Raw genomic sequence first — 52,887 nt, 5'->3', positions numbered from 1 at the left:
CCGGCCACACCGTCACCGGTCTGGCGCGCTCCGATGCCGCCGCCGCTCGGCTGGAGTCGCTGGGCGCCACACCGCACCGCGGCCACCTGGAAGACCTCGACCGCCTGCGCAGCGGGGCCGAAGCCGCCGACGGCGTCCTGCACATGGCCTTCGGCGGCGACTTCGCCGACCCCGACGACATGATGAGGCGCGACCGGACCGCGATCGAGGCGCTCGGCCAAGCGCTGGAACACTCGGGCAAGCCGTTCGTCAGCACCTCGGGCACGCTGGTCATGCCCGTCGGCCGGGAGGGCACCGAGCAGGACGAGCCCGACACGGCCGGGATCGCCGCCTTCCGCATCGCGGGCGAGCGGGCCTGCCTGGACTTCGCCGCCCGGGGAGTACGCGCGAGCGTGGTCCGGCTCGCTCCCACCGTCCACGGCCCCGGGGACTACGGCTTCATCGGCATGCTCGTCGCCACCGCACGGAAGACCGGCGTGTCGGCCTACATCGGAGACGGCGGCAACCGGTGGCCCGCGGTACATCGGCTCGACGCGGCGGTCCTCTTCCGCCTCGCGCTGGAGAAGGCTCCTGCGGGCAGCGTGCTGCACGGGGTGGCCGAAGGCGGCGTCACCCTGAAGAGCATCGCGGAGACGATCGCCACCGGCCTCGACCTGCCCACGGTCTCGCTGACGCCGGACGAGGCCGCCGTGCACTTCCCGAGCCCGTTCATGGCCACCGTCTACGGCTTCGACGCGCCCGTCTCCAGCGCTTACACGCAGGAACTGCTCGGCTGGTCGCCGACTCACCCCACACTGCTCGAAGACCTGGAACACGGCGACTACTTGGCCCCGCCGGCCCCCTGACCCCCTGCGGGGCCTAGCCGTTGAGCGGGGGACTACGTCCGGTTGGCGAAGATGTACACGAGGCGCCCGAGCGCTACGAGGAAGAGCACCGCGGGCGGGCCGAGGAACCAGATGCCCAACCACCGCTTGGCAACCGGAAACACCGTCAGCAGAGCGGTGAGGGCGGCCAGGAGGCAGGCGATGTAGCCGAAGACGATGTTGTCGAACGGAAACATCCTGGGGCGGGCGAAGGCCAGCCAGGTGTAGACGCCGGTGAGGAGGTTGAGGAACGCCACCACCATGGCGTAGACGGCGGCGCCCAGGACGGCGGGCATGGTCAGCCGGGGGCGTACGGCTGTCTTCAGTGTCGGCATCTCGGTTCCCCCCCCCGGTCGTGGGTACCTCGGATCGCCCTCACGGCGAAGATGATCCGGTGATCCACGGTGCCGGCATCGTACGCCGGCCCACGCGCCCTATGTGGCGGGGTTTTCGGTGCTGGGGGTGGTCCACTCCACGAGTTGGATGACGATGCCGTTCGGGTCGGTCAGCTGGAACAGCCGCTCGCCCCAGGGTTCTTCGCGCAGCGGCATGGTGATGGGTGCGCCTGCTTCTCGCAGGCGCCGCTCCTGGGTCTCGAGGTCGGTGACGGTGAGGGCGAGGATCAGGCCGGCTGCCCGGCGGTCACGCTGCTCGGGCGGAAGCACCTCGATGCCCTGGCGGAGCAGCACGATATCGGTGGCGGCGTCGTCGCGGGTGAGGGAGACGAAGCCGTCGGCGGCCATGGCCTGCTGGTACCCGAGGTGGGCGCAGAGGAAGTCGCGGGAGGCGTCCACGTCGGCGACGGTGAGGGACAGGGTGGAAGCGGTGACGTTCAAGCCGAGGTTCCATTCCATGAGGCTATCTTTACTACCGACGTAACTTTAAGCCGAGGATCAAGAACGGGCAAGGGAATTTTTACGTCAGGGGTAAGATTCCGCTCATGGGTACCGAGCCGGGGCTCCGCGAGTCCAAGAAGCAGGAGACCAGACAGCTGATCTCCGACTGCGCCACCAAGCTCTTCATCGAGCAGGGCTTCGAGCGGACCACCATCGCCGAGATCGCCGCCGCGGCCCGCGTCGCCAAGAAGACCGTCACCAACTACTTCCCCCGCAAGGAAGACCTGGCCCTCGACCACCACGAGGCGTTCACCCAGGGCCTCGCCCTGGCCGTCACCGACCGCCGGCCCGACGAGACGCCGCTCGCCGCCCTGTCACGAGCCCGCCGCACCGCCCTGCTGGACCACGATCCCGTCATCGGCTTCACCGGCCTCACGTTCGCCCGCATGGTCGCCGACAGCCCCACCCTCACCGCCCGACTGCGCGAACTGCACGACCAGCGCGAGGAAGCACTCGCCACGGCACTGGCGATCGACACCCCCGCCACCGCCCCTGCCGGCGCCATCGCACCCCGGGCGGCCGCCGCCCTGATCGCCGGAGCCGACCGCCTGCTGTTCCGGCGCATCCAGGAACTGACCCTGGCCGGCCACACCAACGACGAGATCACCGCGACGCTGCTCCCGGAGTCCGACCACACCAGCGCCCTCCTGACCGCGGCCCTCGCGGATCACTGAAACCGGTGGCGGTGAGCCCGGCTCCATACCGACTTGCGGCCGAGCACGCGGGCTGCGCGGACGTCGTGCGGGCCGAGCGGGCGCGTGGTGGCGGGGCGCAGTCGGATACGCGCGTCGAGGCCGGTGCCGGTGCCGGAGGCAAGGTCCGGGAGGGCGTTGGCGAGGAGATTGTCGATGATGCGCTCCAGGGCGCCAGTGTCGGATCCGGAGTCGGAACCGCCGCAGGCGACCAGCGCGAACATCATCACTGCGGAGGGAGCGGCGAGCGGGGTGCGACGGGGCAGAGCACGTATCAGGGTGTCTCCAGACACTGGGGAATCACCGGCGGGTTCGGAGGCCCGTGGGAACGGGGCCTCCGGGGGACGACAATGAGGACGTCAGGCGGGCTGCCAGAGCTCGACCCGATTGCCCTCGGGATCGGTGACCCAGCCGAATCGGCCGACACCGTCCATGTCCTGCGTTTCCTCGGCCACGTCCGCTCCCTTGGCGCGCAGTTGCGCGAGCATCGCGTCCAGGTCGCGGACCCGGAAGTTGAGCATGGTCTGCTGGGCGCGGGCCCCGAAATAGTCGGTCCCGGACTCGAACGCCGCGAACACCGTCGCCCCGGCCTCCTGACGCCACAGGCCGTGCTCATCGGCGTCCAGGCCCAGGCAGTCGCGGTACCACGCGCTCAGGGACGCCGGGTCGGCCGCCCGCATGAAATACCCACCGATTCCAAGCACACGTTCCATGCCGTCATCTTGCCAGGACGGCGCCCGTGAGGCCGGGCGCCCTGCCGCTGCGGCGTTTACCATGGGCCCGCGTCGGTCGTCGATCACCAGTAAGGATTCTGTGAACCACTCCGATCTCCGGTCCAAGGCCCCTTCGCTCGCGGCCGGCATGGCCGCCGCCGAGCACGGCCTGGACATCCAGCTGTCCCAGACGCGCCACCGGGCCGCACTGGTGGCGAGCTGGCACATCGCGCCGGGCTCAACCGTGCTCGAACTGGGCTGCGGTCAAGGCGACATGACCGCCGTCCTCGCAGAGGCGGTCGGACCCGAGGGGCGCGTGGTGGCTGTCGACGTGGCCGAGCCCTCCTACGGGGCACCGGTCACGCTCGGGGAATCGGCGGCCCGGCTCGCGGAGAGCCCCCTCGGGCCGCGCATCGACTTCCGCTTCGGCACGGACGTCCTCGACCCATCGGTCGATTTCCCCGAAGGCGCCTTCGACTACGTGGTGCTCGCCCACTGCTCCTGGTACTTCGGCTCGCTCGGGCAACTGCGAGACACACTGGCCCGGGTACGACAGTGGGCGCGGCGGCTGTGGTTCACGGAGTGGGACTTGACGCCCGCCTCCGGCGACCAGCTGGCGCACCTCCTCGCCGTGCTGATCCAGGGACAGATCGAGGCCGCAGGATCGCACGGCGAGGGCAACGTACGCACGCCCTTCTCCCGTGAGGCGCTGCTACGGCTCCTGCCCGAGGCCGGTTGGACGGCCGACGGCAACGGGCCGGTCGACACCGGTCAGCTTCAGGACGGCGACTGGGAAATCGCCGCCTGCCTCGACCTGGCCGGAACGGAGGAGCGCTTGGCCGCGCTGCCCGAGCCCGTACGACAGCTCGTCCTGAGCCAGGCCGACGTTCTGCGGGCCGTCGCCAAGCCGCGCGGCAACCGAGCGCTCGCCGGCTATGCGGTCACCGCGCGCTGACACGTCCCAGCGACTGTGTCAGGCAAGTTCGAGCGAGAGCCGGCCCGCCGGAGCCGGCGGGCTCCGCGACGCAGCCTGCGTCCCCCGCCGGCATACGCCTCGCCCGGCCTGCTAGATTGATGACACACACGAGCCTTCTCGGCGCGGACCGCTATCCGCCGGGGAGGCTTTTTTCATGCCCGGGCCGACGCGCCCCGGCACTGGTGGACCCGCTTCGAAGCCGCCTGACCGCCGAGAGACCTGGACTCGTCGCGTGTTCAGCCACCGCTTTCCCCACCCCACTTCGCACGAGGAGACCCTTCTCATGAGCCTACGAACGAACGCCGCCGCGGCCGCGGGTACGTGGCGACTCGGTGATCTGGTCGTCAACCGCCTCGGGTTCGGCGCGATGCGTCTGACCGGTACCGCGCCTTTCGACCACGGCGCACCGCGTGCCCGCGAGCAGTCGATCGGCCTGCTCCGGAGGGCCGTTGAGCTCGGTGTGAACCACATCGACACCGCCGCCTTCTACTTCTCGGCGACGCGTTCCGCGAACGAGCTGATCAACCGGGCACTGGCCCCGTACCCGGCGGAGCTGGTCATCACGACCAAGGTCTGGCCCGGCCGTGACTCCTCGGGCGCGTGGTGGTGGGCCACACCCGCGCAGTTGCGTGGCCAGGTGGAGGAGAACCTGCGGCAACTCGGCCGGGATCACCTGGACGTGGTGAACCTGCGCGTGCCACCGAGCCGGCGGACGGGCTCGGTCGGCGAGCACTTCGGCGCGTTGGCCGAACTGCGCGACGCGGGACTGATCCGGCACCTGGGCATCTCCAACGTCACGTCCGGGCAACTGGCCGAGGCCCTCGCCATCGCCCCTGTCGTCTGCGTGCAGAACCCGTACGGAATCGGCGCGTCGAGCGAGGACCGGGCTCTGCTCAGCCACTGCGGCGAACTCGGCATCGCCTTCGTTCCGTTCTTCGCGATCGCCGGATCTGGGCGCGAGGCGGGGCCGGCCGCCCAGGACAGCGAGGAGGTGCGCGCCGTCGCCCGCGCACACGGGGTTTCCGCCGCACAGGTCCGTCTGGCCTGGACCCTGCACCAGGGACCACATGTGCTGGGCATACCGGGGACCGGCGACCCTGGCCACCTTGCGCAGAACATCGCGGCCGGCGCGCTGCGGCTCTCGCAGGAGGAACTGGCACTCCTCGCCTCGTCGCAACCGACGTTGGGCCGATAGTCCCTGTCCTCCGCGATGTTCGGCCCTGTCGGGGCCGACGAGGCCGGCGCGATGATCGATGAGTCGGCCGGATCCGCCAGGTGCCCGGCCGGCACCTCCACGTCGCTGTACACCCGCACCCGCAGAGGGAGACGCATGCTTTCGCCCGAGTCGGCCGCCGTCGTCCGTGCCACCCTGCCCGCCGTGGGCGGGGCCCTGGACGAGATCACGGCACGCTTCTACGGCACCATGTTCGCCGAACGGCCCGGACTCCTGGACGGCCTGTTCAACCGAGGCAACCAGGCCAGTGGCGAACAGCGCAGGGCCCTGGCCGGATCCATCGCGGCCTTCGCTCAGAGCCTGCTGGAAAACCCCGAGGGCCGCCCGGACGCCCTCCTGGCCCGGATCGCCCACAAGCACGCCGCCCTCGGGGTGACCGAGGACCAGTACACGATCGTGCAGGACTACTTGTTCCGTGCCATCGCCGATGTGCTGGGCGAGGCGGTCACCGCCGAGGTGGCCGCGGCCTGGGACGAGGTGTACTGGCTGATGGCCGGCGCACTCATCGCCCAGGAGGCCCGTCTCTACCAGCAGGCGCAGGTCGACCCCCGCAAGCCCTGGCGGCAGTGGACCGTGGTGGAGCGGCGGGAGGAGACGGCGGACGTGGTCTCCTTCCTGCTGTGCCCGGCCGACGGCGGTCCCATGCCGCCGGCCCGGGCCGGGCAGTACGTCAGCGTCCGGGCGCTCATGCCCGACGGCGTCCACCAGACGCGCCAGTACAGCCTGTCCAACGCGCCCGGCGAGCGGACACGGCGCATCACGGTCAAACGAGTCGCGAGCGTGGCGGACGCCCCCGAGGGCGAGGTGTCCAACCAGCTGCACCGCACCGTGCGGGCGGGCGACGAACTGTCGCTGTCGGCCCCCTTCGGCGACGTGGTGCTCGACGACGCCGACACGCCGCTCCTGCTGGTCTCCGCGGGCATCGGCTGCACCCCGATGGTCGGCATGCTCGAACACCTCGCGGCCACCGGAGCGACCCGCCCGGTACGGGTGCTGCACGCCGACCGCTCTCCGGCCGAGCACGCGCTGCGCGCGGACACGGACCGCGCCCTCGGGGAACTGCCGGGCGCCCGGGCCCAGTTCTGGTACGAGCAGGACGCCGCCGGTGAGTCCGGCGCCCGCGACGGACTGATGGACCTCGCCGACCTGGACCTGCCCGCTGACGCCGAGGTCTACCTGTGCGGCTCACTGCCCTTCATGCGCGCCGTGCGCACCCAGCTGCTGCACGCCGGCGTCCCCGCACGCCACATCCGCTACGAGGTCTTCGGCCCCGATCTGTGGCTGGCCCACCCGGAGCTGACCGCGGCCGGCGACCGGTCATGACGGAAAATCAGTTCACGAGCCAAGTGTCGGGGCCGACGATGCCGTCAGACGTCAGCTGGTTGCGGGTCTGGAAGGCGACGACGGCGTCGCGGGTGGCCGTGCCGAAGGAGCCGTCGACCGACAGCGACGCGCCGGGCGTCGAGCAGGTACTGGCTGGTGGTCAGCTGCTGGCCGGCGTAGCCCTGCTGGACCACCGGCCAGGCGCCGGCCGGTGGAACAGGTCCTGGCCACCGGGAAGGTTTCTGAGTCGGAGGTCTGCCAGATGGCGTAGGTGGATGCCGCATTGAAGGTCCGGGGCGCGTGCATGTCAATGGTGCAGACCAAGCGTCGTCGCTCACGCGCTTTCACACGGTGCCTGGTCCGCCGATCTCGAGCACCGTCTTGCCGCGGGTGCCTCCGGCCTCGAAGCTCCGGTGGACCTCGGCTGCCTCCGCCCACGGGACGACGGTCGGAGGATCGTAGGGAAGCTCTCCGGAGGCGAGGGCGGACAGCGCCCTCGACAAGTGCTCGCCGATCGTGGCGGGGGAGCGGCGGGCGACGTCGCCGATGTTGTACCCGGCGATGCCGCGGTTGTTCTTCCACAGGTCCCACACGTCCGCCGTCCAGTCCGCGTGGCGTCCGAGGTCCCCGTAGACCACGACCCGGCCGAACGGCGCCAGCGCCCCCAGACTCGCCCGGCGCACGGTCCCGCCGACCGGGTCCAGCACCAGGTCCACCCCGCGCCCCCCGGTGACCTCCAGGACCGCGTCAGTGAAGCCTTCGCGGGCGAACAACGCGTCGTAGCCCAGGGCGTCGGCCAGTTCCCGCTTCTCGGGGGAGCCCACTGTGCCCAGGACGAGGCCCGCGCCCAGTGCACGCGCGATCCGCGCCGCGGCCGAGCCGACCCCGCCCGCGGCGGCATGGATCAGCACGGTCTCGCCGTCGCGCAGCCGTCCCGCGTCGGCCAGCACCCCGTAGGCCGTCGGATACACGCACGGCACTCCCGCCGCGTGCGCCGACGGGAGCGTGCCCACCGGCCGGACGAAGTCCGCGTCGGCCACGGCGAATTCGGCGTAGCCCCCGAAGGACGGCAGGTAGGCGGCGACTCGCTCACCCACGGCGGGTCCTCTCGCCCCGGTGCCGAGGGCGACGACCGTGCCGGAGACCTCCAGGCCGGGCACGTCGTACCCGCCGTGCCCATCGGGCTCGCCGAACTCGCCACGCCGGTGCTGCACCTCGGCGAAGTTCACCCCGGCGTACGCGACCTCGATCAGCACCTGCCCGGGACCCGGCGCGGGTGTCGGCGCCTCGATCTCCTCCAGGACCTCGGGGCCGCCGTTCGACTTGAATCCGTATGCGCGCATGCGGTGTTCCTCTCAACCAGGGGGTGCCGCTCGCGGGCGGCGGTCAGGCGTTCGTGGACCGGGGCCGGCGCGGTGCGTGCTCTTGGCGCGGGACGACCGTCATGGACGGTTGAGGGTGCAGCGGCACGAACGGAGCCGGAAGGTTGCGGTGGGGCGCCCGGAGCGCGGTGTCACCGTCCGGCGGAACAGGCCGTCGTCGTGACGCGCACGTAGTCGACGTGGCGGCGGGTCACGAGCACGGTCATGGGGCCAGCAAATCACGGCCGCCGCGGGCAACACCAGTGAACGCCCCGCCACGGCCGCCGGATTGGGCCTACGGGAGGAGCCGTGCTGTCGCGACGTGGATCCTGAAAGCGCAGGGAACGGTCCCCCAAGGCGTCGTCAAGTCGCGCACCTCGGCGAAGAAGGCACCGCGCCGCGACCGGCGGCCGTACCGGCTCACCGTCGGGCCGCGGCCCGTCGTCGCACAGCCGTACGGTGAGCCGCTCGCGCTCCGGCTCCCAGGCGATGCGCAGTTCGGCGGGTGTGCCGGTGGTGCCGAAGTCGATCTCGAGCCCGGCAGGGCGCACCGATTCCACGAGCGCGGGCAGGGCCTCGATCGGCGCCAGGCAGTGAACTCGCCTTCGCCTGCAGGGTCCGGTCACGAGGCGCGGCCATTGTGCCCGCCGAGGCGACGGGTCGACTGCCGGGCGGTTCGGCGCCGTGGACCCGACACCGGTCACACCGGCGTCGCCTTCGCGGACGCCTCAGCCCGAGGTTGCGGCGCGCCGGGTTCGGGCAGGGTGCGGAACAGCAGCCAGCTCAGCACCGGCGGCAGGACAAGAGGCGTCAGGGCGGTGTGCAGGGACGTGGCGTCGGCGAGGCTGCCGATGGCGGGGCCGGCCAGGCCTCCGACGCTGACGGTCAGGCCGAGGGTGATCCCGCTGGCGGTGCCCACCCGCGAGGGCAGATAGTCCTGGCCGAGCGTGACCTGTAGGGAGAAGGGCACATACAGGCAGGTGGAAGTCAGCGCCACGAACGGGTAGACGGCCGGGCCCGGCACCCACACCACGCCCGCGACGGCCGCGGCCGCGATCACGTACGACCAACTGGACACCGTCACCCGGCCCCAGCGGCCCGCCAGCAACCCGCCCAGCACCGAGCCGATCCCGCCGCCGAGGTAGAGCACGAACAGGGCCGCGGTGCCCGAGGCCGTGCCGCCGCCCGTGCGCTGCTGGACGTACAGCGAGATGAAGGTGCTCAGACCGATGTAGGCGATCGACCGGAACACCACGGCCAGCGACAGCTTCACGAAGGAGGCGGTGTCGTCGCTCCCGGCCGGCACCGGCGTACCGGCTCCGGCGGCCCGCCTCTGCCGCAGGGCGCGCAGCACGGGCAGGCACATCACGGCACCGGTGAGGGAAGGCAGTGCCAGCAGTGGTGTCCAGCTCAGTCCTCCGGTCGCCACGACGGCGGTGACCATGACCGGGGCCAGCGCGAAGCCGATGTTGCCGCCCATGGAGAACACGCCCATCGCGCTGTGTCGGCCCTGACCGGCCATGCGGGCCGTGCGGGCGGATTCGGGGTGGTAGGCGGCCACGCCGAGCCCCGATACCGCGACGAACACGAGGGTGAGCGGGTAGGAGCCGCTCAGTCCGCTCAGGGCGATGCCGGCACCGCTCAGCAGTGTGCCGGCCGGCAGCAGCCAGGGCATCGCCCAGCGGTCGGTGAGCGCGCCGAACACCGGCTGTGCCACCGACGACAGTACGGAAGCGGCCAGCACGATGCCTGAGGCAACCGCGTAGGTGTAGCCGCGTTCGGCGACGAAGAACGGCACCAGGGCCGCCACGGCGCCCTGGTAGACGTCGACGCAGGCGTGGCCGATGGCCAGCAGAGAGATCGTTGGGTTCCTTCGCACCCGGCCATGTTCCGAGCCCGGCACCGTGTCGCGCTTCCGGTAAACTGCCAACCGATGACGGAATTCCGCCACATGCCGGTCGCCCCGACCCGCACCCGATGGCTGGCCTCCGGTGGCGCGATCGACGCCCACCGGCATGACGACCACCAGATCGTCTACGCCGGCCGAGGGGTCCTGGCCGTCACGACCGGCGCGGGATCCTGGGTCGCCCCGGGTGATCGGGCCATCTGGGTACCTGCCGGCACCGTGCACGCACACCGGGCCCACGGCGAGCTCGAACTGCACCTGGTGGGGCTCCCGGCGACCGAGAACCCGCTCGGCCTCGACGCGCCGACCGTGCTGGCGGTCGGCCCGCTGCTGCGCGAGCTGATCATCGCCGACACACGCACCGAGGACGACGGCAGCCCCGAACGGGCCCGGCTGCGCGCCGTGTTGCTGGACCAGCTGAAGGCCTCGCCCCAGCAGCCACTGCACCTGCCCGCCCCCACCGCGCCGCTGCTGCGGGCCCTGTGCGACATCCTGCGAGCCGATCCGGGTGACGACCGCACACTGGCCGAACTCGGCCGTGAGGTCGGGGCGAGCGATCGCACCCTGTCCCGGTTGTTCCGCAGGGATCTCGGCATGACCTTCCCGCAGTGGCGCACCCAACTGCGTCTCCACCACGCCCTGGTCCTACTGGCCGACAGGACGCCGGTGACCACGGTGGCGCATCGATGCGGCTGGTCGTCCGCCAGCACGTTCATCGACGTCTTCCGCCGCACCTTCGGCCACACTCCCGGCTCCCACCCGACGGGCTGACAGCAGGCACAGGCCTGGACGACGGGCCGCTCACCCCTGGGTGTGTTCGTTATAGTGAACGCATCGTTTATCATTACGGAGATAATGGAGAGTATGGAGAGCGTGACGCAGGTCAGGACCTACCTGGATGACACGTACGCGGAGCAGGCCGATACCCACGTGGTCAAGCGGGGCCGCATCCGTGTGTCGTACTCCGCCGCGCACGGGCCACGCCGATGACTCCGCCGCCCGGGCAGTCGACGAGCAGCACCGCCGCGGCCGTCGGAGCGCAGATCCGCCGGCGCAGGGAACAGCGCGGGATGAGCGGATCCGAGCTGGCGCGGCGGGCCGGACTGAGCAAGGCGACGCTCTCACAACTGGAGGCCGGCCGGGGAAACCCGACGATCGAGACGCTGGACGCGCTCGCGATCGCGCTCAGGATCCCACTGACCGACCTGCTGACCCGCGACACCGAACCGGGCCCGGTCTTCGTCCCCGGCACCGAACTGGCCGGGGACGAGGTCGGCCGGGAACTGCTGCGCCGGATCAGCAGCGGCCACAGCCTGGAGATCTGGCGGCTGCGGATGCCTGCCCGCACCGAGCTGGCGGGCGTGCCGCACGCGACCGGCACCGTGGAGCACCTGCTCGTCGCCACGGGCCGGCTGACCGCCGGTCCCACCGACAGCCCGCGCCTGCTCACCGCGGGCGATCTGCTCGCCTTCGCCGGCGACGCCCCCCACATCTACCGCACCGACGACGAACCGGCGGACGTCACCGTCGTCATCGCCTCGCCCATCGTCAGCTGAACGCCAAGGAAGCCCAGGCCCACACCATGACCACCGCCACTGCCTACGCCCACGCCTTCGCCAGCGACAACGTCGCCGGGGCCGCCCCGCAGATCCTCGACGCCGTCAGCCGTGCCGCGTCCGGACCGGCCGCACCCTACGGCGCCGACAGCACCACCGCCGACGTCCGGCGCCGCCTGTGCGAGATATTCGAGCACGACGTCGACGTGCTGCTCGTCTCCACCGGCTCCGCGGCCAACGCCCTGAGCCTGGCCGCCCTGACCCCGCCCTGGGGCAGTGTCCTGTGCCACCGCGACAGCCACGTCAACAACGACGAGTGCGGCGCGCCCGAGTTCTACACCGCGGGCGCCAAGCTCGTCCCGCTCCCCGGCGACGACGCGAAGATCGACCCCGAGGCGCTGCGGGCGGCCGCCCGGCACAAGCGAGGGGACGTGCACAGCGTGGAGCCGTCCGTGGTGAGCATCACCCAGGCCACGGAGACCGGCGCCGTCTACACCCTCGACGAACTCCACACCCTCGGGCCCATCGCCAAGGAGGCGGGCCTGCGCCTTCACATGGACGGTGCGCGCTTCGCCGGCGCCGTCGCCGCGCTGGGCTGCACCCCCGCCGAGATGACCTGGCGGGCCGGCGTCGACCTGCTGTCCTTCGGGGCCACCAAGAACGGCACCATGACCGCCGACGCCATCGTCGTCTTCGACCGTTCCCTCACCCCCGAACTCTCCTTCCGCGCCAAGCGCGCCGGACAGCTCGCCGCCAAGATGCGCTTCCACGCCGCCCAGTTCGACGCCTACCTCGCCGACGACCTGTGGCTGCGCAACGCGACCCACGCCAACACCATGGCCGCCCGGCTCCAAGACGGACTCAAGGCCCTGCCGGACATCGGCTTCCCCGGCGCGGTCGAGGCCAACATCGTCTTCTGCCGCCTGCCCCAGCGCGTCATCGACGGACTCCTGTCCGAGGGTTACGCCTTCTACCACGACCGCTGGGAGCCGGGAGTCGTCCGCTTCGTCACCTCGTTCGCGACCGCGCCGGAGGACGTCGACGGGTTGGTGGACGCGGTCCGCCGAATTACCGCCTGAGGCCTTGATCAAGTGCGCGCCGGCACGGACGGTGTCGCGCCGGCGACCAGCGCGTCCCCGAGCGCCGTGCGCCGGTACAGCACCGAGCGGCCGGATCGGGCGCGTACCAGCAGACCGGTCGTACGAAGCACAGTGAGGTGATCGCCGACCGCGCCGGGGGCCATCGCGAGGCTGCGGGCGAGCTGGCTGGTGCTGGCCGGCACGCCCAGCTCCAGCAGAAGGCGCGCCCGGGACCGTCCGAGCAGTGCGGCGAGCGACGTCAGGGTGTCCGGATCGGGGGCCGCCCGCTCCCACAGGACGGAGGTGCCGCGCGCCCGGTAGATCAGGGCCTTCGGCCAGGGCTCCTCGTGGAAGACCGCCACAGCGGGCCAGACCAGCACCGAGGGCACCAGCAGCAGTCCCTCTCCTGCGAGACTCACGTCCTCGTGCGGGGCGCGCACCGGCACCGACAGATGCTGTCCCTGCCAGGCCAGAGCTCCTTCGAGGCCTTCGATCGCCTCTTTCCAGCCGCGCTCGCCGAGCACGCCCACCCGGTGCACGACGTCGCGTTCGCAGACCGCCCGAAGCTGCGGCCAGTCCGGGGCGAGCAACTCGTTCCAGGCGCGGTCCAGTACGTCGGCGACCACGTCCACCACCCGGTCCGACTCCAGCAGCTCACGGACCCGTGGATCACGAACCGGTTGGGTGCGCAGCACGGCGTCGATCTCCGCCCGCGCCACGGCGATCGGCGTGGCCCGGATCGCCGCGAGGTCATCGGCCCAGCTCTGGGTGAGACCGCGCGGCGGCGGGGCGACGAAGTTGACCCCCGCCCTGCTGGCCTGAAGGGCCAGTACCGCGTCCAGCGACGTCTCGCCGCGCAGCCGCGTGAAGCCCGGGGCGAGTCGCACCGCCCAGTCGGTCGGCAGCGCCGCGTCCCGGCCGCTCAGCCGGCGCAGCAGTCCGCAGAGTTCGAAGGCCGGCGAGAGCGCGAACCGGCTGCACAGCAGGTCCTCGGCGGTGGCGGTGAAACGGAGCACCCCTCCACCGTAGACCGCGTCAGAGCCGACCTTACGTCCTCCGGCGAATCTTTCGCTTCGCGGTGGAGTCCTCCACGACGCTGCTGCCCATGACCACCGCCTCCCCTCCGCACACCGCCCCGACGCCGCGCACGACCTACCGCCAGGTGCTCGCCGAGCCGCGTTTCCGGCTGCTCTTCCTGACCCGGATGCTCGGCGTGATCGCCGACTCGCTCCGCATCACCACCTTCTCGGCGCTGGTCTTCGCCGGCACCGGCTCCGCGCTGCTCAGCGCGCTGGCCTTCGGCGCGGGCTTCCTGCCGCAGCTCTTCGGCTCGTTGCTGCTCGGCTCGCTGGCCGACCGGCTTCCGCCCCGGGCGCTGATCGCCGGCGGCTACCTGCTGGAGGGCGTGGCGGCGGCCCTGCTCGCCCTGGTGCGGATGCCGATCGCGGCGGGCCTCGCCGTCGTCTCCGTGGTCGCCCTGGCGACCCCAGTGTTCAGCGGCGCCTCCGGACAGCTCGTCGCCCGTTGGCTGAACGGCGACGCGTACGTGCTGGGACGCTCGCTCAACAACATGGCGTCCAGCGGCGCGCAGCTCTTCGGCCTGACGCTCGGCGGCGCCGCCGTCGCGGCGGTGGGCCCGCACGCGGCACTGGCGGTGGGGGCCGCGCTGCACCTGCTCTGCGCGGCGGCGGTCCGGCTGCGGCTGCCACGGCTCGCGGCACAGCCGACGGACGGGAACCCCCCGGGGGGCGGCGCGTTGCGCAAGAGCCTGCGTGGCACGGGCGCACTGCTGGGGCACCGCCCGGTCCGACGACTGCTGTTCGCGCAGTGGCTTCCGAGTGCGTTCGTCGCCGGGGCAGAAGGGCTGATCGTCGCCTACGCGGGCAGTCATCACTTCCCCTCCGGTTCCTACGCGGTGCTGATGGCCTGCCTGCCCGTCGGCATGCTGCTGGGCGACCTCGTGGTGGGACGGTGGCTGCGGCCGGCCGCACGGGAACGAATGGTGGTCCCCCTGATCGTGCTGATGGGCCTGCCGCTGGTCGGCTTCGCCGGCGATCCGGGCCGACCGCTCTCCGTCGTACTGCTGCTGCTCGCCGGCTGCGGCTTCGCCAACGGCCTCGGTCTGCAACGTGAGTTCCTCGCCGCCCTTCCCGAACGGGGCCAGGGCCAGGCGTTCGGCCTGCTGGGCTCCGGCAACATGACTGTGCAGGGCCTCGGCCCCGTCTGCGTCGGCGCGTTCGCCGCGGTGAGCGGCACCGGCGGCGCGATGGCCCTGGCAGGGCTCGGCGCGTTGCTGACCGCGGCGTGGATCCTCACCTGGCGGCGCACTCCGGAGCGCGAACCGTCGGCGGACCTGGAGGCTTCGGCACAGGCATGACCTGAACGGCGGCGGCACGGGTGGCTGGGTCGTGGTGCCGGCGCAGTTGTCCGGCGGCGGCGTTCAGGCCAGCCACTTTGAGGATGTGGTTCAGCCGCCTGACGAACCTCCGGGCCCGGCGGTGGTCAGCGGCCGAGAGGGGCGAGCGCCTCCCGTACCCTGTCGGCCCAGTCATCGCCGTCGCGCAGGTCGTGGGATCCGACGCCTCCTGGAGCGGCGCTGGAGGCCACCACGTCACAGGGAGGCGATCAGCTTGACGCTGCCCGCCAGAGCCTCCGGATCGCTGAACGACAGATTTCCAGCCGCCCATGAACCTGCTGGCCGAGCAGTTCGGCGCGCCGGCCGAGCTGCGCGAGCGGGGCCTGATCCGGCACCTGGGGCTGAGCACGGTGACCGCCGCACAGCGCCTGGCTGCTGCGCCGGCCGCCGAACATCGCCCTCATCCCCGGCACCTCCTCCGCCGAGCACCTGCGGAAGGACACCTCCTAGGCCGGCCGAGGCAAAGCGGAGTTGCGTTCCAGCGTGGTGAGCAGGGTGAATTCGTAGTCGTCGAACTGAACGCCGGAGGGCTCCAGCAGTCCGTTCAGGGCCGTGTGCCGACCCTGGATGAGCCGGGCGAGGGCCTGGGCGCTGTCGGGGTCGTGGTCGGCGTGGGCGGTGACGGCGAGTACGGCAATGCGGGTGGCGGGGTGGCTGGTGCCATTGCGAAGGAGGGTCGGTCGGCGGCGGTGGACGGGCGTCGAGGACATGGGGTCACCGTATCCAAAGCACATACATTGTGTGATAGGTGACACCGTGGCGGGCGGTCGTCTCGTGCGCTACGCACGCAAGTGGCGGCTCACGTCGCCCACCAGGTGGATTCGCACCTGCCGCGCCGCGAACCGCCACTGTCCGTCGTGGCGCTCGAAACGGTCGCTGTAACGTCCAGCGGCGATGGGCTGCAACGGCAGTCCGGGCACGGCCTGGAAGACGGTGACGTAGGAGCGCGCGGTGGCGGTGCCCGTCTCCTCGTGGACCTCGACCGCGATGTTCGTCGTGGCATGGTGGGTGCGCGGCGTGCCGTCCTCGTAGAGGATCACGGTGTCCCGGAGCATCTTCTCGACAGCCTCGCGGCCCTCGGCCGGTGCACCGCTTCCGATGAACACGGCGTCGGCGAACAACGCTCCGACGCCGGCGAAGTCACCGGTGTCGACCAGCTCCGCGTACCTGGCGATCAGGTTGGCCACGGCATATGCGTCTGCGGCTGCGTTCATGACAGGCGAGGCTACGGGATCGCCGCTCGCCCGGGGGCGCGGATCGGGCCGCACCCCGACGAGGTCCGCCCTGAGGCGTCAGGGCCTGATGAGGACCTTCAGGCTCTTGCGGTCGGCCATGTCCCGGTAGCCGGCCGGGACGCCGTCGAGGCCGGTGGTGGCGTCGAAGACCTTCCCCGGCTCGATGGTGCCGTCGAGGATGTCGGGCATCAGTTCCTCGATGTAGGCGCGGACCGGTGCGGGTCCGCCGGCCAGGCGGAGGTTGTGGCGGAAGAGGCTGCCGAAGCCGATCGGCGCCTCCTCGTACTGCGGGACGCCGACCCGGCTGATGACACCGCCCGGGCGGACGATGCCGACGGCCTGCTCGTAGGCGGGCATGTTGCCGACGGCCTCCAGGACCACGTGCGTGCCGTGCCCACCGGTCAGCTCGCGGACCTGGGCGATGCCCTCCTCGCCACGGGCGGAGACGACATCGGTGGCCCCGAACTCGCGCCCGAGGTCGGTACGCGCCTGGTGGCGTCCCATGAGGATGATCTGTTCGGCGCCCAGGCGCTTGGCCGACAGGACCGCCAGCAGGCCGACGGCGCCGTCACCGATCACGGCGACGCGGGTCCCCTGGCCGACCCCGCCCGCCACTGCGGCGTGGTAGCCGGTGCCGAGGACGTCCGAGAGCGTCAGCAGGGACGGGACGAGGGCGGAGTCCGCCGCTACGGGGAGCTTGACGAGGGTGCCGTCGGCGAGCGGGACACGGACCGCCTCCGCCTGGCCCCCCTCTTCCGGCTCACCGTCCCAGAAGTTGGCCTGGGCGTTGGCGCAGGAGGTGTGCAGGCCCTCGCGGCAGAACTCGCAGGTGTTGTCGGAGATGGCGAAGGGAGCGACGACGAGGTCGCCCTTCTTGACGGTGGTCACCTCCGAGCCGGTGTCCTCGACGATGCCGATGAACTCGTGACCCATCCGGGCGGGACCGTCCTCGGGCTGCATCGAGCCGTACGGCCACAGGTCGCTGCCGCAGACGCAGGACGCGGTGACCCGGACCAGTGCGTCGGTGGGCCGCTTGAGCACGGAGTCGGGGACGTCCTCGACCCGGACGTCACCGGCGCCGTACATGAGGGTTGCGCGCATGAGATGTTCTCCGATGGGTGGTGGTACTTGTTCCGGAAAGCAAGCGTCCTCGCTGCTCGCGGCGTCGGCATCCTCGATGCGCTGGATGGCAGGGGTCGCGGGGCGGCGGCGCCGACTGCGGGCGACGGCGATCGTGGGGAGCAGGATCGGCACACCGACGACGTTGGCGAGCATGGCGCCCGACGAGGCCCAGAGCGCGTGAGCTCGCGGCGGGACCGGCGGCGCGGGTGGCGCCCCAGCCCCGGGCGGCAGTGCCCACCGGCCGGCCGCGCTGGGCGGCGTTCCGGTCTCAGATCCAGGTGTCGAGCCACATTCTGGTGTGCCAGTCGGCGTACGGGATCGTCTGCCCGGTGTAGAGCGGGAAGAAATAGATGAAGTTCCATGCGATGAGCAGAACGAGCACACCCGCGGCCACCACACCGCCCGCGCGGCGTTTCCTCGGCGCGCCCGGCGGACCCGGCAAGGCTCCCAGCATCATCGTCACGGCCAGGCACAGGAAGGGCACGAAGACGACCGCGTAGAAGGAGAAGATCGTACGGTCCTGGTAGAGGAACCAGGGCAGATAACCGGCCCCCACCGCACACAGGATGGCGCCGGCGCGCCAGTCACGGCGCAGCGCCCACCGGTAGAGCAGGTACACGAGGGCGCAGCACGCCGACCACCAGAGGAGTGGCGTGCCGAGGGCGAGGACCGTCTGCGAGCAGTTGGTCGCCGTGTGGCAGCCGTCCTGTCCGGGTGCCGGTGACTGGTAGTGGAACAGCACCGGGCGGCCCATGACCAGCCAACTCCAGGGGTTGGACTGGTACTTGTGCGGGGCGTGCAGCCCCACGTTGAACTGGTAGACCCCGTACTCGTAGTGCCACAGGCTGCGGAGCGGAGCGGGAATCCATGACCAGGTGCCGCCGCGGCCGTCGGCCCAGTGGCGTCCGTAGCCGTCGTCGGACAGGAACCAGCCGGTCCATGTCGCCAGATAGGTCAGCACGGCGACCGGAACCATGGACAGGAACGACCAGCCGAGGTCCTTGCGCAGCACCGCCCGGTACGGGCGGTGCGCCCCGGCGACGCGGCGGGCGCCGACGTCCCACAGCACCGTCAGGAGCATGAAGAAGGCCAGGACATACAGGCCGTTCCATTTGGTGGAAGCCGCCAGTCCCAGGAAGAGGCCGGCTGCGAGCCGCCAGGGACGCACCCCCGTGCCGGCATGGTCACCGGTGCGCGAGTCCGGGCGCGCACGGCCGTCCGCGCCGACCGGTAGGGCCGCCGCGAGCCTGGCTCGTGCGTGGTCCCGGTCGACCAGCAGGCATCCGAACGCCGCCAGGACGAAGAACATGACGACGAGGTCCAGCAGCGCGGTACGGCTCATCACCACGTGCAGACCGTCCACCGCCATCAGCGTGCCGGCCAGGCAGCCCAGCAGTGTCGAACGGAACAGGCGGCGTCCTGTTCGGCACAGCATCAGCACCGACAGGGTGCCCAGCGCCGCCGTCATGAGGCGCCAGCCGAACGGGGTCAGGCCGAACATCCACTCACCCAGGGCGATGACCCACTTGCCCGTCGGCGGGTGCGCGACGAAGGCCCCGGCGTCGGAGAGCGGGATCACCTGGGGGTGGCCGAGTATCTGCGGGTCGGCGATCTTGCGGTCCGGCCAGGTGCCCTCGTAGCCGAGCTGGAGCAGCGACCAGGCGTCCTTGGCGTAGTAGGTCTCGTCGAAGACGATGTCCCGCGGCCGGCCGAGGTGCCAGAAGCGGATCGCTCCGGCCAGGAGGGCGACGAGCACCGGCCCCACCCATTCCATCGCCTTCGCGACGCGGTACGCCCGTGCCGGATCGAGACCTGCGCGCTCCCACGGACGGACCGGCGGTTTCGGAAAGGGCGGAACAAGACGCTCGCGGATGTCGGTACCGGGGCGCGCGACGTATCCGAATCGGCGGAGGCGTTCCTGCCAGTCATCGGCTGCTGTTGCCGGGCGGGTGCCGTCCTGGACAGGGGAGCGGGTCGCGTTGCTACTCGTCACCGGACAACCCTAGTCAGCCGGGGCCCGTGCGGTGAGCGGGACCCTCTCGACGCGGCGTCAGTTGCCGGAGCCGGCCGCCGAAAGGCCGCCGGTGTCGCGTGCGACAGGTCCGCGACTGCGGAGGCGGACTCCGCCGGATGGATGTACGTTTGGTGGTACTGGCTGCGTGACCACCGCCGACGGCCGAGCACGTGGTGCCCGGTCCGTGGTCGGCGTACCGGAAGGGGCTCCGCATGACGTCGTCGCGGCAGGCACCGTCCCATGGCCCGAGGGGGAAGCGGGCAGCCTGGCCCGTCCCGTTGCTGACGCTTTCGCTGGCGGCCGCGAGTCTGGGCGGCGCCCACACCTCGCACGCCGCGGTCGTCCCCCGAACACCCGCTTCGGAGAAGGGGAGCGCGACCGCGACCTGTGTCGACAAGGTCTTCGGGGCGATGACAGACCCGCAACGCGTGGGTCAGCTCTTCATGGGCGCCGTTGCCGCCTCGAAGCCCGACCAGACACGGATCCAGGTGCTGCGCCAGTACCACGTCGGGTCGGTCTTCCTCGCGGGACGGAGTACGTCGGGGACGAAGGCGACCAAGGCCCTGGTCGACGGGCTACAGGCGAAGGCCGACACCGTCTCGGGGCATCGCGTGGGCCTGCTGGTGTCCACCGACCAGGAGGGCGGCAGGGTGCAAGTGCTGTCCGGCCCGGGGTTCTCGACCATGCCGAGTGCCCTGGTGCAGGGCAGCTGGTCACCCTCGAAGCTGCGCACTCAGGCCGCCGCGTGGGCGAATCAGCTCAAGGCGGCCGGTGTGAATCTGAACCTCGCGCCCGTCGCCGATGTCGTCCCGGCCAGTCTGGGCAGGAACAACGGTCCGATCGGCCGGTTCGACCGCGAGTTCGGCCATACGGCCGCTACGGTGACGCCCCACAGCAACGCGTTCGCGGCGGGCTTCGCCCAGTCCGGCGTACTGGCCACGCTCAAGCACTTCCCGGGACTCGGCTACGTCCGCGGCAACACCGACACCACGGCGAACGTGGTGGACTCCGTGACGACCAGCAAGAGTTCGAGCATCATCCCGTTCAGCTCGGGGATCAAGGCGGGCGCTCCCTTCGTGATGGTCTCTCTGGCCACGTACAGCAAGATCGACCCGCGGCATCAGGCCGTTTTCTCCTCGACGGTGATCCAGGGCATGCTCCGCAAGGCCCTCGGCTTCAAGGGCGTGGTGATCTCCGACGACCTCGGGAACGCGGTGGCCGTGAAGGCCGTGCCCCCGGCCAGCCGCGCCCTGAACTTCCTGTCGGCCGGCGGAGACCTGGTCCTGACCGTCGAACCGAACCTGGTCCCGGCCATGGCCAAAGCGGTACAGATCCGGATGGCGAAGGACGCGGCCTTCCGCACGCAGGTGGACCAGAGTGTCCATCGCGTCCTGACCGCCAAGCAGCAGGCCGGCCTGCTGTCCTGCGGCTGACGTCCGGTCAGGGCGTCGTCATGGCGGATGCGATGCTGCGGTGCCGGGCGGCGCCGTGAGCGAAGTCGGGCACAGCTGACGTGTTCTGGCGCAGGTCGTCCAGGAACTGCCGGTAGGCGTGAGCCACCGCGTAGGCGGGCGCGTCCGCTCGGGGGTCCAGTGCGGGAACGCGAACGTACGATTCCGGCACCGTCAGGGGGGCGAGTCCGGTGGACGCCGCGCGGCCGCCTTCGAGGGTGACCGGGCTGAGCTGGAGATGGCCGGTCGGGGCGGTGAGGACGAGGTCGCCCTCGGTACCGTTGATCTCCCAGCGGAAGTTGGTGCCCCGCGACATGCCGCCGCGGTAGTGGAAGGTGGCCACCGCGCCGCCCGGCAGCCGTCCCGAGGCCGTCACCTGGTCCGCGGCGGTCATGGGCACGGGCTGTCCGCTCTCGGTGTCCAGGGCCGACGTACGCCGCGACGCCAGTCGGATCCGCAGTTCATCCGGCTCTCCCAGGACGGACGCGAGTCCGTCGAGGGTGTGACTGAAGGGGATGGTCAGCAGCGTCGCGCCGTTGGCGGCGTCGAGCACGTAGTGATCGCGCGGGCCGACGGTGGCGCCCCAGGCACCACCGGAGCCGACGACCGTCGTGGACAACACCTCCCCGACATAACCGTCCGCCACGAGATGGCGTACGTAGGCGAGGGCCGGGTGCGACCGCGCCTGAAGCCCGACGACGGTCCGTACGGCGCGGTCGTGTGCTTGCCGGGCCATGTCCTCGGCTTCCGCCAGACCGTTGCCCAGGGGCCACTCGCACAGCACGCTCTTGCCGGCGTCCAGGGCCGTCCGCACCAGTTCCCGGTGGTGCGGCACCTTCACCGCCACGACCACGAGGTCCACCTCGTCGCAGGCGGCCAGTTCGGCCGCCGTCCCGAAGGTGCGGGACACCCCGTGCGTCTGTCCGGAGCGCCTCGCCGACTGCTGCGAGCTCGCGCTCAAAGCCCTCAGCTCATAACCCGGTACGGCGCGCAGAGCCGGCAGGTGAGCGCGCTCGGCCCAGCTCCCGTGCGCCCCGAGTCCGACGATCCCTACTCCGATCGGCTTCTCGGACCGGGCAAGCTCGGCGAGCGGTGACTCAGATGTGTTCACGATTCGAAGACTCTTCCTTGTCCGGATGGCTCGCTGTCCAGCAGGGCCATGAGGGATGCGGCGTACCGGGTCCCGGCCACCGCGTCGGCCGGGACGGCCTCCTCGATCGCGCGGAGGTCCGTGTCGGTCAGGCCGAGGCCGGCCGCGGCCAGGGCCTCTTCGATACGGTGCGGTCGGCGGGCGCCCAGAACGGCCACGATGGTGCCGCGCTCGCGGCTCCGGGCGATGACCCAGGCGGCGGCGAGTTGCGCGACGCTGATGCCCCGCGCGTCGGCGAGCGGCCGCAGCCGGTCGACGAGGGTGAGGTTCGTGGCGAGGTTGTCGGGGTGGAAGCGGGGCAGCCAGTGGGCCCGCGGATCACCTCCGGCGGGTCGTCGGTACGTGCCCGTGAGCAGGCCGTGCGCGAGGATCCCGTAGGCGGTGACGCCGATCCCCAGCTCGCGGCAGGTGTCCAGGATGCCGTTGGTCTCGGGACCCCGGCTGAACAGGGAGTATTCGATCTGGACATCACAGATCGGATGCACGGCGTGGGCGCGGCGAATGGTCTTGGGCCCCACCTCGGAGAGCCCGACACGGCGCACGTACCCGGCCTGGACCAGCTCGGCGATGGCGCCGATCGTGTCCTCGATCGGGGTGTCGGGGTCGAGGCGGGCGGGGCGGTAGATGTCGACGTGGTCGGTGCCCAGGCGGCGCAGCGAGTAGGCGAGCGCGTTCTTGACGTGAGCCGGACGGCCCTCGATGCCGACGAAGGCACCGTCGGGGCCGCGCAGACCGCCGAACTTGACGCTCAGGAGCGCCTTGCCACGCCTGCCGTTGCGCAGGGCGCGGCGGATGAGTTCCTCGTTGTGGCCCATGCCGTAGAAGTCGGCGGTGTCGAGGAGGGTGACGCCGGCGTCGAGGGCCGTGTGGATGGTGGCGACGGCGTCCGCCTCGTCGGCGGGGGCGGTGTGGTCGGACATTCCGGCGCACCCCAGCGCGAGAGGGACGGCCGGCGGGTCGCCGGTTCCTGGAAATCGGGTCTGCATGGATCCTTCTGTGGCGGGACAGGCGGGCGCGGCCGATGGTGGCTGCCTGAGGCGCGGCCACCGACCGGAGCTGTTAGCGTTGACATTTCAACACTAGGAAGAGGCGCGTTGATATGTCAACACCAAGGTCGACGCAAAGGGACGGCGACGCCGAGTCGGACGAGCCCATGGGCGACGCGGCGCCGGAGCCCGTCGACTTCTGGTCCGCCTTCAAGCGGGCCCACGAGATCGTCCGGGCCCGCGTGATCGCGGACACCGCCGAGGCGGCGGGGCTGTCCGAGCCTGACCTGACGATCCTCGTCAACCTCGACAAGGCGGGAGGCGCGCTGCGGCAGAGCGAGCTCGCCGCGTCGCTCGGCTGGGACCGCACGCGTGTCTCCCACCAGCTCACCCGCATGGGCAAGCGCGGACTCGTCACCCGTGAACGCGCCGGCGGTGTCACCGTCACCCTCACCGACTCCGGACGCCAGGCCATCACCACGGTGGGCCCTGGCCTGGACGCCGCGGTACGCCGGCACTTCACCGACAAGCTCTCCGCCGAGGAGATCGAAACGCTGAGCTCTGTGTTCCGCCGGCTGTAGCCGGTCATCGACCGTGCATGAGCCGACCGGATACTTGCCTGATGAAGGTCTCCAGGAGTTCATGGGTCAACACCACGCACGACTGGTCCGGCGTCGTCGATCTGGACCACCTGGCATCCGTCCGGCATGCTCCGGAGGAGTTCGCGCCAGGTGGCCCGTGGCATCTTCTCCTCGAGGTGCTGGCGTACGCCGCTGACGAAGCGTCCAGCAGGGGCGGTGGGCGCTGCCTCGTCACTCTCCATCCGGACGGCTCCTTGTCCGCGGTTGATGACGGGCGGGGCACCGATACCCGAACGGACGAGCACGGCCAGACCGTCAAGAAGCCCGTCATGGCGACCAAGGACCTGCGCTTCTTCGACTTCCCGGACGCGGAACTGCTTCCGGACGGCCATCCGCGCCGGGGCATGTCCGTGGTCGCGGCGCTCAGCGAATGGCTCGTCCACACCAACCGTCGCCTCAACGGAGCCTGGACCCGACGCTATGAGCGCGGCGTCCCGGTCACCGGCCTCGAACCCGCCGAGGCCGACGGCAGCACCGGGACGCTCGTCCACTTCAGACCGGACGCCCCGCTGCGCTCGATGGGAATGCCGTTGGAAAGCCAGTTGCAGCGCCTGACCACGATGTGGCCGGACCTGGACGTCCAGGTGCACCACCGGCCCAGCGGGTGAGGGCGCTGGGCGTCGGCACCGTGTTCGCCGACGGAGCGCCGCAGGGCAGCCGGACGGACCGGCTGGCCCGCAAGTACCTGGGCAGCGAGCGCTTCGAGTGGATCATGCCCGGGGTGCAGCGGGTCGCGGTGGTCGTGCGTCCGGTCAAGGTGCGGCACATCGTCGGGGTGGAGCGGTTCCGGCCCGGCGGCCCCGTCCCCGCTCCCTGAGCCGCGCGGCCATCACATGGGGAACGAAAGCAGGCGCACCGCTCCGCTCGGCCAGTCGGCGCCCTCGTGCAGGGGGATCCACATGGTCCGCAGCGGCATGAGCACGGGTCCCTCGTGCTGCTCGACATGGACGTCCTCGTCCAGCGCTCGCCAGCCGAGCCGCTCGTAGAGCGGGACGAGAGGCTGTCGGCAGAACAGGAGCCCATGCCGCGGCCCCAGCGTACGCGCATGATCCAGTGCCGCCGCGACGACCAGCCGGGCGAGTCCTCGACCCCGTAGGTCAGGCGCGACGGCCACTCCGCCGACGCCCACCACCTCGGTGCCGACACCGCCGATCGACATGGGCAGTCTGCGCAGGCCGGCGTGGGCCACGAGGCGGTCACCCAGCCTGATGCCGAAGTGCTCCTCCTTGGGCAGCCAGGTCAGGCCGGCGTGGGCGACGCCGAAGGGATCGGCGCCGTCGCCGAGGATTTCGCTCTGCTCGGTCTTCGTGTACCGCGTGAGCCGGACTGTGGTCGGTGACGTGGGCGACAGATGATCAGCCATCCCCACATGATCCCGTACTCGCCAGGCTCGGTGCCGGTCGTTCGAGGGCCCTGTGCAGGACCTCCCCGAACGCGGCCCACAGCGCGTCGGCCTCGGCGGTGGGCACCACCTGCGGGGGGTGTTCCAGTTTCCCGGGCGGCCGCCCACGGATCCGGCCAGAAGTCGTGTACGAGCATGGCGTCTGCGCCCGGTCTCTCGGCCCAGGAACAGTGCGTCAGTCTCGGCCGAGCGGTCGTGGCCCGTACATCGCGCTGTCGACTCCGCTGGAAAGAGCCCAGTAGCGATCCCCGAAGGACCAGTGCCACCACTCGGTGGGGTAGTTGACCAGGCCGACAGCCGTCAACGCGGCACCGAGCACCCGGCGGTGGGCCCGAGCCTCAGGACCGATGTTCTCGGCGTCGGTGTAGCACGCGCCGTCGCTCTCTTCCGGGTTGGCGTTCACCCGGGTTCCCATGTCGAGCTCTCTGCCGTCGGCGGACAAGAGGGTGAGGTCCACCGCAGCGCCCGCACTGTGCGGCGCGATCTCCGGTGGCGAGACGTACCGGCTTGCGGCCTCGCGGACCCGCACCGGCGTCCAGTGCGGGTTGTCGGCGCGCAGTTCGTCGGCGTAGCGCTCGAAGTACCGGCGCTGTAGCGGGGGCGGCCGGTACCCCTCGACGAACAGCAGACGCATGCCGTCCGGGAGTAACTCCTGAGCGCTCAGAAGACGGTTCACGACTCCTTCTCGCAGATGCGCGAACGCCCCTGTGTCATCCGCCCTGCGGGCGTCGACGGCGAGGGACCCGTCGAACCGGACGTCGACGAGTGGTTCGCCGCAGTCGGCTATCGGGATCGCCGCGACCTGCGGATCCGACATCAGCACGAATTCGTTCATGTGTCGATCATTGCCGATCACCCACTGAGTGGTCGCCGCGCGCGGCGCCCGCCGATGCCGCCACCACGCACAGCACCGCGATCCACTGCGACCAGTGCAACGACTCCTGGAGCACGATGAGGCCGATGAGGGCCGCCATCGCCGGTTCGAGGCTCATCAGGATGCCGAACACACGCGGTGGGATCCTGCGCAGTGCTTCCAGGTCCAGCGAGTACGGGATCACCGACGACAACAGTGCCACGCCCAGCCCCGCCACCAGAACCCACGGCTGCATCAGCGCCGTTCCGCTGTCCGCCACGCCGAACGGCACAGCCACCAGCGCCGCGACGGCCATTCCCAGAGCCAGACCATTGCCTTCCGTGGTGTGACGGCCCAGCGCCGCACCGACCAGGATGTACAGGCCCCAGCACGTTCCTGCGGCGAGGGCGAAGAGGAAACCGGCAAGGTCGAGGTCGCCGCGTCCCTCCATCAGCAGGATCACACCGCCGGCCGCGAGCAGGGCCCAGAAAGCGTCCAGCCATCGGCGCGACCCGGCCAGGGCCACCAGCAGCGGCCCGAGGAACTCGATGGTCACCGCGATCCCCAGCGGGATCCGGGCCAGCGCCAGGTAGAAGCACAGGTTCATCGAGCCGAGGATCACGCCGTAGCCCAGCACCACTGTCCACGCGCGACGGCTCATGCGCAGGGACGGCCGCCACAGCAGCGTCAGCACCGCCGCGGCGAACAACAGCCGCAACGCGACCGTCCCGAAGCTTCCCACCGCGGTGAACAGGTGCTTGGCCAACGCCGACCCCACCTGAACGCTGACGATGCCGAGCAGGACCAGTGCCGTCGGCGGAATCGCGCCGAAGGCACGCCCTGCCGACGCCGACACCGAGGACCGGGGGAACGGACCGCGTTCGGTACTGCCGACGTTGAGGGTGACCACGCGTGGATTCTCGACGATCGGGCGCTACCCGTCACATGATTTTGCGGGCCCCGCCGTAGCGGGCCGGCTGTGGGCCCGAGGGAGCACGGCGATGGTCAAGACTGCGTCATGTGGTGGCGGCGGCTGAGAGCCCGGTGAGTCACGCGACGTACCTAGGGGGTAAGAAGATGCGCCTCCCGACGAAGGGTGACTCCTTGAACCCGCAACGCATCGTCCTCGCCTCGGCCGCAGGGCTGGCGTCCGCGCTCCTGCTGGGGGCGTGCGGTTCCTCGACCGACAACGGGTCCGGAACGAGCCCCGGCCAGGCCACCCCGGTCGCCACGGCCGCTTCGGATCCCGCGACCTCCGCACCGGCCAGTTCCTTACCGGCTGCCAGCACACCGGCCGCCGGCGGCAACTCCGGGAGCGGACAGCTGGCCACAACCACCATGGTGACGGCCAAGGCGACGAAGGGCACGGGCAGCGTCGTCACCGACGACAAGGGGATGACCCTCTACCGCTACAGCAAGGACCAGGCGACGCCCTCCAAGTGGACGTGTTCCGGTGCGTGCACCCAGACGTGGATGCCCGTCATCGTGCAGGATTCCGTACGGACCTCGGGGGTCGAGCAGGGTCTTCTCGGCACGGTTCACCGGAACGGGATGAAGCAGCTCACCCTCGCCGGCTGGCCGCTGTACCGGTACGTGGGCGACACGAAGGCCGGCCAGATGAACGGCCAGGGCAGGGGCGAGGAGTGGTACGCAGTCACCCCGTCCGGTCAGAAGTCCGCTGCGACGGGCTGACGCCCACCGCTTGATCACCCAGTGGCGATCCGCTTCTCGAACCAGTGGTGGGCGTACGGCTCGTGGTTGAAGGCGGGGACCTCCCGGAAGCCCTGGGAGTGGTACAGCCCGATCGCGGCGGTGAGCGCCTTGTTGGTGTCCAGGCGCAGTACGTCACGACCGTTCCGCACGGCCCTGGCCTCCAGTTCGGTCAGGAACCTGCGGCCGAGTCCGAGGCCCCGGGCGCCGGGTGCGACCCACATGCGTTTGATCTCGGCCGGCGCCCGGGGCGGCAGCTTGAGACCGGCGCAGCCGACCGGCTCGCCCCGCAGCCGGGCGACGAGGAACAGTCCGTGCGGCGGACGGAGTTCACCGGCGTCGGGCAGCAGACTCCGGGTGGGGTCGAAGCCGGTCTCGAAGCGCTCCTGCAACTCGGTGTAATACGACCGAAGGCAGTGCTGGGCGTCCGCGTGATCGGGGTCGACGGCGTCAAGGGTGACCGTTGCGGCGGTCAGCAACCGGTCGACCTCGGCCATGGCTGCGACGAGCCTGGCGCGCTGGGCCTCGTTGAGCGGCTCGAGGAGGGAGCCGGCCAGCTCGTCGCTACGGCGATCTAGCAGGGCGCGCTCAGCACGGCCGGCGTCGGTGAGCCGGACCGTGCGCACGCGTCGGTCCTCCGGTTGCGGCTCCACCGTCACCAGACCGCCCGTCTCCAGGGAGCGCAGCAGCCGGCTGACGTAACCGGAGTCGAGCCCGAGACGCTCACGCAGCCGGCGAACGTCCCGGCCCTCCTCGCCGACCTCCCACAGCAGCCGGGCCTCGCCGATCGGCCGGTCGCGGCCGAGGTAGCGATCGTGCAGTACCCCCAAGCGTTCGGTCACGGTGCGGTTGAACCGCCGGACCTGCTCGTTCTGCTCGATCTGCTCCCCATCCATTCTCTGACTGTAGTCAGAGAATCCCGTCCGGTGCCAGCGGGGCGGGCGACCCCTTGGGTGCTCGGGGCCGGTCAGCGTGCGGCGAGGAGTTCCAGCGTGTCGATCACGCGGTTGGAGAAGCCCCACTCGTTGTCGTACCAGGCGACCACCTTGACGTGGCGGCCGTCGACGCGGGTGAGGGCCGCGTCGAAGATCGACGAGGCGGGGTTGCCGACGATGTCGGACGACACGAGCGGGTCGTCGGAGTACTCGAGGATGCCGGCGAGCCGGCCCTGCGCGGCAGCGCGGTACGCGGCCAGCACGTCGTCGCGGGTCACATCGCGGGCGACGGTGGTGTTGAGCTCCACGATCGAGCCGACCGGCACCGGCACGCGGATCGAGTCGCCCGACAGCTTGCCGTCGAGGTTGGGCAGCACGAGTCCGATCGCCTTGGCGGCGCCCGTCGTGGTCGGCACGATGTTGACGGCGGCGGCACGGGCGCGGCGGGCGTCACGGTGCGGGCCGTCCTGAAGATTCTGCTCCTGCGTGTAGGCGTGCACCGTGGTCATGAAGCCGTGCTCGATGCCGGCGAGTTCGTCGAGCACCGCGGCCAGCGGTGCCAGCGCGTTGGTCGTGCACGAGGCGTTCGAGACGATCGTGTGCACGACCGGGTCGTACGCCTCGGTGTTGACCCCGTACGCGAGCGTGACGTCGGCGCCGTCCGACGGCGCGCTCACGAGCACCTTGGCCGCTCCCGCGTCCAGGTGGGCGCGGGCGGCCTTGGCCGACGTGAACCGGCCCGTGGCCTCCAGCACGATGTCGACGCCGAGCTCGGCCCACGGCAGCCGCGCCGGCTCGCGCTCGGCGAGCACCGTGATGCGTCGGCCGTCGACGACGAGAGCGTCCCCGTCGACGGTCACCGGACGGCCGAGCCGTCCGGCTGTCGTGTCGTAGGCGAGGAGCCGGGCGAGGGTGGCGGGCTCGGTGAGGTCGTTGACTGCGACGATCTCGAAGTCGCTGCCGCGCTCCAGCAGTGCGCGCAGCACGTTGCGCCCGATTCGGCCGAATCCGTTGATGGCGATGCGAGTCATGTGTGGCGTCCTTTCGGTTCGGCACCAGCCTCGCGTGCGGAACCGGGCCGTGGCCCTGGCGTGAGCGCCACGGTTCGCAAGGATCGCGCCAGACGCCGCGGCCCGACGCCCTGCGGCGGGCTACTCGCCCCGGGTGAAGGTGCGCCGGTACTCGCTGGGAGTGGTGCCGAGGATGCGCTGGAAGTGCATCCGCAGATTCGCACCGGTGCCGAGACCGACGTCGTTCGCGATCTGCTCGACGCTGCGCTCCGATCGTTCGAGCAGCTCACGGGCCAGGTCGATACGGGCACGCATGACCCACTGCATCGGCGTGTACCCGGTGTCCTCGACGAAGCGCCGCGAGAACGTGCGCGGTGAGACCGCCGCGTGCTGGGCGAGGGCTTCGAGGCCGAGGGGGTCGCCGAGCCGGCGCAGGGCCCATTCGCGGGTGGCGGCGAACCGTTCGCCCAGCGGCTCGGGCACGCTGCGCGGCACGTACTGCGCCTGACCGCCACTGCGGTACGGGGCCGCGACCAGGCGCCGGGCCGCGTGGTTCGACGCGGCCACCCCGAGGTCGCCCCGCAGGATGTGCAGGCACAGGTCGATGCCCGAGGCGGCGCCGGCCGACGTCAGCACACTGCCCTCGTCGACGAACAGGACGTTCTCGTCGACGCGGACGAGCGGATGCTTCCGCGCGAGCGCCCGTGCGTAATGCCAGTGCGTCGTGGCGCGCCTGCCGTCGAGCAGACCCGTGCGGGCGAGCGCGAAGGCCCCCGTCGAGATGGCGGCAAGCCGTGTGCCCCGGTCGTGTGCGGCGATCAGCGCATCGACGACGGCCTGCGGCGGGTCGTCGCGGTCCGGGAACCGATAGCCGGGGACGAAGACGACGTCGGCCCACTCGAGTGCGTCGAGGCCGTGGGCCACGTGGTACGCCAGGCCGTCGCCGCCGGTCACCAGCCCGGGCGCCGCACCGCACACCCGCACCTCGTACGGCATGCTCGCCCGGGTCGTGAACACCTGCGCGGGAATCCCGACATCCAGCGGCTTCGCACCCTCGAGCACCAGGACGGCGACGCGACGCAGACGGGAGGACAACACGGGACACAGGATACGAGGACATGGGCCGGGCCACTCGTCCGCACCGACGACGCTGCGGCGCGGAGAACTTACACGGCACGCTCCATACACACCAGTTGACTCCGCTCGTCCCACGACTCCGTGACGGTGAAGCCGAGCCGCTCGTACAGGGCGACAGCACCCGAGCGCCACTGCCACACGGACAGCCGCACCGTGCTGACACCGCTGTCCGCCGCGTACGCGAGCGCGGCGTCGACCAGGCGGGACGCGATGCCCTGGCCTCGAAACCCGGGAACCGTCCAGAGTCTCTTGACCTCGCACCGCCCGGCGACGGAAGCGGTCACGACCAGACAGCCCACGACCGTGTCCTCGCTCAGCGCCACCAGCACGACATCGTCGGCGAACGCGGTTCGCGGGTCCAGCACCTCTGCCCGGTAGCGGTCCGGCAACCCGTCCACGTCAGCGACGGCCTCACCCTTCTCGGCCTGCGTCCGCAGATGGTAGGCCGCCAGCAGAGCGGCCAGTCCACCCTGATCGGAAGGGCCCTGAGCCGGCCAGCGGGCGATGACGACCTCACGTCGATCAGACATCACGTCAGCATCCCATACACCGGTACACGGGCTTAAGCTGTCGGCCATGCCCGCACACAGCCGGCCTCTCAGCGTGGACCACGACGTCGAGCAGCCCGTTCCCGCGCCTGGCGAGCTCTGGACCGTCGGGGCTGTCATCCTCAACCACGACGGCGAAGCCTTCGCCCAGAAGCGCAGCCCGAACCGCCGCCTCTTTCCTGACACCTGGGACATCGTCGGCGGCCATGTCGAGCCCGGGGAGACCCTCCTTGAGGCTCTCGCGCGAGAGATCGAGGAAGAAACCGGCTGGCGCCTGCGCCATGTGCGGCGGTTCCTGGGCACCACCACATGGCAGGGCGACGACGGCGGCGGACTCCGTCATGAGGCGGACTATCTCGTGGACGTCGAAGGCGACTTGGCCCATCCGGTTCTGGAGTGGTCCAAGCACTCGGCCCATGGCTGGTTCAGCCCCGACAACCTCGACCGCCTCAAGGAGAACCGTGCCCCCGGAGAGTTTCTGATCCACGACCTCATCGCACGAGCCGTGCAAGATCGCCCGGGCCCGTCTACGCGTGAAGCTGGGTTCGGCGTAGGCGCTCTGCCAGAGCAGGAAGTTCGACAGCCGTCGCTCCCCACTGGTGCGGATGACCAGGTCGGGGTCGGGCCGCCCTGCCGTGTACAGGTGCCGGGTGATGTCGTCCGCGGTCAGGCTCGCCGCCAGTTCGGCCAGTGACTGCCCTGCTTCGGCACGCTCGTTCAGCAGCTCCCGCATGGCGTCGATGACCTCCTGCCGGCCGCCGTAGCCGATGGCGACGGTGACGTGCGCGCCAGCGGAAAAATCCCGGGTCGCTTCCACCACGTTCTTGAGAGCGTGTGCGGTGGTGTGGGGGAGAGCGTCGAGGGTTCGGCGACGTGCACCCGCCAACAGGCTTCCGACTGAGCGAGCCTGGCGGTCATGACTTGCTCGATCAGCTGCATGAGGAGGGCGACCTCACTGTTGTCACGGCGGGCGAGGTTCTCGGTGGAGCAGAGGAACACCGTGACGTGCCTGATCCCCAGCGTCTCGCACCAGGACAGCACGTCGTCGACGTGCCATGATCAGCCCGACGTGTTCGGGCAGTGGTCCGCCCCTGACCTGGTGGCGCAGTCGGCGAGCGTAGAGGGCGTAGAGGAGTCTGGTGAGCGGCACTGTTCCGTCCGGATCGCGTCCGTCTGGCTGGCCGAGCAGTGCCTGGCGGCGGGACTGGACGTCCGACACGACACGGTCGACTCACGGGGCATGCGGATCCTGCACGCCGTGAAGCTCTGACGGCATCCATGGCTCTCGTACCAGCGAACTGAAGGGCGGACATGAGCGATCCCACCAGACGAGGCGAACTGTTCGGCGGCGCCGACGGTGCCGGCCGGTTCACCGGACCGACGACCGGCGACGAACGGCGCATGCTCGTCGATGTCCTGCGTGCCCAGCGCACCACGTTGCGGCTGAAGTGCTCAGGCCTGGGCCCGGAGTTGTCCCTGCGGTCCGTGGAGCCGTCCACGCTCTCGCTGCTCGGCCTGGTCCGACACCTCGCCGAAGTGGAACGTCGCTGGTTCCGGCGGGTCCTGGCCGGGCAGGACGCGCCGGCGCTCTTCTCCTCGAAGGCAGACCCCGACGGGGACTTCGACGGCGCCACGGACGACCCCGGGGCCGTCGCGGCGGCGTGGGAGGCCTGGCGCACCGAGGTGGCCTTCGCCGAACAGTTCGTCACCGCGGCCCCCGGCCTGGACGTCGAGGGGGACGACTCCTGGCGCGGAACGGTGTCGCTGCGCTGGGTCCTCATCCACATGATCGAGGAATACGCCCGCCACAACGGCCACGCGGACCTGCTCCGCGAGCGCATCGACGGAGCGATCGGCATGTGAAGCCCGCTCAGCGGCTTGCTGGGTACGAACCTAAGGGCCGTGGTCAGCGACAGTCGTTGAGCCACTCGCCCGGAATCAGGTCACGAACGCGGTCGAGGTCCTCCACCGTCCGGCCACGGGCCAGAACGGCCATGCCGTCGTCGTCGCGCAGCAGGACGTCCTGGCCCAGGAACCATCGGGTCCCGTTCGCCTCCTCACCGGGGGGATAGGCCGGAAACGGCAGCCGGACGGAACTCGCCTCCAGCAGCTCGATGCTGTCGTCATCCGGGTCAAGAAAGTCACAGAGCTCCGCACCGGCATGCAGGGACTCGGACAGAACGATCTCGACGAAGCAGAGGGACACACGCTCCAGCCAGTCCTCCCACCGTTCTGCGCTCTTGTCGGCGAGGTCGAGCCGGACGAACACCGCGGGGTCGTCATCCTGGAGGCTGTCGAGGAGGATGCCCCAGGACGCGGCTCCCTGGTTCTCGTGACGGAAGACCAGAGCCTCCTCGGCGTCATCCACATACAGCTCGGCCGGGCTGAGCAGCACATCGTGATTGCTGGTGAGTTCCTTCCGGCGCCCGAACAGCAGATATGCCTCGCGCATCGCGACGGGCAGCCGCAAACCCAGCCGCTCCTCGGCGGCGTCGAGATCGGCCCGCGTCCATCCGTCACCGCTCTCCAGGGCGCCGGCCCAATGGGCGGCGAAGCCCTGGACGAAGCTCCATGCGTCACTGCGGCTCTCGACGCCTCGGGCGAGAGACGCAGCGAGGTCGAACTCTTGTGTCATGCCAGGACGATATCCGGCCGGTTGGCCCTACTTGATCCACACGTGATTCGGTCGCGGCGTGTTCATCGCCCGGCGGGCAGGGTCCCCGCCTCGCCGCGCCAAGCTCGTTCCCCGGCGGCGGCCAGCCAGAAGAAGACAGGCGGCAGGCCGAGCTCGATCACCGCCAGCGCGGTCTGGAACCACTGCGGCCAGCCGTGCACAGCGAGCGAGATCAGCCGACCCACCCCGCCCAGCAGGAAGACGCCGGCCAGCCACCGCACTGCCTGGGCCGGGACAGGCCGCTGCCGAGCGACCCAGAGCCAGGCCAGCCCGTAGCCGACGAAACTGGCCCCCATGAACCGGCCCCAGCTGTCGACCGTCGTGCCGGCGGAACCCGCGCCGGGGATCGCCGCGTTGCCGAGCACCACGTGAAACACACCGATCACCACGCATGACCAGCCCATCAGCTGTGCGAGTACCCGAAGAGCCCTTGCCATGGTCCCTCCCCAACGCGCCCGACAGATCCTTAGTTGACATGCGTCTACTAGACTGGGTGTGCCAGTAGACACATGTCAAGTAATCTGCGTCCATGCCGCCCCGCCAGCGACTCAGCCCCACCGATCGCCGCGCCCAGCTCCTCGCCGTCGGAGCGCGGCTCTTCGCCGCACGCCCCTACGACGACGTACTGATGGAGGAAGTCGCCAAAGAGGCCGGCATCTCCCGGGCCCTGCTCTACCGCCACTTCCCCAGCAAGCACGCCCTCTTCGCGGCCGTCTACCAGCAGGCGGCGGACCAACTGCTCGCCGAGACCCGGCTCGACCCCGCCGACTCCCTGGAGGAACAGCTCGTCCAGGGCATGGACGTCCACCTCGACTACTTCACGGCCAACCGCAACGCCGTCCTCGCCGCCAACCGGGTTCTCGCGGGCGACCCGGTGATTCAGTCGATCATGACCAGCGAACTGGACGCACTCCGTACGCGGCTGCTGGCCGTACTCCCACTCGCGGACGAAAGCGCCCGCGAGGCAGTGTCCGCCGTCCTGAAGAGCTGGCTGGTCTTCGTCCAGGTCCTCTGCGTCGACTGGCTCACCCGGGAGACCTGCACCCGTACCCAACTCCGCGACACCTGCGTCGGCGCGCTGCTCGGCGCCCTCCGGCCACTGCTCGCCGACGACCCCGAGTGAAATTCATCGGGGCCGTATGTGTCGGGTCGGGGGACTCCGACGGGTAGGTTTCCTGCGGCTCGCGTCCATGGGAACGATTTCTGTGGCCGCTCTTCGAACGTGGGCGCTACTTGAACGCGGGCGCTACTTGAACGTGGGCGCTACTTGAACGTGGACGCCTTTTGAACGCGGATGCCCGTAGCCCCTTCCTCCTGGGAGAGAACACGAGACATGTCTGCACAAGAATCTGCGCAACACCCACCCCAGCGCGTCGGCGTCGTGGTCGAGTCCGTTTCCGGAGAGACCCGTGTGGCGGCGACGCCGACGACGGTGCGTCAACTGCTCGGCCTCGGTTACGAGGTGGTGGTGGAGTCCGGGGCCGGCGCGGCCTCCGGCTTCGGCGACCAGACCTACCTCGATACCGGCGCCGAGATCGGCCAGGCCTGGAACGCGGATGTCGTCCTGAAAGTGAACCCTCCCTCCGACACGGAGATCACCCAGCTGCGGGAGGGCGCGACGGTGGTCGCCCTGCTGACCCCGGCACAAAGGCCCGAGCTGCTTCGGACACTGGCTGCCGCCGGGGTGACCGCGCTGGCGCTGGACGCCGTACCACGCATCTCGCGGGCCCAGTCGATGGACGTGCTGTCGTCCATGGCGAACATCGCCGGCTACCGGGCGGTCGTCGAGGCCGCGCACACCTTCGGCCGGTTCTTCACCGGCCAGGTCACCGCGGCGGGCAAGGTGCCACCGGCGAAGGTGCTGGTCGCCGGTGTGGGCGTGGCCGGACTGGCGGCGATCGGCGCCGCCTCCAGCCTCGGCGCGATCGTGCGGGCCACCGACCCGCGCCCCGAGGTCGCCGACCAGGTGAAGTCGCTGGGCGGCGAATACCTCCCGGTGGACGTCGCCCAGGAGAGAAGCACCGACGGCTACGCCAAGGCGACCTCCGCCGACTACGACCGTGCCGCCGCCGAGCTCTACCACCGGCAGGCCGAGGACGTGGACATCGTGATCACCACCGCGCTGATCCCGGGCCGGCCGGCGCCGCGTCTGCTGTCCGCCGAGGACGTGGCCGTCATGCGGCCGGGCAGCGTCATCGTCGACATGGCCGCGGCCCAGGGCGGCAACGTCGAGGGAACCGTACCGGGGCGCGCGGTGGTCACGGACAACGGTGTCACCATCATCGGCTACACCGACCTCGCCGCCCGGCTGCCCGCCCAGGCCTCGCAGCTCTTCGGCACCAACCTGGCGAACCTGCTGAAGCTGCTCACACCCGGCAAGGACGGGCAGCTGACGATCGACTTCGACGACGTCGTGCAACGGGCCGTGACCGTGGTACGCAACGGCGAGGTCACCTGGCCGCCCCCGCACGTGCCGGTCTCGGCCGCGCCCGCCGCGCCGACCGACACCGTGCCCGCCGCACCCGAACCCGACCCGAGGCAACCGAAGCCGGCGCCCGCGCGGCGCTACGGCCTGATCGCGCTCGGCATGCTCGCCATGTTTCTGCTGGTGGCCTTCGCACCCGCCCAACTCGCCGGGAACTTCACGGTGTTCTCCCTGGCAGTCGTGATCGGCTACTACGTCATCGGCAAGGTGCACCACGCGCTGCACACGCCTCTGATGTCGGTGACCAACGCGATCTCCGGGATCGTCGTGATCGGTGCCCTGCTCCAGATCGGACACGAGAGCCGGATCGTCACCGCGCTGTCCTTCGTGGCGATCCTGCTGACGAGCGTGAACATCTTCGGAGGTTTCGCCGTCACCCGCCGCATGCTGTCCATGTTCTCGAAAGGCTGAGCCGAGATGACCTCACTGACGGCCTCCCACGCTGCCGACCTGGTCGCCGCCCTGTTGTTCATCCTCAGCCTGGCCGGCCTGTCCCAGCACCGCACGTCCCGCGCCGGCGTCGTCTACGGCATCGCCGGCATGGCCCTCGCACTGGTCGCCACGGTCGTGGTGGCGGCGCGGAGCATCACCGCCGGGGCCCTGATCCTGCTGGCGATGGCGCTCGGCGCGGCGATCGGCCTGTGGCGGGCCCGCCGTGTAGAGATGACACAGATGCCCGAACTGATCGCGGTGCTGCACAGCTTCGTCGGCCTCGCCGCGGTGCTGGTCGGCTGGAACAGCTACCTGGAGGTGGAAGCGCACGGCACGGCGCAGACCCGGATCGGGTCCGACCTGCTCGGCATCCACCACGCAGAGGTCTTCATCGGCGTCTTCATCGGCGCGGTCACCTTCACCGGCTCGATCGTCGCCTTCCTGAAGCTCTCGGCGCGCATCAAGTCCCGTCCGCTCATGCTGCCGGGCAAGAACGGGCTGAACCTCGGCGCGCTCGGTGCCTTCGTGGTGCTGACCGTCTGGTTCACCATCAGCCCGAACCGGGTACTGATGATCGCGGTGACGGTGCTGGCGCTGGCGCTCGGCTGGCACCTGGTCGCCGCGATCGGCGGCGGCGACATGCCCGTGGTCGTCTCCATGCTGAACAGCTACTCGGGCTGGGCGGCGGCCGCGGCCGGCTTCCTGCTCGACAACAACCTGCTCATCGTCACGGGCGCGTTGGTGGGCTCCTCCGGCGCCTACCTGTCCTACATCATGTGCAAGGCCATGAACCGGTCCTTCCTCTCTGTCATCGCGGGCGGTTTCGGCATCGAGGCGCCGTCCGGTCGCGAGGAGGAACAGGGCGAACATCGGGAAGTGCGGGCCGCGGAGGCGGCCGAGATGCTTGCCCGGGCCCGCTCGGTGATCATCACTCCCGGATACGGCATGGCCGTCGCCCAAGCCCAGCACCCCGTGGCGGAGCTGACGCGCCGGTTGCGCGAGCGGGGCGTCGAGGTCCGCTTCGGTGTCCACCCCGTCGCCGGGCGGCTGCCCGGGCACATGAACGTCCTGCTGGCCGAGGCGAAGGTCCCCTACGACATCGTCCTGGAGATGGACGAGATCAACGACGACTTCGCCGACACCTCGGTCGTGCTGGTCATCGGCGCGAACGACACCGTCAACCCGGCCGCGACCGAGGACCCGGCCAGCCCGATCGCCGGCATGCCGGTGCTGCGGGTCTGGGAGGCGGACCAAGTCGTCGTCTTCAAGCGCTCCATGGCCTCCGGATACGCGGGAGTGCAGAACCCGCTCTTCTTCCGGGAGAACAGCAGCATGCTGTTCGGCGATGCCAAGCAGAGCGTCGAGGAAATCCTCCGCGCGCTCGGCAGCCATGACGGTCATGAGCCGACCCGAGCCACACGCCAGGCGACGGCGGCCGGCCGGTGACGTGGGGCTCGGCCGGTTGCGATGCCCCCTGAAGCGGGGCGCGGCCGGCCGAGCCCCCCATTCATGGCCTCGGCGACCTGGCAAGCCTTTGTCCGGGCCGCTGGTCGTTGGTTCGGTACCCCTGGAACCGGTATCAAGTGGAGCCGCGGAGCCGGTGCCGCGTACCTTCGACCACATGGCTGACGAGTGCTTCGGGCATCCACGGCTCGCCGCGATCTACGACCGGCTCGACCCCGATCGCGGCGATCTCGACGCGTACGTCCACATGGCCGAAGAGGTCGAGGCACGGCGCGTGCTGGACATCGGCTGCGGGACAGGAGTGTTCGCCCTTCTCCTGGCTGATCGCGGGATCGAGGTTGTCGGGGTCGACCCCGCCGAGGCGTCGATCGAGGTGGCCAAGGGCAAGCCGGGCAGCGAACGGGTGCGATGGATCCGCGGTGACGTGTCGGCACTGCCACCGCTGCGGGTCGATCTGACGACCATGACGGCGAACGTGGCTCAGGCCATCGTGGATCCGAAGGTCTGGCAGGAAACGCTGAGGACGGCGTACGCATCCCTGAGGCCGGGTGGGCGCCTCATGTTCGAGACCCGGGATCCGGCCAGGCGCGCCTGGGAGGAGTGGAACCGGGAGGATACCCACCGCGTGACGGACATCCCCGGCGTCGGCGCGGTCGAGAGCTGGGTCGAGGTGACCGACGTGAGCCGGCCGCTGGTGACGTTTCGGTGGACGTACGTGTTCGCTGCGGACGGGCAAGTGCTGACGTCGGATTCGACGTTGCGCTTCCGTGAGCGGGAGGAGGTCGAGGCGGACCTGCTCGCGCAGGGGTACGTGGTCGACGATGTGCGGGAAGCTCCTGACCGCCCGGGCCGGGAGTTCGTCTTCCTCGCCCAGCGGCCAGGCCGGGCCGCTGGGCGAGGCAGCGCCGGCAGTTCTCACGCTTGAGAGGAGGGTTCGCCAATGGCATGTCGTGTCAGCGAGCTCGTGCTCGGTTGCCGCGACCCCGAGGTGCCGGCGCGGTTCTGGTGCGAGGTCCTGGACTTCGTGGTGCTCGACCGCGAAGAGGACGGCAGCCTCGAGATCGGGCCGTGCGAAGGGTTCGGCGGCCCGCAGCCGACGATCTTCCTCAGCCGCACGGACGAGCCGCGGCAGGGGAGGCTCCGGCTGCACATCGACGTCAACGCCACCGACCGCGACCAGGACGCCGAGCTCGAACGCCTCCTGAAGCTCGGTGCGCGCCCGGCCGACGTCGGCCAGACCGGCGAAGAGTCCTGGCACGTTCTCGCCGACCCCGAAGGCAACGAGTTCTGCCTGCTCAAGTCCCGCCTCAACCCGCTCTGACGGCTCCGTACCCCGGCCCTGAGCCTGGAGGAACCACCCAGGCCGGCAGCCTCCGGTGCCTACGCGGTCATGTGTCGCGCATACGGAGCAGCATCGTGCCGGCGAGGAGTGTGCCGGCTGACCACGCGGCGAGCACGCCCAAGCCGGCCCACGGGCCGATGGGCAACTGGCGTAGGTCCGTGGTCGCTTGGACGGCCAGTCCGGCGCTCATCGGTGCGACCTGTTCGAGCAGGCGGTGCAGGTGCGGGTCGGTCACCGTCCGGGTGAGGACCGGCGGGAGGTAGAGCAGTCCGAGAACGGTTCCGATCGCGGCGGCGGAGTCACGCACGACCGCCGCGACGCCGAGGCTGAGGACCGCGATGAGCACCAGGTAGGCCACCGATCCGGCGCCGGCCCGCAGGACGGGTCCATCGCCGAGTGACAGGCGCGGGTATCCGTGAGGGGGCATGACGGTCCCGGCGACCACAAGGGAGGCGAGCAGGGTGAGACTCCCGACGGCGGCCACCGTCACGGTGAGCACAACTGCCTTGGCGGCCAGAGCCGTCGGGCGGCTCGGGACAGCGGTCAAGGTGGTGCGGATCAGTGCGGTGCTGTACTCGCCGCTGACAGTGAGTACGGCCAGCACCGCGACCGGGGCCTGCCCCAGGTACACGCCGCTGAGGACGAGCCGGGGGGCGTCGATGCCGCAGCCGGCATGCGGGCAGGTGGCGATGGCGGACACCGCGGCGCCCAGCGCCACGGTGACCGTCGCGGTGGCCAGGAGCAGCCACGCCGGGCCGGGCGTGCTGCGCAGTTTCGTCCACTCCGCACGTACGGCGTTCAGCGCGGTGCTCATGCGTCCCTCCGGTGCAGCAGGACGGCGGCCAGGGCGAGGGTGAGCGCGGTGTAGCCGCACAGCACGGCCAGGCCGGCCCAGGGCGGCAGCGGGTAGTAGCCGTTGGCGGGGGTGTAGACGCTGTCGACCTGCGGGTAGCGGGTGAGGGTCTGCTGCACAGCCAGGGCGGCGGCGGGGGTCACCCGGGTCAGCCACTGCGCCATGGGTGGTGGCAGGAACGGGATCAGTGCCAGCAGGTACGGCAGCACGGTGGCCCCGACGACGGTGGTGACCGCGGTCGCGCTGCGTCGCAGTACGGTACCGACGCCCAGGGCGAGGACGGCGGTGACGGCGAGCACGGCGGCGGTGCCCGCCTCGGCGCGTAGCAGGACGCCCGGCGTGGCCGGGAACACGTAGAGGCCGAGGTCGCGCACCAGCCGCAACCACAGCGGCACCGAAACGACCGTGGTGGCCAGGCTCGTGGCGAACGTGACGCCGCCGAACACGAGGGCTTTGGCCACGAGAACCCGGCCCCGATGCGTGGCGGCGCTCAGTGTGCTGCGGATCAGCCCGTATCGGTACTCGGTCGTGATCATGAGGGTGGCCACGACGACGATCACGATCAGCGCCGGGAACGTTCCGACGAGCAGGTCGCCGGCGGCGGCTGCGACGGGCAGGTCGCCGCGGGTGGCCGGGGCGAGGTCGCCGGCGCCGGTCACGCGGAATCCGCTGCCGGTCGAGGTGAACCCGCCGTTGCCGCCCGGCGGATAGCCGGAGAAGGTGGCGCTCCGGGCTCCTTCCTGATCGCCGGTCCAGGTGCCGGCGGACCAGCCACCCGCCAGTTCCGGGAGGCCGAACTCGGCGGTTGCCATGTCGGGGGCCGTGCCCGGACCGCGCGTCTGCTGCGGGCAGGCCACGAACAGGCCGGCCTGGACAGTGGTGTGACCGGGCAACCGAACCGAGCCGATCCGGCTCCAGGTAGTACCGTCCGCCGACGCTTCGCCGGTGATCGTGTCACCGGAGCGGGTCAGCCGGAGCCGGCGCACCGCGGTGGGGGACACCGCCCCGGGCAGCCCGGCACGGTCGTGGAGGTAGTCGTGCTGCATCCGCACCCCGTGCCCACCAGTGACCATGATCGCGGCGTAGCGGGAGCCGGACTCCGGTCCCGCGGTGATGATCAGCCCGGCTTTCGCCCATGGTGCGGCCGCGCTCCCGGCTCCCGCGCCCGGGGAGGTCAGTGAGGTGACCGCGACGGTGATCCGGCCGTCTCCGGGCAGGGGGCGGTGCACGAAGTAGAACGCGTCGACGACCGGTCCGCCGTCCGGCTCGATCGGGATCGGCGACTTCTGTCCGGGTGCCCCGCCGCTCAACCCGGCGAGGGGGAACAGCGCGATCATCAGGGCCGCGACCGCGCTGCCGAGCACCCAGCGGGGCACCGACCGGAACTTGGTCCACTCCGCGCGCACCAGACGCGGCATCGTCGGCCCGCTCACGACGCCGCTCCGGTCGTGGCGGCACGGTATTCGACCGCCTCGCGGGTCAAGTCGAGGTACACCTCTTCCAGGGTGGCCCGGTGGGGCGCGAGTTCGGAGAACGGCATCCCGCCGGCGGTGAGCACCGCGGCGACCCGCTCAACGTCGAGCCCTCGCACGGAGAGTGCGTCCGTGTCCGCGTGGGTCACCTGGGCGCCCGCGGCGGACAGTGCCTCGGCCGCCCGCCGCGCCGCGCCGGTACGCACCCGCACCCGGTCTCCGGAGGCGGCCGCGATCAGGTCGGTGACGCTGCTGTCGGCGATGACCCTGCCGCGGCCGACCACCACCAGGTGGTCGGCCATGTCTTGCAGCTCGCTCATCAGGTGACTGGACACCAGCACGGCCCTTCGCTGCCCGGCCAGATCACGGAGGAAGCCGCGCAGCCACACGATGCCTTCGGGGTCCATGCCGTTGAACGGCTCGTCCAGCATGATCGCCGGCGGATCGGCCAGCAACGCGGCGGCGATGCCGAGCCGTTGCCGCATGCCCAACGAGTACCCGCCGGCGGGGCGACGGCTGGCCGAGACCAGGCCCATCTGCTCGACGACCTCGTCGACGCGGCGGCGGCCCAGGCCCTGCGACCGCGCCAGCCACAGGAGGTGGTCGCGTCCGGTCCGGGCCGGGTGCAGCGCGGACGCGTCCAGCAGCGTGCCCAGGTGCCGCAGCGGGCTGCGCAGGGACCGGTAGGGCCGGCCCCCCACCAGGGCCCGGCCCGCGTCGGCGGTGTGCAGACCCAGAATGATCCGCATGGTGGTGGACTTGCCGGCGCCGTTGGGCCCGACGAAGCCGGTCACCCGCCCCGGGCCGGCCGTGAATGTCATCCCGTCCAGCGCTGTTGTCGACCCGTACCGCTTCCGCAGCCCGGTGACCTCGATCGTGGCATCAGTCATGGCACGGTTTTGTATGCCGAAGGCGGTGACAGCCCGGTACGTTCGGCTGTCACCGGGTTGTCACCCGGGGGCTGGCATCGTGGGCGCCGGGCCGCGGGAGGCGCCCGTACCGAAAGGGTGGTCACAATCATGAGGGTGCTGGTGGTCGAGGATCACCGGACGCTGAACGAGCTGATCACGGCCGGTCTGCGTCGCGAGGCGATGGCCGTGGACACAGCCCTCGACGGGCACGCCGCGCTGGAACAGATGGCCGTCACCCGCTATGACGTCGTGGTCCTGGACCGCGACCTGCCCCGGGTCCACGGTGACGAGGTGTGCCGCCGGATCGTGGCCGGCGGGGCGGGCACGCGCGTCCTGATGCTCACCGCGGCCGGCACCGTCCGCGACCGTGTCGAGGGCCTCGGCCTGGGCGCCGACGACTACCTGCCCAAGCCGTTCGACTTCGCCGAACTGGTGGCACGCGTCCGGGCGCTGGGACGGCGCAGCACACCGGCACTGCCCCCGGTACTGGACGACGGCGACCTGACCCTGGACCCCAATCGCCGGGTCGCATCGCGCGCCGGGCGGCGGCTGGACCTCAGCCCGAAGGAGTTCGCCGTCCTGGAACACCTGCTCGCCGCGGCCGGCCGCGTCGTATCCACCGAAGAACTCCTCGAACGAGTCTGGGACGACGCGACCGACCCCTTCACCACCACAGTGAAAACCACGATCGGGCGGCTGCGCGCCAAACTCGGCCGGCCGCCGGTCATCCACACCGTCCGCGAAGCCGGGTACCGGATCGGTGACCAGTGACCCGCCCCCCGCCACGCCGCCGGCTGCGCACCCGGCTCGCGCTGCTCCACGCCGGGCTCGCCTTCGCGTGCAGCGTGGTGCTGGTGGCCGTGGTGGACCTTCCGCTGTTCAGCGGGAGCCACACCACCCGTAAGCCGGCTTCCGGACAACCCGCCGCACCGGCCACCACCAGCAACCTCTCCGAGGTGCTGCGTTACTCCGCCGTCGCACTCGTCGTCCTCGCCGCCGTGTCGATCGCGCTCGGCTGGCTGATCGCCGGACGGGCACTGCGTCCCCTCGGCGTGATCAGCCGCTCCGCCCGCACCATGTCCGCCAACACCCTGGACAACCGCCTGCGTGTTCCGGCCGCCTACCAGGAGTTCACCGAACTCGCCGACACCCTGGACGGCTTGCTGCAACGGCTGCACGAATCGTTCACCGCGCAGCGGCAGTTCATCGCCAACGCCTCCCACGAGCTGCGCACCCCGCTGACGGTGCAACGGACCCTGCTCCAACTCGCCCTCGCCGACCCCGGCGCCACAGCCGACACGCTCCGGTCGGCCTGCCACGAACTGCTGGACCTGGGTCGGCAACAGGAACACCTGATCGACGCGCTGCTCACCCTGGCCGGTGGCCAACAGGGAATCGACCACTGGGAACGGTTCGACCTCGCCGAACTCGCCGGGAAAGTCGTCGTGGACCACCACGCGGAAGCCGAGCGCCGTGGCATCCGCATCGACACCACGCTGACTCCGGCCACGGTGACCGGCGACCCGCGTCTGGCCGTCAGCCTGATCACGAACCTGGTCGGCAACGCCCTACGGCACAACGTCCCCGGCGGAACCGTCGAGATCGAGACGAGCACCCCCGGCCGCCTCACGGTCGGCAACACCGGCACCCCGATCCCCCCGACCGAGATCAACCGCCTGTTCCAACCGTTCCAGCGCCTCGGCACCGACCGCACCGACCACACCGACGGACACGGCCTCGGACTCGCCATCGTCGCCGCCATCGCTCACGCACACCGCGCCGCACTCACCGCGCACCCACGGCCGGGCGGAGGTCTCCACATCGCCGTCGACTTCCCACTCTCCTTGCCCAGAGTTGCCTAAAAGCATTAGGCAACTTCATAATGGTTGTCGCCGGATGGGAGGAAGTTTATGGTTCGAGCAGGGCTGACTCCGGAGCGCCTGACCCGGGCGGGCGCGGAACTCGCCGACGAGGTCGGCTTCGACCAGGTCACCGTCTCGGCGCTCGCCCGGCGGTTCGACGTCAAGGTCGCGAGTCTGTACTCGCACGTGAAGAGTTCGCAGGACCTCAAGACCAGGATCGCCCTGTTCGCGCTGGAGGAACTCGCCGACCGGGTCGCCGCCGCCCTCGCCGGGCGTGCGGGCAAGGACGCCCTGGTCGCCTTCGCGGACGCCTACCGCGACTACGCCCGTGAGCACCCCGGTCGGTACGACGCCGCCCGGCTCAGGCTCGACCCCGAGACGGCGGCCGCCAGCGCCGGCGTCCGGCACGCACAGATGACGCGTGCCATCCTGCGCGGCTACGACCTGACGGAGCCGGACCAGACCCACGCGGTCCGGATGCTGGGCAGCGTGTTCCACGGCTACGTCAGCCTGGAGGCGGCCGGAGGCTTCAGTCACACCGCCGTCGACTCGCAGGAGTCCTGGCTCTGGACCCTGGATTCCCTCGACGCTCTGCTGCGGAGCCGGAGCACAACCCCTAAACCTTGATCAACAGGCTGGGACAATGAACACCGAGCACCACTGGACCACCACACCCGTCACCCCGGACATCCTGCGCGGTTTCCTCGACCTGGAAGCGACCGACCACGGCCTGCTCCCGCACCGGCTGCCCGCTGCGGCGCGCCGGCAGATTCCCGACGAGCAACTGGCCATGGCGGAGGCTCAGCCGTCCGGCGTGCGGCTGGCCTTCCGTACCCGGGCCACGACCATCGAACTGGACACGCTGCCCACCAAACGCGTCTACCGAGGTTTCCCGGCCCCTGCGGACGGCGTCTACGACCTGCTGGTCGACGGCCGTCTCGCGGCCCAGGCCACGGTGGCCGGCGGTAACGTCCGTACGATCACCGACATGGTCACCCAGGCCTTCGAACTGCGCGAGGGGCCCGTCGGGACCGCCCGCTTCACCGGACTTCCGGCGCGTGACAAGGACGTGGAGATCTGGCTTCCGCACACGGAGGTCACCGAGCTGATCGCCCTGCGCACCGACGCCCCCGTCGAGCCGGCACCGGACCGCGGGCGCAGGGTGTGGCTGCACCACGGCAGTTCCATCAGCCACGGCTCCAACGCCGCCCACCCGACCGCCGTCTGGCCGGCCCTGGCAGCCGTCCGGGGCGGCGTGGAGCTGGTCAACCTGGGGTTCGGCGGCAGCGCGCTGCTCGACCCGTTCACCGCCCGTGCCATACGGCACACCCCCGCGGATCTGATCAGCCTCAAGATCGGTATCAACATCGTCAACGCCGACGTCATGCGTCTGCGCGCCTTCACCCCCGCGGTCCACGGCTTCCTCGACACCATCCGCGAGGGGCATCCGGCCACACCGCTGCTGGTCGTGTCCCCCATCCTGTGCCCCGTCCAGGAAGACACGCCCGGCCCTCTCGCGCCCGACTTCGACGGGGGCGGTCTGCGGTTCAAGGCGACGGGTGATCCGGCCGAACGCGCCACCGGACGCCTGACGCTCAACGTCATCCGCGACGAACTCGCCCGGATCGTCGCACAGCGGGCCGCTGACGACCCGCACCTTCACTACCTCGACGGCCGTGACCTGTACGGCGAGAGCGACTACGCCGAGAACCCGCTGCCCGACGAGGTCCACCCCGACCCCGAAGGACACCGCCGCATCGGCGAGAACTTCGTGCGGTACGTGTTCGGCTCCGGCGGCCCCTTCGCCCATCCGGCCGCGCAGGCGCCGTTGTCGGTGCCGGATGACACCATCCGGCCATGAGTGGTGATTCCTTCAACTGGCACGTCTTCCTGCGACGTTGGCAGGAGGAGTGGGTGCCGCGCGCGGACGGGGGCGAGGGCGGCGGTCAGGCCGTCGTGCCCCTGGGCAGGCCCGGGGCGGACGAGGCGGTGACCGCCGCGGCCGAGGAGCGGCTGGGGCGGCGGCTGCCGCCGTCGTACCGGGAGTTCCTGGCCGTGAGCGACGGGTGGCACGTGGACCAGACGGCCGGGATCTATCAGCTCGGCGGCGCCGCGGACATCGACTGGTTCCGGGATCCGTACGACATGACCTCGCTGTACGAGCAGAACCTGGACGACAACTCGCGCTCGGAGGACGTCCTGCTGGCCGGGATGTGGCAACGGTCGCTACGGCTGGAGACGGACTCCGACATGTCGTACGCCCTGCTCGACCCGGGCGACAGCGACCAGGACGGCGAGTGGGCGCTCTACGTCTACAAGGGCTGGAGCGGTGAAGTGCCTGACCGGTACTCGTCGTTCCGCGCCTACATGGAGGCCATGTACCGCGGCTTCCACGGCGACCGGGCGGCAAGCCCCGACTTCGTGAACGCGACCACGCGCGCCCGGGACGCCGATGTGGAGGCGGCTCGCCTGCTGGCCCTGCGCGGACGGTACGAGGAGGCCCTGCCCCTGCTGGAGGAGGCGCGGTCCTTCGGGCGGCCGCGGAGCACCGTACTGCTGAACCAACTCCGGCATCTGCCGGCCCCGCACAACTCGCAGGGATACGGCGACCTGGTGGCCGACCCGCGCTACCTGCCCGAGATCCTGCCCGTGGAGGCCATGGAGCCGGCACGCGGCGACCGGCGCTCGGGCGGGGACGACCACTGGCTCCGGATGATGTCGGCCCGCGGGGCCGCCCGGGAGGCCGCCGAGGCCGTACTGAGGACGATGCGGGACGGCACCCATCGCTACGCGCCTCCCGGTCCATGGGGCCGGGCCGTCGCCGAGGCATGGGAGTCGGCCCGCTGGGGGGCGACCGACGCCGCGTGGCGGGTACTGCGGGACGCGCTCCCGCTGTGGGAGGCGCCCGGGCCCTCGCTGATCGCCCCGGTCGGCCTGCTCGCCGATCCGGTCCTGGGTCCGCTGGTCACCCCGGAGCGTGGGCGGGAAATCCTCGCGACACCGAGGGCGGGGGAGAGGGGGCCCGCTCCCGAGCCGGTGCCCGATCTCGACCCGCCGGGCCTCGCCTGGCTGGCGGAGCCCGCGGCGAACGGGCAGCCGCACGACGGCTACCGCTGTGTCTGGGTCGAGGGGACCGACCCCGCCCGCCTGCCCGCACTGATCGGCGAGGAAGGCGCCGAACTGAGCGCACCCACGGATCCGCGCATGGCGTCCTGGCGGGCGCCGAAGCCCCACGAGCGGGAGGGCGTGGAACTCTGGGAGGACCGGGCCGTGGTCGCTGTCGGCCGCACCGCCGAAGCGTGGGCCTTCGCCTTCGACGGCCACTCCCACCACCTGAACAATCGGTTCCTTTCCCCCGCTGCGGCCGCCTCCTCATCAGGCCGCGCGGTGGTGGTGTGGCGCGATCCGAGGCGCTTGTCGCTCGCGGGCCGCCCGGCCGCGTTCCACCTGTCGGTGGCCGAACGGGGGGAGGAGCTGTACGCGTTCACCGTGCGGGGTACGGAGATCCAGCGCTCCGGCGCGATACCCGAGGCGCTGGACCCCGCACGGTTGTTTCACCCGGAGGACTCCGAACTGGACGGCGAGATGAGGGTGTTGCGGGCCCTGCACACCGAACTCTGGCTCTCGCTGCCCCGCTTCGCGCTGACCCGGGGCAGGCTCTGCACTTTCACCACCCGGTCCTGGACCCGGGCACCACGCGCGGGCGAGACGTACGCCTACGCCTACATCGGCTCCGCGCGGCCCCGGCCGTGAAGCCGGGCGGGCCCGCATCCCGGTGGAAGGCGGGCCCGCCGAACGGCTAGCTCGGGCGGATCGCGGCCTCTATGTGGGCGAGTTGGGCGGCGAGGATCTCTTCGAACGCGGCGCGGCGGTCCGCCCCGAGGGGACGCAGGTCACGGGCGAAGTGGGCCAGGGCGGGGAAGCGTTCGGGGTCGGCGCCCAGCACGGCGACGCGGAACAGTTCCATGCCCTGTTCGTGCTCCTTGGGGGTGATGGTGCTGACCCCGGCCTCGGAGGCGATCAATGCGGCGATGAGGACCGCGATCCGGTGGTAGCGCGCCGGAATCTCCTCGTCGGGCAGTCCCGACGCGCGCAGGGCTTGCAGCACCTCTTCCATGACCAGCCGGGAACCGGTGCCGCCGGACGCATAGCGTCCCCAGGCCGCGGCGAGCTGGGGCTGCTGACCGAAGGCCTCTCTCACGCGCAGGGCCAGGGCGGTGATGCGCTGCTTCCAGTCACCCTCGGGGCGGTAGCCGTCCATGGCCGCCACGAGGATCCGGTCGGCGACCGCCCGCAGCAGCTCTGTCTTGCTGCGGAAATGCCGGTAGAGGCTGGAGGAGTCGGTCCCCAGGGCCGCCGCAAGCCTGCGCACGCTGAACGACTCGGCGTCGCCCGTGCGCAGCAGCTCCGCCGCCGCGTCCAGGATCTCCTCGGTCGACCAGCGCCTTCGGTCCGCCATCCCACTCCTCTCGCCGGTTCTCAGCCTAACTTATGCACTTGGTGTTGCACGCACCGCGTGCATAATGAGGGCATGGATGTGCCGAGAGGCGTGGAGCTCGCCCCGAGAACTACGAAAGGACGCATGCTGTGAGGAACCCAATTGATCCCGCGGAGCTGGACGCCGCGATCGAGAACGTCCACCGCGCCGGGATGCCGGGCCTGTTCGCCGAGGTGCGGGACGGCGACCAGGTCTGGCGCGGTGCCGCCGGGGTCGCCGATGTCGCCACCGGCCGCCCTGTCACCGCCGACATGCGCCACCGCGTCGGCAGCATCACCAAGACCTTCACCGCCGCTGCGGTTCTCCAGCAGGTCGAGAGCGGTCTGATCGGCCTCGACACGCCGATCGGCCGGTACCTTCCAAGGCTGGTTCCCGGAGAACGGGGTGACGCGATCACGGTCCGGATGCTGATCAACCACACCAGCGGCCTCGCCGAGTACCTCCCCTGTGCCTATCCCTCGCTCAAGGCGTTCCCCGCCCTCGCGGACACCGGGCCCCAGAGCCTGGACGACAACCGGCTCACGCGGTTCCACCCCACCGAACTGATCGAGATGGGAGTCACCGCGCCTGCCGTCGGCGCCCCGGGCGGTACTCCGGGGGTGTACTCCAACACCAACTACCTGCTCCTCTGCGAACTCCTGGAACAGGTGACCGGCACGACGGCCGAGCGGTGCATCACCCGGAACGTCATCGAGCGCGCCGGGCTCCGGGACACGGAATTCCCCACCGGACCGGACGTCAGCGGGCCGCACTCGCAGATCTACGAGGCGTGGTTCGGCATGATCGACCCGCCGCGCGACTACAGCGTCTACGACATGTCGTGGGTGGGGCCGGCGGCCTCGCTGATATCGACCGTCGCGGACCTCAACCGCTTCTTCCGCTTGCTGCTGACCGGTGAGATCGTCAGCCCGTCGTCGCTGGCGCAGATGCGACGCACCGTCCCGGTCGTCTCCCAGGAGGGAAAGACGATCGAGTACGGCCTCGGCCTGCACCCGGTGGAGGCTCCCGGTCAGGACACCTTCTGGGGTCACGGCGGCACGGTCTGGGGTGCTGGAGCGCTGGCCATGACCCGTGCCGACGGCAAGCGGCAGATGGCCGTCGCCGTCAACCAGCAGAGGTGGAACAGGCTCGACTCCTCCGGCCAGCCGCAGCCCCATCCCATCGACGCGGCGCTCGCGTCGCTCTACCGCGTGGCGATGTACGGCTGACGACCGTTCCCCGAGGGCTCAGGTCTCGTCCGGCTGGCACCGCGGGCACCACACCGTGCCGCGGCCGGCCAGACGGGAGCGGCGCAGGTGTGCGCCGCAGCGGGGGCAGCTCGGGGCGGGATCGTCGCGGTGGCCGGTCAGCCATGAGTCGCGCGGTGGGACGCAGCCGGCGGTGACCGCGGAGCGCAGCGTGCGCCGCATGTGGGTGTACAGGCGTCGGCGCTCGGTCTCCGTCAGAACGTCGGCCCGGATGCTGGGACGCAGCCCGGCGCGCCACAGGATCTCGTCGGCGAGCAGGTTGCCGAGACCGGCCAGGACGGACTGGTCGGTCAGCGCGGTTTTGATGTGGCCACGACGTGAGGAGAGCGCGCTCTCGAACTCCTCGCGGTCCACGGCCAGAGCGTCGGGACCCTGGCGGCCCAGCAGCCGGGCAACGGCGGGATCGTCGTCGGCCAGCCAGAGGCCCTGGAGTTTGCGCTGGTCGCGGTAGCGGAGCTGGTGATCGCCGCTCAGGGTGAACAGGACACGGTCGTGGGTCTCGACCGCGTCGTCGGGGCGGGCGCACAGCAGTCGGCCGGTCATGCCGAAGTGCAGCAGGAGGGTGGGCCCGTCGGTGTGGGCGAGCAGCCACTTGCCGTGCCGCTCCGGCTCCGTGAATCGCCGGCCCTCCATCGACTCGCGCAGCTGCCGTACGCTCACCCCGTGCAGGACCCCCTTGTCCCGCACGTCGACGCTCCGAATGCGCCTGCCCTTCGCGCACGAGACGAGCACCTTGCGGAAACCCTCGACGTCCGGCAGTTCAGGCATGGCGGAGGTCCCTCGGGATCAGAGCGGTTCCTGTGGGAGACGTCCGCCGCTGCGAGCGGGCACGCTGCGTGCGCCATGGGAGGCCGGTCGGATGTGCGCCGGCCGCGGCCGCCGCCCGAGTGTCCCTGCGTGCAGGTCCCATGTTCGTGTCCCGTCGAGTCGGGTGTCTCCTGTGTACAGGCTCCCCCCGCCGTTGCGCCCCCGCCCGCCCCGGGGGTCCGGGAGAGGAGGCCTCCCGGACCCGACGGGGATTTCCCGGGCGTCAGTGCATCAGCAGTAGCCTCGTGTTGGGGACGAGTTTGCGGTTCACGCTGGTGCTCTGCACGAAGATCGTGAAGTCGTCGTTGTGGTCCGGCTTGACGCGGGCTTCCGCGTCCGGCAGGCCGAGCAGGGCTCGGGCCTCGGGTCCCGTGTACACCCGGTCCGTCTTCTTCTCCAGCACCGCGATCTGCTTCCGCGCCTGTATCTTCTCCGACTTGCTCAGCTGGTAGAACGCGCCACCGGTACGGTAGGTGTGCCCGCATTCGGTGACCCAGTCCCGGATCGCCGCGTCACGGGTCACCGCGATCAGCTCGTACTGTGCCGGATCCACCGGGGTGAGACCGGCCGCCTTGATGGTCTCCTTGTTGACCGCCTCAGCGCCCGTGGAGAACACCGCCCGCGATCCCCGGATGCCCTGGGAGCGACCCACCATGAACTTCTCGGTGGCCTCCCGGATGACCTGCCCGGCCTCCTCCAGGCCCTGGGTGCTCGTGGCGTCCCAGATGGCGATGTTGTCCTTCGGGAAACCGCACTGCATGGCCTCGCGCTTGCCCATCTGGTCCGGCACGAGGACGGCCAGCGTCCAGTTGTCCTGCTGTGTCGCGGTCATCTCGGCCACGGCCGCGACCAGTTCACGCGGATCGCGGGCCGGAGCGTCCGGGCAGCGGTGGCTTGCGTTCTCCTGCCCGTCGGTGAGCACGAACGTCAGGAAGCTGTGGTCGCCGTACAGTTGAGCCGTCTGCGCCAGCTCACGCTGCGACTTCAGTGCGGCCGCCAGCAGAGCCGTCATTCCACCGACCCGGTACAGCTGCTTCAGTGACGGCATCCGCAGCACGTCCTTGTCGTAGATGACGCACTCCACCTGGTCCGCGAAGACGTACACCGTGACGCGGGTCTCCTGGTCCAGTTCCCTCGATCGGCGGGCCAGATAGGCGATCTGCTGGTCGGCGACCTCCACGACCTTGCGGCTCAGGTGCGACATGGACGAACTGGCATCCAGCACGAGAGCGACGTGATTGATGTAGTTCTGGTTTCCGGACATGACGGCGGCTCCCCCTCTTTGCGACGTGATGCTCCTACCGTCTCACGCACCACTGACAATCGATCTTGGCTCCGGCTGACCGTGGTGCGGGCTGGTCCAGTCCCAGTTCGTGATCGTGGTGCGCATCAGCCGGGCGGTGGCAGACAGGTGGTTGTCGGCGCCCCAATAGAGGGTCACGGTGCGACGGCAGTCAGGACTGTCGACGGGGATCCAGGCGACGGGGGCGCGCGTGACGCTGCGACGGGCGAAGGCGGGGACGAGACCGACACCCAGCCCCGCGCTGATCAGGTCGGCGATGGCGCTGTGTTCGTCGGTTTCGCAGACGATCTTCGGGGTGAGGTCCCGTGCGGCGAAGAGCCGGTCGAGC

The 52,887-nt window shown here is 70.8% G+C and carries 59 protein-coding genes and 3 pseudogenes (2 of these 62 only partly in view); 29 read left to right on the top strand and 33 right to left on the bottom strand.

Translation table 11 applies throughout. The annotated features are described in order from the left end of the window. Positions 1-845, top strand: the 3' portion of a protein-coding gene (locus ACFY01_RS24795; protein ID WP_390737905.1) for an SDR family oxidoreductase. The gene continues 67 nt to the left of window position 1, outside the view; only the last 845 of its 912 coding nucleotides appear in the window; its start codon lies beyond the left edge, outside the window; the stop codon is at positions 843-845. 32 nt (positions 846-877) lie between these two features. Here the strand turns inward: ACFY01_RS24795 and ACFY01_RS24790 are convergent, their stop codons facing one another. Beyond that, on the bottom strand, positions 878-1,198 hold the full coding sequence (locus tag ACFY01_RS24790; protein ID WP_390737904.1) for a hypothetical protein: 321 nt from the start codon (positions 1,196-1,198) through the stop codon (positions 878-880). A 99-nt stretch (positions 1,199-1,297) separates the two neighbouring features. Further along, positions 1,298-1,717 carry a VOC family protein gene (locus tag ACFY01_RS24785; protein ID WP_390737903.1) on the bottom strand — a complete coding sequence of 140 codons (420 nt, stop codon included), beginning with the start codon at positions 1,715-1,717 and terminating at the stop codon, positions 1,298-1,300. Positions 1,718-1,803: 86 nt separating this feature from the next. Between ACFY01_RS24785 and ACFY01_RS24780 the strand changes: the two genes are divergently transcribed. Continuing rightward, entirely contained in the window at positions 1,804-2,433 is a 630-nt protein-coding gene (locus tag ACFY01_RS24780) for a TetR/AcrR family transcriptional regulator (RefSeq protein ID WP_390737902.1), read from the top strand. On the opposite strand, the gene ACFY01_RS24775 is transcribed toward ACFY01_RS24780, so the two are convergent. Then, complete coding sequence (locus ACFY01_RS24775) at positions 2,427-2,744, bottom strand: hypothetical protein (RefSeq protein ID WP_390737901.1); 318 nt, start codon at positions 2,742-2,744, stop codon at positions 2,427-2,429. The two genes, ACFY01_RS24780 and ACFY01_RS24775, sit on opposite strands and share 7 nt — an antisense overlap. 66 nt (positions 2,745-2,810) lie before the next feature. Further along, positions 2,811-3,164: a VOC family protein gene (locus tag ACFY01_RS24770; protein WP_390737900.1), complete on the bottom strand. Its 354-nt coding sequence runs from the start codon at positions 3,162-3,164 to the stop codon at positions 2,811-2,813. Between the two features lie 100 nt (positions 3,165-3,264). On the opposite strand from ACFY01_RS24770, the gene ACFY01_RS24765 reads away from it, so the two are divergent. The 3 genes from ACFY01_RS24765 (at position 3,265) to ACFY01_RS24755 (ending at position 6,697) form a co-directional block, all read left to right on the top strand. Next, a complete protein-coding gene (locus ACFY01_RS24765; protein ID WP_390737899.1) occupies positions 3,265-4,119 on the top strand; it encodes a class I SAM-dependent methyltransferase in 855 nt (284 codons plus the stop codon). Between the two features lie 304 nt (positions 4,120-4,423). Next, a complete protein-coding gene (locus ACFY01_RS24760; RefSeq protein ID WP_390737898.1) occupies positions 4,424-5,335 on the top strand; it encodes an aldo/keto reductase in 912 nt (303 codons plus the stop codon). A gap of 135 nt (positions 5,336-5,470) precedes the next feature. Further along, complete coding sequence (locus tag ACFY01_RS24755; RefSeq protein WP_390737897.1) at positions 5,471-6,697, top strand: globin domain-containing protein; 1,227 nt, start codon at positions 5,471-5,473, stop codon at positions 6,695-6,697. A gap of 7 nt (positions 6,698-6,704) precedes the next feature. On the opposite strand, the gene ACFY01_RS24750 is transcribed toward ACFY01_RS24755, so the two are convergent. From ACFY01_RS24750 to ACFY01_RS24740, 3 genes are all read right to left on the bottom strand, one after another. Beyond that, a complete protein-coding gene (locus ACFY01_RS24750) occupies positions 6,705-6,821 on the bottom strand; it encodes a peptidoglycan-binding protein (RefSeq protein ID WP_390737944.1) in 117 nt (38 codons plus the stop codon). Between the two features lie 220 nt (positions 6,822-7,041). Then, on the bottom strand, positions 7,042-8,040 hold the full coding sequence (locus tag ACFY01_RS24745) for a zinc-binding alcohol dehydrogenase family protein (protein ID WP_390737896.1): 999 nt from the start codon (positions 8,038-8,040) through the stop codon (positions 7,042-7,044). A gap of 718 nt (positions 8,041-8,758) precedes the next feature. Beyond that, positions 8,759-9,937: an MFS transporter gene (locus ACFY01_RS24740; protein WP_390737895.1), complete on the bottom strand. Its 1,179-nt coding sequence runs from the start codon at positions 9,935-9,937 to the stop codon at positions 8,759-8,761. Between the two features lie 54 nt (positions 9,938-9,991). Between ACFY01_RS24740 and ACFY01_RS24735 the strand changes: the two genes are divergently transcribed. From ACFY01_RS24735 to ACFY01_RS24720, 4 genes are all read left to right on the top strand, one after another. Beyond that, positions 9,992-10,735: an AraC family transcriptional regulator gene (locus ACFY01_RS24735; protein ID WP_390737894.1), complete on the top strand. Its 744-nt coding sequence runs from the start codon at positions 9,992-9,994 to the stop codon at positions 10,733-10,735. A 93-nt stretch (positions 10,736-10,828) separates the two neighbouring features. Further along, the gene (locus tag ACFY01_RS24730; RefSeq protein WP_390737893.1) at positions 10,829-10,954 is read left to right on the top strand and encodes a hypothetical protein; all 126 of its coding nucleotides are present in this window, start codon (positions 10,829-10,831) and stop codon (positions 10,952-10,954) included. Beyond that, the gene (locus ACFY01_RS24725) at positions 10,951-11,520 is read left to right on the top strand and encodes a helix-turn-helix domain-containing protein (protein ID WP_390737892.1); all 570 of its coding nucleotides are present in this window, start codon (positions 10,951-10,953) and stop codon (positions 11,518-11,520) included. Before ACFY01_RS24730 ends, ACFY01_RS24725 begins: the two co-directional genes overlap by 4 nt. 26 nt (positions 11,521-11,546) lie before the next feature. Next, positions 11,547-12,599, top strand: coding sequence for a threonine aldolase family protein (locus ACFY01_RS24720; RefSeq protein WP_390737891.1), 1,053 nt, complete (start codon positions 11,547-11,549; stop codon positions 12,597-12,599). 8 nt (positions 12,600-12,607) lie between these two features. Here the strand turns inward: ACFY01_RS24720 and ACFY01_RS24715 are convergent, their stop codons facing one another. Further along, positions 12,608-13,615 carry a winged helix-turn-helix domain-containing protein gene (locus ACFY01_RS24715; protein WP_390737890.1) on the bottom strand — a complete coding sequence of 336 codons (1,008 nt, stop codon included), beginning with the start codon at positions 13,613-13,615 and terminating at the stop codon, positions 12,608-12,610. Between the two features lie 89 nt (positions 13,616-13,704). Between ACFY01_RS24715 and ACFY01_RS24710 the strand changes: the two genes are divergently transcribed. Further along, positions 13,705-14,976, top strand: a complete 1,272-nt coding sequence (locus ACFY01_RS24710; protein ID WP_390737889.1) for an MFS transporter — start codon at positions 13,705-13,707, stop codon at positions 14,974-14,976. 248 nt (positions 14,977-15,224) lie between these two features. Here ACFY01_RS24710 and ACFY01_RS24705 read toward each other — a convergent pair whose 3' ends face one another. The 5 genes from ACFY01_RS24705 to ACFY01_RS24685 all read right to left on the bottom strand — a co-directional run bounded on the left by ACFY01_RS24705 (position 15,225) and on the right by ACFY01_RS24685 (position 19,365). Further along, positions 15,225-15,419, bottom strand: a complete 195-nt coding sequence (locus ACFY01_RS24705) for a hypothetical protein (RefSeq protein WP_390737888.1) — start codon at positions 15,417-15,419, stop codon at positions 15,225-15,227. Positions 15,420-15,461: 42 nt separating this feature from the next. After that, entirely contained in the window at positions 15,462-15,725 is a 264-nt protein-coding gene (locus ACFY01_RS24700; protein ID WP_390737887.1) for a hypothetical protein, read from the bottom strand. Positions 15,726-15,794: 69 nt separating this feature from the next. After that, on the bottom strand, positions 15,795-16,229 hold the full coding sequence (locus tag ACFY01_RS24695) for a nuclear transport factor 2 family protein (protein WP_390737886.1): 435 nt from the start codon (positions 16,227-16,229) through the stop codon (positions 15,795-15,797). Positions 16,230-16,307: 78 nt separating this feature from the next. Then, positions 16,308-17,351, bottom strand: coding sequence for a zinc-dependent alcohol dehydrogenase family protein (locus ACFY01_RS24690; protein ID WP_390737885.1), 1,044 nt, complete (start codon positions 17,349-17,351; stop codon positions 16,308-16,310). 289 nt (positions 17,352-17,640) lie between these two features. Next, entirely contained in the window at positions 17,641-19,365 is a 1,725-nt protein-coding gene (locus ACFY01_RS24685; protein WP_390737884.1) for a dolichyl-phosphate-mannose--protein mannosyltransferase, read from the bottom strand. Positions 19,366-19,598: 233 nt separating this feature from the next. Between ACFY01_RS24685 and ACFY01_RS24680 the strand changes: the two genes are divergently transcribed. Next, a complete protein-coding gene (locus ACFY01_RS24680) occupies positions 19,599-20,819 on the top strand; it encodes a glycoside hydrolase family 3 N-terminal domain-containing protein (RefSeq protein WP_390737883.1) in 1,221 nt (406 codons plus the stop codon). Positions 20,820-20,826: 7 nt separating this feature from the next. On the opposite strand, the gene ACFY01_RS24675 is transcribed toward ACFY01_RS24680, so the two are convergent. Then, a complete protein-coding gene (locus tag ACFY01_RS24675) occupies positions 20,827-21,948 on the bottom strand; it encodes a Gfo/Idh/MocA family protein (protein WP_390737882.1) in 1,122 nt (373 codons plus the stop codon). Next, the gene (locus ACFY01_RS24670) at positions 21,945-22,973 is read right to left on the bottom strand and encodes an aldo/keto reductase (protein ID WP_390737881.1); all 1,029 of its coding nucleotides are present in this window, start codon (positions 22,971-22,973) and stop codon (positions 21,945-21,947) included. Before ACFY01_RS24670 ends, ACFY01_RS24675 begins: the two co-directional genes overlap by 4 nt. A gap of 167 nt (positions 22,974-23,140) precedes the next feature. Here ACFY01_RS24670 and ACFY01_RS24665 point away from each other — a divergent pair, with 167 nt between their 5' ends. From ACFY01_RS24665 to ACFY01_RS24655, 3 genes are read left to right on the top strand one after another with little or no spacing between them, the layout of a single operon-like run. Beyond that, positions 23,141-23,554 carry a MarR family winged helix-turn-helix transcriptional regulator gene (locus tag ACFY01_RS24665; RefSeq protein ID WP_390737943.1) on the top strand — a complete coding sequence of 138 codons (414 nt, stop codon included), beginning with the start codon at positions 23,141-23,143 and terminating at the stop codon, positions 23,552-23,554. A gap of 41 nt (positions 23,555-23,595) precedes the next feature. After that, positions 23,596-24,222 carry an ATP-binding protein gene (locus tag ACFY01_RS24660; protein ID WP_390737880.1) on the top strand — a complete coding sequence of 209 codons (627 nt, stop codon included), beginning with the start codon at positions 23,596-23,598 and terminating at the stop codon, positions 24,220-24,222. Then, on the top strand, positions 24,219-24,431 hold the full coding sequence (locus ACFY01_RS24655; RefSeq protein ID WP_390737879.1) for a hypothetical protein: 213 nt from the start codon (positions 24,219-24,221) through the stop codon (positions 24,429-24,431). Before ACFY01_RS24660 ends, ACFY01_RS24655 begins: the two co-directional genes overlap by 4 nt. Before the next feature lie 12 nt (positions 24,432-24,443). Here ACFY01_RS24655 and ACFY01_RS24650 read toward each other — a convergent pair whose 3' ends face one another. The 3 genes from ACFY01_RS24650 to ACFY01_RS24640 all read right to left on the bottom strand — a co-directional run bounded on the left by ACFY01_RS24650 (position 24,444) and on the right by ACFY01_RS24640 (position 26,779). Next, entirely contained in the window at positions 24,444-24,977 is a 534-nt protein-coding gene (locus ACFY01_RS24650) for a GNAT family N-acetyltransferase (RefSeq protein WP_390737878.1), read from the bottom strand. 214 nt (positions 24,978-25,191) lie between these two features. After that, complete coding sequence (locus tag ACFY01_RS24645; RefSeq protein WP_390737877.1) at positions 25,192-25,851, bottom strand: M15 family metallopeptidase; 660 nt, start codon at positions 25,849-25,851, stop codon at positions 25,192-25,194. A gap of 7 nt (positions 25,852-25,858) precedes the next feature. Further along, a complete protein-coding gene (locus ACFY01_RS24640) occupies positions 25,859-26,779 on the bottom strand; it encodes a DMT family transporter (RefSeq protein ID WP_390737876.1) in 921 nt (306 codons plus the stop codon). A gap of 194 nt (positions 26,780-26,973) precedes the next feature. Between ACFY01_RS24640 and ACFY01_RS24635 the strand changes: the two genes are divergently transcribed. Beyond that, positions 26,974-27,561, top strand: a complete 588-nt coding sequence (locus ACFY01_RS24635) for a hypothetical protein (protein ID WP_390737875.1) — start codon at positions 26,974-26,976, stop codon at positions 27,559-27,561. Between the two features lie 14 nt (positions 27,562-27,575). Here ACFY01_RS24635 and ACFY01_RS24630 read toward each other — a convergent pair whose 3' ends face one another. From ACFY01_RS24630 to ACFY01_RS24615, 4 genes are all read right to left on the bottom strand, one after another. Then, the gene (locus tag ACFY01_RS24630; RefSeq protein ID WP_390737874.1) at positions 27,576-28,475 is read right to left on the bottom strand and encodes a GNAT family N-acetyltransferase; all 900 of its coding nucleotides are present in this window, start codon (positions 28,473-28,475) and stop codon (positions 27,576-27,578) included. A 71-nt stretch (positions 28,476-28,546) separates the two neighbouring features. Then, complete coding sequence (gene gap / locus ACFY01_RS24625) at positions 28,547-29,545, bottom strand: type I glyceraldehyde-3-phosphate dehydrogenase (protein WP_390737873.1); 999 nt, start codon at positions 29,543-29,545, stop codon at positions 28,547-28,549. A 120-nt stretch (positions 29,546-29,665) separates the two neighbouring features. Then, positions 29,666-30,622: a GlxA family transcriptional regulator gene (locus tag ACFY01_RS24620; protein WP_390737872.1), complete on the bottom strand. Its 957-nt coding sequence runs from the start codon at positions 30,620-30,622 to the stop codon at positions 29,666-29,668. A 68-nt stretch (positions 30,623-30,690) separates the two neighbouring features. Next, positions 30,691-31,191, bottom strand: a complete 501-nt coding sequence (locus ACFY01_RS24615; RefSeq protein WP_390737871.1) for a GNAT family N-acetyltransferase — start codon at positions 31,189-31,191, stop codon at positions 30,691-30,693. On the opposite strand from ACFY01_RS24615, the pseudogene ACFY01_RS24610 reads away from it, so the two are divergent. Continuing rightward, positions 31,166-31,618 (top strand): annotated as a pseudogene (locus tag ACFY01_RS24610) (NUDIX hydrolase); the annotation flags it as partial. The gene ACFY01_RS24615 and the pseudogene ACFY01_RS24610 overlap by 26 nt on opposite strands. Positions 31,619-31,753: 135 nt before the next feature. Here the strand turns inward: ACFY01_RS24610 and ACFY01_RS24605 are convergent. Next, positions 31,754-32,095 (bottom strand): annotated as a pseudogene (locus tag ACFY01_RS24605) (undecaprenyl diphosphate synthase family protein); the annotation flags it as partial. A 44-nt stretch (positions 32,096-32,139) separates the two neighbouring features. Further along, positions 32,140-32,208, bottom strand: a pseudogene (locus tag ACFY01_RS24600) (hypothetical protein); the annotation flags it as partial. 1 nt (position 32,209) lies between these two features. Between ACFY01_RS24600 and ACFY01_RS24595 the strand changes: the two are divergent. Next, positions 32,210-32,479 carry a hypothetical protein gene (locus tag ACFY01_RS24595; RefSeq protein WP_390737870.1) on the top strand — a complete coding sequence of 90 codons (270 nt, stop codon included), beginning with the start codon at positions 32,210-32,212 and terminating at the stop codon, positions 32,477-32,479. A gap of 41 nt (positions 32,480-32,520) precedes the next feature. Continuing rightward, entirely contained in the window at positions 32,521-33,072 is a 552-nt protein-coding gene (locus ACFY01_RS24590; protein ID WP_390737869.1) for a DinB family protein, read from the top strand. A 43-nt stretch (positions 33,073-33,115) separates the two neighbouring features. On the opposite strand, the gene ACFY01_RS24585 is transcribed toward ACFY01_RS24590, so the two are convergent. Both ACFY01_RS24585 and ACFY01_RS24580 read right to left on the bottom strand, forming a co-directional pair. After that, a complete protein-coding gene (locus tag ACFY01_RS24585; RefSeq protein WP_390737868.1) occupies positions 33,116-33,844 on the bottom strand; it encodes an SMI1/KNR4 family protein in 729 nt (242 codons plus the stop codon). A gap of 62 nt (positions 33,845-33,906) precedes the next feature. Beyond that, complete coding sequence (locus tag ACFY01_RS24580; protein WP_390737867.1) at positions 33,907-34,320, bottom strand: DUF4345 domain-containing protein; 414 nt, start codon at positions 34,318-34,320, stop codon at positions 33,907-33,909. 92 nt (positions 34,321-34,412) lie between these two features. Here ACFY01_RS24580 and ACFY01_RS24575 point away from each other — a divergent pair, with 92 nt between their 5' ends. From ACFY01_RS24575 to ACFY01_RS24555, 5 genes are all read left to right on the top strand, one after another. Further along, positions 34,413-35,006 (top strand): TetR/AcrR family transcriptional regulator, encoded by a 594-nt coding sequence (locus tag ACFY01_RS24575; RefSeq protein ID WP_390737866.1) that lies wholly within the window; start codon positions 34,413-34,415, stop codon positions 35,004-35,006. A gap of 210 nt (positions 35,007-35,216) precedes the next feature. Beyond that, positions 35,217-36,779 carry a Re/Si-specific NAD(P)(+) transhydrogenase subunit alpha gene (locus ACFY01_RS24570; protein ID WP_390737865.1) on the top strand — a complete coding sequence of 521 codons (1,563 nt, stop codon included), beginning with the start codon at positions 35,217-35,219 and terminating at the stop codon, positions 36,777-36,779. 6 nt (positions 36,780-36,785) lie between these two features. After that, positions 36,786-38,246 (top strand): Re/Si-specific NAD(P)(+) transhydrogenase subunit beta, encoded by a 1,461-nt coding sequence (gene pntB, locus ACFY01_RS24565; protein ID WP_390737864.1) that lies wholly within the window; start codon positions 36,786-36,788, stop codon positions 38,244-38,246. Positions 38,247-38,421: 175 nt separating this feature from the next. Beyond that, a complete protein-coding gene (locus tag ACFY01_RS24560; protein ID WP_390737942.1) occupies positions 38,422-39,189 on the top strand; it encodes a class I SAM-dependent methyltransferase in 768 nt (255 codons plus the stop codon). 15 nt (positions 39,190-39,204) lie between these two features. After that, on the top strand, positions 39,205-39,585 hold the full coding sequence (locus ACFY01_RS24555; protein WP_390737863.1) for a VOC family protein: 381 nt from the start codon (positions 39,205-39,207) through the stop codon (positions 39,583-39,585). A gap of 67 nt (positions 39,586-39,652) precedes the next feature. Here ACFY01_RS24555 and ACFY01_RS24550 read toward each other — a convergent pair whose 3' ends face one another. The 3 genes from ACFY01_RS24550 to ACFY01_RS24540 are packed head-to-tail and all read right to left on the bottom strand — an operon-like array spanning position 39,653 to position 42,821. After that, positions 39,653-40,420, bottom strand: coding sequence for an ABC transporter permease (locus ACFY01_RS24550; RefSeq protein WP_390737862.1), 768 nt, complete (start codon positions 40,418-40,420; stop codon positions 39,653-39,655). Continuing rightward, a complete protein-coding gene (locus ACFY01_RS24545) occupies positions 40,417-41,892 on the bottom strand; it encodes a hypothetical protein (RefSeq protein ID WP_390737861.1) in 1,476 nt (491 codons plus the stop codon). Before ACFY01_RS24545 ends, ACFY01_RS24550 begins: the two co-directional genes overlap by 4 nt. After that, positions 41,889-42,821 carry an ABC transporter ATP-binding protein gene (locus tag ACFY01_RS24540; RefSeq protein ID WP_390737860.1) on the bottom strand — a complete coding sequence of 311 codons (933 nt, stop codon included), beginning with the start codon at positions 42,819-42,821 and terminating at the stop codon, positions 41,889-41,891. The genes ACFY01_RS24545 and ACFY01_RS24540 overlap by 4 nt, the downstream gene beginning before the upstream one ends. Positions 42,822-42,950: 129 nt before the next feature. On the opposite strand from ACFY01_RS24540, the gene ACFY01_RS24535 reads away from it, so the two are divergent. The 5 genes from ACFY01_RS24535 to ACFY01_RS24515 are packed head-to-tail and all read left to right on the top strand — an operon-like array spanning position 42,951 to position 48,457. Beyond that, a complete protein-coding gene (locus tag ACFY01_RS24535) occupies positions 42,951-43,613 on the top strand; it encodes a response regulator transcription factor (protein ID WP_390737859.1) in 663 nt (220 codons plus the stop codon). After that, entirely contained in the window at positions 43,610-44,704 is a 1,095-nt protein-coding gene (locus tag ACFY01_RS24530) for a sensor histidine kinase (protein ID WP_390737858.1), read from the top strand. Before ACFY01_RS24535 ends, ACFY01_RS24530 begins: the two co-directional genes overlap by 4 nt. A 48-nt stretch (positions 44,705-44,752) precedes the next feature. Further along, positions 44,753-45,331, top strand: coding sequence for a TetR/AcrR family transcriptional regulator (locus ACFY01_RS24525; RefSeq protein WP_390737857.1), 579 nt, complete (start codon positions 44,753-44,755; stop codon positions 45,329-45,331). 16 nt (positions 45,332-45,347) lie between these two features. After that, positions 45,348-46,565, top strand: a complete 1,218-nt coding sequence (locus ACFY01_RS24520) for a GDSL-type esterase/lipase family protein (RefSeq protein WP_390737856.1) — start codon at positions 45,348-45,350, stop codon at positions 46,563-46,565. Then, positions 46,562-48,457, top strand: a complete 1,896-nt coding sequence (locus ACFY01_RS24515) for an SMI1/KNR4 family protein (RefSeq protein ID WP_390737855.1) — start codon at positions 46,562-46,564, stop codon at positions 48,455-48,457. Before ACFY01_RS24520 ends, ACFY01_RS24515 begins: the two co-directional genes overlap by 4 nt. Before the next feature lie 46 nt (positions 48,458-48,503). Here ACFY01_RS24515 and ACFY01_RS24510 read toward each other — a convergent pair whose 3' ends face one another. After that, a complete protein-coding gene (locus tag ACFY01_RS24510; protein ID WP_390737854.1) occupies positions 48,504-49,163 on the bottom strand; it encodes a TetR/AcrR family transcriptional regulator in 660 nt (219 codons plus the stop codon). A 128-nt stretch (positions 49,164-49,291) separates the two neighbouring features. Between ACFY01_RS24510 and ACFY01_RS24505 the strand changes: the two genes are divergently transcribed. Continuing rightward, positions 49,292-50,410: a serine hydrolase domain-containing protein gene (locus ACFY01_RS24505; RefSeq protein ID WP_390737853.1), complete on the top strand. Its 1,119-nt coding sequence runs from the start codon at positions 49,292-49,294 to the stop codon at positions 50,408-50,410. 18 nt (positions 50,411-50,428) lie between these two features. Here the strand turns inward: ACFY01_RS24505 and ACFY01_RS24500 are convergent, their stop codons facing one another. The 3 genes from ACFY01_RS24500 to ACFY01_RS24490 form a co-directional block, all read right to left on the bottom strand. Further along, a complete protein-coding gene (locus tag ACFY01_RS24500; RefSeq protein WP_390737852.1) occupies positions 50,429-51,217 on the bottom strand; it encodes an Fpg/Nei family DNA glycosylase in 789 nt (262 codons plus the stop codon). Between the two features lie 262 nt (positions 51,218-51,479). Further along, the gene (locus tag ACFY01_RS24495) at positions 51,480-52,520 is read right to left on the bottom strand and encodes a vWA domain-containing protein (protein WP_390737851.1); all 1,041 of its coding nucleotides are present in this window, start codon (positions 52,518-52,520) and stop codon (positions 51,480-51,482) included. Between the two features lie 42 nt (positions 52,521-52,562). After that, on the bottom strand, positions 52,563-52,887 hold the end of the coding sequence (locus tag ACFY01_RS24490; protein WP_390737850.1) for a LysR family transcriptional regulator. It continues 599 nt past the right edge of the window; 325 of the gene's 924 nt are visible here — the last part of the coding sequence; its start codon lies beyond the right edge, outside the window; its stop codon occupies positions 52,563-52,565.

It is taken from the genome of Streptomyces sp. NPDC001480 (assembly GCF_042894725.1).
Lineage (GTDB): Bacteria > Actinomycetota > Actinomycetes > Streptomycetales > Streptomycetaceae > Streptomyces.
This window is presented reverse-complemented; position numbering and strand designations above follow the sequence as displayed.

Coding starts and splice junctions, on each gene's coding strand:
- ACFY01_RS24790 (WP_390737904.1), bottom strand. CDS start 1,198: ATGCCGACACTGAAGACAGCCGTACGCCCCCGGCTGACCATGCCCGCC.
- ACFY01_RS24645 (WP_390737877.1), bottom strand. CDS start 25,851: ATGAACGAATTCGTGCTGATGTCGGATCCGCAGGTCGCGGCGATCCCG.
- ACFY01_RS24510 (WP_390737854.1), bottom strand. CDS start 49,163: ATGGCGGACCGAAGGCGCTGGTCGACCGAGGAGATCCTGGACGCGGCG.
- ACFY01_RS24670 (WP_390737881.1), bottom strand. CDS start 22,973: ATGCAGACCCGATTTCCAGGAACCGGCGACCCGCCGGCCGTCCCTCTC.
- ACFY01_RS24780 (WP_390737902.1), top strand. CDS start 1,804: ATGGGTACCGAGCCGGGGCTCCGCGAGTCCAAGAAGCAGGAGACCAGA.
- ACFY01_RS24725 (WP_390737892.1), top strand. CDS start 10,951: ATGACTCCGCCGCCCGGGCAGTCGACGAGCAGCACCGCCGCGGCCGTC.
- ACFY01_RS24720 (WP_390737891.1), top strand. CDS start 11,547: ATGACCACCGCCACTGCCTACGCCCACGCCTTCGCCAGCGACAACGTC.
- ACFY01_RS24525 (WP_390737857.1), top strand. CDS start 44,753: ATGGTTCGAGCAGGGCTGACTCCGGAGCGCCTGACCCGGGCGGGCGCG.
- pntB (WP_390737864.1), top strand. CDS start 36,786: ATGACCTCACTGACGGCCTCCCACGCTGCCGACCTGGTCGCCGCCCTG.
- ACFY01_RS24695 (WP_390737886.1), bottom strand. CDS start 16,229: ATGAACGCAGCCGCAGACGCATATGCCGTGGCCAACCTGATCGCCAGG.
- ACFY01_RS24630 (WP_390737874.1), bottom strand. CDS start 28,475: ATGGATGGGGAGCAGATCGAGCAGAACGAGCAGGTCCGGCGGTTCAAC.
- ACFY01_RS24660 (WP_390737880.1), top strand. CDS start 23,596: ATGAAGGTCTCCAGGAGTTCATGGGTCAACACCACGCACGACTGGTCC.
- ACFY01_RS24680 (WP_390737883.1), top strand. CDS start 19,599: ATGACGTCGTCGCGGCAGGCACCGTCCCATGGCCCGAGGGGGAAGCGG.
- gap (WP_390737873.1), bottom strand. CDS start 29,545: ATGACTCGCATCGCCATCAACGGATTCGGCCGAATCGGGCGCAACGTG.
- ACFY01_RS24705 (WP_390737888.1), bottom strand. CDS start 15,419: ATGAGGGCGATGTTCGGCGGCCGGCGCAGCAGCCAGGCGCTGTGCGGC.
- ACFY01_RS24535 (WP_390737859.1), top strand. CDS start 42,951: ATGAGGGTGCTGGTGGTCGAGGATCACCGGACGCTGAACGAGCTGATC.
- ACFY01_RS24650 (WP_390737878.1), bottom strand. CDS start 24,977: ATGGCTGATCATCTGTCGCCCACGTCACCGACCACAGTCCGGCTCACG.
- ACFY01_RS24590 (WP_390737869.1), top strand. CDS start 32,521: ATGAGCGATCCCACCAGACGAGGCGAACTGTTCGGCGGCGCCGACGGT.
- ACFY01_RS24500 (WP_390737852.1), bottom strand. CDS start 51,217: ATGCCTGAACTGCCGGACGTCGAGGGTTTCCGCAAGGTGCTCGTCTCG.
- ACFY01_RS24730 (WP_390737893.1), top strand. CDS start 10,829: ATGGAGAGCGTGACGCAGGTCAGGACCTACCTGGATGACACGTACGCG.
- ACFY01_RS24745 (WP_390737896.1), bottom strand. CDS start 8,040: ATGCGCGCATACGGATTCAAGTCGAACGGCGGCCCCGAGGTCCTGGAG.
- ACFY01_RS24690 (WP_390737885.1), bottom strand. CDS start 17,351: ATGCGCGCAACCCTCATGTACGGCGCCGGTGACGTCCGGGTCGAGGAC.
- ACFY01_RS24495 (WP_390737851.1), bottom strand. CDS start 52,520: ATGTCCGGAAACCAGAACTACATCAATCACGTCGCTCTCGTGCTGGAT.
- ACFY01_RS24585 (WP_390737868.1), bottom strand. CDS start 33,844: ATGACACAAGAGTTCGACCTCGCTGCGTCTCTCGCCCGAGGCGTCGAG.
- ACFY01_RS24760 (WP_390737898.1), top strand. CDS start 4,424: ATGAGCCTACGAACGAACGCCGCCGCGGCCGCGGGTACGTGGCGACTC.
- ACFY01_RS24580 (WP_390737867.1), bottom strand. CDS start 34,320: ATGGCAAGGGCTCTTCGGGTACTCGCACAGCTGATGGGCTGGTCATGC.
- ACFY01_RS24735 (WP_390737894.1), top strand. CDS start 9,992: ATGACGGAATTCCGCCACATGCCGGTCGCCCCGACCCGCACCCGATGG.
- ACFY01_RS24560 (WP_390737942.1), top strand. CDS start 38,422: ATGGCTGACGAGTGCTTCGGGCATCCACGGCTCGCCGCGATCTACGAC.
- ACFY01_RS24755 (WP_390737897.1), top strand. CDS start 5,471: ATGCTTTCGCCCGAGTCGGCCGCCGTCGTCCGTGCCACCCTGCCCGCC.
- ACFY01_RS24710 (WP_390737889.1), top strand. CDS start 13,705: ATGACCACCGCCTCCCCTCCGCACACCGCCCCGACGCCGCGCACGACC.
- ACFY01_RS24785 (WP_390737903.1), bottom strand. CDS start 1,717: ATGGAATGGAACCTCGGCTTGAACGTCACCGCTTCCACCCTGTCCCTC.
- ACFY01_RS24700 (WP_390737887.1), bottom strand. CDS start 15,725: ATGTCCTCGACGCCCGTCCACCGCCGCCGACCGACCCTCCTTCGCAAT.
- ACFY01_RS24770 (WP_390737900.1), bottom strand. CDS start 3,164: ATGGAACGTGTGCTTGGAATCGGTGGGTATTTCATGCGGGCGGCCGAC.
- ACFY01_RS24570 (WP_390737865.1), top strand. CDS start 35,217: ATGTCTGCACAAGAATCTGCGCAACACCCACCCCAGCGCGTCGGCGTC.
- ACFY01_RS24515 (WP_390737855.1), top strand. CDS start 46,562: ATGAGTGGTGATTCCTTCAACTGGCACGTCTTCCTGCGACGTTGGCAG.
- ACFY01_RS24520 (WP_390737856.1), top strand. CDS start 45,348: ATGAACACCGAGCACCACTGGACCACCACACCCGTCACCCCGGACATC.
- ACFY01_RS24555 (WP_390737863.1), top strand. CDS start 39,205: ATGGCATGTCGTGTCAGCGAGCTCGTGCTCGGTTGCCGCGACCCCGAG.
- ACFY01_RS24665 (WP_390737943.1), top strand. CDS start 23,141: ATGGGCGACGCGGCGCCGGAGCCCGTCGACTTCTGGTCCGCCTTCAAG.
- ACFY01_RS24575 (WP_390737866.1), top strand. CDS start 34,413: ATGCCGCCCCGCCAGCGACTCAGCCCCACCGATCGCCGCGCCCAGCTC.
- ACFY01_RS24615 (WP_390737871.1), bottom strand. CDS start 31,191: ATGTCTGATCGACGTGAGGTCGTCATCGCCCGCTGGCCGGCTCAGGGC.
- ACFY01_RS24540 (WP_390737860.1), bottom strand. CDS start 42,821: ATGACTGATGCCACGATCGAGGTCACCGGGCTGCGGAAGCGGTACGGG.
- ACFY01_RS24550 (WP_390737862.1), bottom strand. CDS start 40,420: ATGAGCACCGCGCTGAACGCCGTACGTGCGGAGTGGACGAAACTGCGC.